This window comes from Nonomuraea sp. NPDC051941, from assembly GCF_044593615.1.
Window position 1 is genome coordinate 170,870 of sequence record NZ_JBIUCF010000018.1, and the last position, 56,654, is coordinate 227,523.

The 56,654-nt window shown below is 71.5% G+C and carries 56 protein-coding genes (2 of these 56 running past the window's edge); 12 read left to right on the plus strand and 44 right to left on the minus strand.

Features of this window, described 5'->3' with window-relative positions; genetic code table 11:
- The 6 genes from ACIHFD_RS29235 to mycP all read right to left on the minus strand — a co-directional run.
- A protein-coding gene (locus ACIHFD_RS29235; protein WP_397369597.1) for a hypothetical protein crosses the window boundary here: on the minus strand, positions 1-107 show its start. The gene continues 220 nt to the left of window position 1, outside the view; only the first 107 of its 327 coding nucleotides appear in the window; it begins with the start codon at positions 105-107; the stop codon falls past the left edge of the window.
- A gap of 4 nt (positions 108-111) precedes the next feature.
- Positions 112-1,362 (minus strand): hypothetical protein, encoded by a 1,251-nt coding sequence (locus ACIHFD_RS29240; RefSeq protein WP_397369598.1) that lies wholly within the window; start codon positions 1,360-1,362, stop codon positions 112-114.
- 14 nt (positions 1,363-1,376) lie between these two features.
- Positions 1,377-1,712, minus strand: coding sequence for a hypothetical protein (locus ACIHFD_RS29245; RefSeq protein ID WP_397369599.1), 336 nt, complete (start codon positions 1,710-1,712; stop codon positions 1,377-1,379).
- 5 nt (positions 1,713-1,717) lie between these two features.
- Positions 1,718-2,017: a WXG100 family type VII secretion target gene (locus ACIHFD_RS29250; protein ID WP_350733964.1), complete on the minus strand. Its 300-nt coding sequence runs from the start codon at positions 2,015-2,017 to the stop codon at positions 1,718-1,720.
- Between the two features lie 16 nt (positions 2,018-2,033).
- On the minus strand, positions 2,034-2,357 hold the full coding sequence (locus tag ACIHFD_RS29255) for a WXG100 family type VII secretion target (protein WP_192791395.1): 324 nt from the start codon (positions 2,355-2,357) through the stop codon (positions 2,034-2,036).
- Between the two features lie 84 nt (positions 2,358-2,441).
- Complete coding sequence (mycP, locus tag ACIHFD_RS29260; protein ID WP_397369600.1) at positions 2,442-3,650, minus strand: type VII secretion-associated serine protease mycosin; 1,209 nt, start codon at positions 3,648-3,650, stop codon at positions 2,442-2,444.
- Positions 3,651-3,777: 127 nt separating this feature from the next.
- On the opposite strand from mycP, the gene ACIHFD_RS29265 reads away from it, so the two are divergent.
- Genes ACIHFD_RS29265 through ACIHFD_RS29275 form a run of 3 tightly spaced genes read left to right on the plus strand, consistent with a single transcriptional unit; the run spans position 3,778 to position 7,389 of the window.
- Complete coding sequence (locus ACIHFD_RS29265) at positions 3,778-4,410, plus strand: hypothetical protein (RefSeq protein ID WP_350733968.1); 633 nt, start codon at positions 3,778-3,780, stop codon at positions 4,408-4,410.
- A 10-nt stretch (positions 4,411-4,420) separates the two neighbouring features.
- Entirely contained in the window at positions 4,421-5,617 is a 1,197-nt protein-coding gene (locus ACIHFD_RS29270) for a hypothetical protein (protein ID WP_397369601.1), read from the plus strand.
- Positions 5,614-7,389 carry a serine/threonine protein kinase gene (locus ACIHFD_RS29275; RefSeq protein ID WP_397369602.1) on the plus strand — a complete coding sequence of 592 codons (1,776 nt, stop codon included), beginning with the start codon at positions 5,614-5,616 and terminating at the stop codon, positions 7,387-7,389. Before ACIHFD_RS29270 ends, ACIHFD_RS29275 begins: the two co-directional genes overlap by 4 nt.
- 6 nt (positions 7,390-7,395) lie before the next feature.
- Here the strand turns inward: ACIHFD_RS29275 and ACIHFD_RS29280 are convergent, their stop codons facing one another.
- From ACIHFD_RS29280 to ACIHFD_RS29295, 4 genes are all read right to left on the minus strand, one after another.
- Positions 7,396-9,546: a DUF3488 and transglutaminase-like domain-containing protein gene (locus ACIHFD_RS29280; protein ID WP_397369603.1), complete on the minus strand. Its 2,151-nt coding sequence runs from the start codon at positions 9,544-9,546 to the stop codon at positions 7,396-7,398.
- Between the two features lie 173 nt (positions 9,547-9,719).
- Positions 9,720-10,844 carry a DUF58 domain-containing protein gene (locus ACIHFD_RS29285; protein ID WP_397369604.1) on the minus strand — a complete coding sequence of 375 codons (1,125 nt, stop codon included), beginning with the start codon at positions 10,842-10,844 and terminating at the stop codon, positions 9,720-9,722.
- Entirely contained in the window at positions 10,841-12,997 is a 2,157-nt protein-coding gene (locus ACIHFD_RS29290) for a hypothetical protein (RefSeq protein WP_397369606.1), read from the minus strand. The genes ACIHFD_RS29285 and ACIHFD_RS29290 overlap by 4 nt, the downstream gene beginning before the upstream one ends.
- A 93-nt stretch (positions 12,998-13,090) precedes the next feature.
- Positions 13,091-13,507, minus strand: a complete 417-nt coding sequence (locus ACIHFD_RS29295; protein WP_397369607.1) for a YbaB/EbfC family nucleoid-associated protein — start codon at positions 13,505-13,507, stop codon at positions 13,091-13,093.
- A gap of 145 nt (positions 13,508-13,652) precedes the next feature.
- Between ACIHFD_RS29295 and ACIHFD_RS29300 the strand changes: the two genes are divergently transcribed.
- Positions 13,653-13,934 (plus strand): hypothetical protein, encoded by a 282-nt coding sequence (locus ACIHFD_RS29300; RefSeq protein ID WP_355201210.1) that lies wholly within the window; start codon positions 13,653-13,655, stop codon positions 13,932-13,934.
- A complete protein-coding gene (locus tag ACIHFD_RS29305) occupies positions 13,934-15,064 on the plus strand; it encodes a hypothetical protein (RefSeq protein WP_397369608.1) in 1,131 nt (376 codons plus the stop codon). The genes ACIHFD_RS29300 and ACIHFD_RS29305 overlap by 1 nt, the downstream gene beginning before the upstream one ends.
- Here ACIHFD_RS29305 and ACIHFD_RS29310 read toward each other — a convergent pair.
- The 12 genes from ACIHFD_RS29310 to ACIHFD_RS29365 form a co-directional block, all read right to left on the minus strand.
- Positions 15,061-15,783 carry a class I SAM-dependent methyltransferase gene (locus ACIHFD_RS29310; protein ID WP_397369609.1) on the minus strand — a complete coding sequence of 241 codons (723 nt, stop codon included), beginning with the start codon at positions 15,781-15,783 and terminating at the stop codon, positions 15,061-15,063. The two genes, ACIHFD_RS29305 and ACIHFD_RS29310, sit on opposite strands and share 4 nt — an antisense overlap.
- Positions 15,784-15,835: 52 nt before the next feature.
- Positions 15,836-16,159 carry a transcriptional regulator gene (locus ACIHFD_RS29315; protein ID WP_350733985.1) on the minus strand — a complete coding sequence of 108 codons (324 nt, stop codon included), beginning with the start codon at positions 16,157-16,159 and terminating at the stop codon, positions 15,836-15,838.
- Positions 16,140-16,619: a hypothetical protein gene (locus ACIHFD_RS29320; protein WP_397369610.1), complete on the minus strand. Its 480-nt coding sequence runs from the start codon at positions 16,617-16,619 to the stop codon at positions 16,140-16,142. The genes ACIHFD_RS29315 and ACIHFD_RS29320 overlap by 20 nt, the downstream gene beginning before the upstream one ends.
- A 56-nt stretch (positions 16,620-16,675) precedes the next feature.
- Positions 16,676-17,710 carry a LacI family DNA-binding transcriptional regulator gene (locus tag ACIHFD_RS29325; protein ID WP_397369611.1) on the minus strand — a complete coding sequence of 345 codons (1,035 nt, stop codon included), beginning with the start codon at positions 17,708-17,710 and terminating at the stop codon, positions 16,676-16,678.
- 5 nt (positions 17,711-17,715) lie between these two features.
- Positions 17,716-21,648: a carboxypeptidase regulatory-like domain-containing protein gene (locus tag ACIHFD_RS29330; protein ID WP_397369612.1), complete on the minus strand. Its 3,933-nt coding sequence runs from the start codon at positions 21,646-21,648 to the stop codon at positions 17,716-17,718.
- A gap of 58 nt (positions 21,649-21,706) precedes the next feature.
- Complete coding sequence (locus tag ACIHFD_RS29335; RefSeq protein ID WP_397369613.1) at positions 21,707-22,540, minus strand: cupin domain-containing protein; 834 nt, start codon at positions 22,538-22,540, stop codon at positions 21,707-21,709.
- Entirely contained in the window at positions 22,537-23,442 is a 906-nt protein-coding gene (locus ACIHFD_RS29340) for a PmoA family protein (protein ID WP_397369614.1), read from the minus strand. Before ACIHFD_RS29340 ends, ACIHFD_RS29335 begins: the two co-directional genes overlap by 4 nt.
- The gene (locus ACIHFD_RS29345; RefSeq protein WP_397369616.1) at positions 23,439-24,536 is read right to left on the minus strand and encodes a Gfo/Idh/MocA family protein; all 1,098 of its coding nucleotides are present in this window, start codon (positions 24,534-24,536) and stop codon (positions 23,439-23,441) included. The genes ACIHFD_RS29340 and ACIHFD_RS29345 overlap by 4 nt, the downstream gene beginning before the upstream one ends.
- Before the next feature lie 25 nt (positions 24,537-24,561).
- Complete coding sequence (locus ACIHFD_RS29350) at positions 24,562-25,842, minus strand: ABC transporter substrate-binding protein (protein WP_397369617.1); 1,281 nt, start codon at positions 25,840-25,842, stop codon at positions 24,562-24,564.
- 21 nt (positions 25,843-25,863) lie between these two features.
- The gene (locus ACIHFD_RS29355; protein WP_397369618.1) at positions 25,864-26,691 is read right to left on the minus strand and encodes a carbohydrate ABC transporter permease; all 828 of its coding nucleotides are present in this window, start codon (positions 26,689-26,691) and stop codon (positions 25,864-25,866) included.
- Positions 26,684-27,580, minus strand: coding sequence for a carbohydrate ABC transporter permease (locus ACIHFD_RS29360; protein WP_397369665.1), 897 nt, complete (start codon positions 27,578-27,580; stop codon positions 26,684-26,686). Before ACIHFD_RS29360 ends, ACIHFD_RS29355 begins: the two co-directional genes overlap by 8 nt.
- A gap of 301 nt (positions 27,581-27,881) precedes the next feature.
- Positions 27,882-28,844, minus strand: a complete 963-nt coding sequence (locus tag ACIHFD_RS29365; RefSeq protein WP_397369619.1) for a helix-turn-helix transcriptional regulator — start codon at positions 28,842-28,844, stop codon at positions 27,882-27,884.
- A gap of 187 nt (positions 28,845-29,031) precedes the next feature.
- Here ACIHFD_RS29365 and ACIHFD_RS29370 point away from each other — a divergent pair, with 187 nt between their 5' ends.
- Positions 29,032-29,469 (plus strand): carboxymuconolactone decarboxylase family protein, encoded by a 438-nt coding sequence (locus ACIHFD_RS29370; protein ID WP_397369620.1) that lies wholly within the window; start codon positions 29,032-29,034, stop codon positions 29,467-29,469.
- Positions 29,470-29,597: 128 nt separating this feature from the next.
- Complete coding sequence (locus ACIHFD_RS29375; RefSeq protein ID WP_397369621.1) at positions 29,598-30,245, plus strand: YdeI family protein; 648 nt, start codon at positions 29,598-29,600, stop codon at positions 30,243-30,245.
- A gap of 268 nt (positions 30,246-30,513) precedes the next feature.
- Here the strand turns inward: ACIHFD_RS29375 and ACIHFD_RS29380 are convergent, their stop codons facing one another.
- Entirely contained in the window at positions 30,514-31,506 is a 993-nt protein-coding gene (locus ACIHFD_RS29380; RefSeq protein ID WP_397369622.1) for a LacI family DNA-binding transcriptional regulator, read from the minus strand.
- Positions 31,507-31,760: 254 nt separating this feature from the next.
- On the opposite strand from ACIHFD_RS29380, the gene ACIHFD_RS29385 reads away from it, so the two are divergent.
- Both ACIHFD_RS29385 and ACIHFD_RS29390 read left to right on the plus strand, forming a co-directional pair.
- Positions 31,761-33,080 carry a serine hydrolase domain-containing protein gene (locus ACIHFD_RS29385; RefSeq protein WP_397369623.1) on the plus strand — a complete coding sequence of 440 codons (1,320 nt, stop codon included), beginning with the start codon at positions 31,761-31,763 and terminating at the stop codon, positions 33,078-33,080.
- A 124-nt stretch (positions 33,081-33,204) separates the two neighbouring features.
- Positions 33,205-33,615 carry a hypothetical protein gene (locus ACIHFD_RS29390; RefSeq protein ID WP_397369624.1) on the plus strand — a complete coding sequence of 137 codons (411 nt, stop codon included), beginning with the start codon at positions 33,205-33,207 and terminating at the stop codon, positions 33,613-33,615.
- A gap of 83 nt (positions 33,616-33,698) precedes the next feature.
- Here the strand turns inward: ACIHFD_RS29390 and ACIHFD_RS29395 are convergent, their stop codons facing one another.
- From ACIHFD_RS29395 to ACIHFD_RS29415, 5 genes are all read right to left on the minus strand, one after another.
- Positions 33,699-34,304, minus strand: coding sequence for an NAD(P)H-dependent oxidoreductase (locus tag ACIHFD_RS29395; protein WP_397369625.1), 606 nt, complete (start codon positions 34,302-34,304; stop codon positions 33,699-33,701).
- 37 nt (positions 34,305-34,341) lie between these two features.
- Positions 34,342-35,316 carry an alpha/beta hydrolase gene (locus ACIHFD_RS29400; RefSeq protein ID WP_397369626.1) on the minus strand — a complete coding sequence of 325 codons (975 nt, stop codon included), beginning with the start codon at positions 35,314-35,316 and terminating at the stop codon, positions 34,342-34,344.
- 136 nt (positions 35,317-35,452) lie between these two features.
- Positions 35,453-36,496, minus strand: coding sequence for a ferritin-like protein (locus ACIHFD_RS29405; protein WP_397369627.1), 1,044 nt, complete (start codon positions 36,494-36,496; stop codon positions 35,453-35,455).
- Positions 36,497-36,530: 34 nt separating this feature from the next.
- Positions 36,531-36,761, minus strand: coding sequence for a hypothetical protein (locus ACIHFD_RS29410; protein ID WP_397369628.1), 231 nt, complete (start codon positions 36,759-36,761; stop codon positions 36,531-36,533).
- 14 nt (positions 36,762-36,775) lie between these two features.
- The gene (locus tag ACIHFD_RS29415; protein ID WP_397369630.1) at positions 36,776-37,330 is read right to left on the minus strand and encodes an NAD-dependent epimerase/dehydratase family protein; all 555 of its coding nucleotides are present in this window, start codon (positions 37,328-37,330) and stop codon (positions 36,776-36,778) included.
- Positions 37,331-37,519: 189 nt separating this feature from the next.
- Between ACIHFD_RS29415 and ACIHFD_RS29420 the strand changes: the two genes are divergently transcribed.
- The gene (locus ACIHFD_RS29420; RefSeq protein ID WP_397369631.1) at positions 37,520-37,702 is read left to right on the plus strand and encodes a hypothetical protein; all 183 of its coding nucleotides are present in this window, start codon (positions 37,520-37,522) and stop codon (positions 37,700-37,702) included.
- Between the two features lie 68 nt (positions 37,703-37,770).
- Positions 37,771-38,712: an RNA polymerase sigma-70 factor gene (locus ACIHFD_RS29425; protein ID WP_397369632.1), complete on the plus strand. Its 942-nt coding sequence runs from the start codon at positions 37,771-37,773 to the stop codon at positions 38,710-38,712.
- Here ACIHFD_RS29425 and ACIHFD_RS29430 read toward each other — a convergent pair.
- The 11 genes from ACIHFD_RS29430 to ACIHFD_RS29480 form a co-directional block, all read right to left on the minus strand.
- Complete coding sequence (locus ACIHFD_RS29430; protein WP_397369633.1) at positions 38,676-39,917, minus strand: low temperature requirement protein A; 1,242 nt, start codon at positions 39,915-39,917, stop codon at positions 38,676-38,678. The genes ACIHFD_RS29425 and ACIHFD_RS29430 overlap by 37 nt on opposite strands.
- 250 nt (positions 39,918-40,167) lie before the next feature.
- Entirely contained in the window at positions 40,168-40,347 is a 180-nt protein-coding gene (locus ACIHFD_RS29435) for a hypothetical protein (RefSeq protein WP_397369634.1), read from the minus strand.
- Positions 40,348-40,503: 156 nt separating this feature from the next.
- Positions 40,504-41,724, minus strand: a complete 1,221-nt coding sequence (locus ACIHFD_RS29440) for an amidohydrolase family protein (RefSeq protein WP_397369635.1) — start codon at positions 41,722-41,724, stop codon at positions 40,504-40,506.
- Positions 41,725-41,850: 126 nt separating this feature from the next.
- Positions 41,851-44,739, minus strand: a complete 2,889-nt coding sequence (locus tag ACIHFD_RS29445; RefSeq protein WP_397369636.1) for a M36 family metallopeptidase — start codon at positions 44,737-44,739, stop codon at positions 41,851-41,853.
- Between the two features lie 235 nt (positions 44,740-44,974).
- Entirely contained in the window at positions 44,975-45,925 is a 951-nt protein-coding gene (locus ACIHFD_RS29450; protein WP_397369638.1) for an ARPP-1 family domain-containing protein, read from the minus strand.
- Positions 45,922-47,250: a hypothetical protein gene (locus ACIHFD_RS29455; protein WP_397369639.1), complete on the minus strand. Its 1,329-nt coding sequence runs from the start codon at positions 47,248-47,250 to the stop codon at positions 45,922-45,924. Before ACIHFD_RS29455 ends, ACIHFD_RS29450 begins: the two co-directional genes overlap by 4 nt.
- Positions 47,251-47,288: 38 nt before the next feature.
- Positions 47,289-48,305, minus strand: a complete 1,017-nt coding sequence (locus tag ACIHFD_RS29460) for a macro domain-containing protein (protein ID WP_397369640.1) — start codon at positions 48,303-48,305, stop codon at positions 47,289-47,291.
- Between the two features lie 460 nt (positions 48,306-48,765).
- Positions 48,766-50,343 carry an SMI1/KNR4 family protein gene (locus tag ACIHFD_RS29465; protein ID WP_397369641.1) on the minus strand — a complete coding sequence of 526 codons (1,578 nt, stop codon included), beginning with the start codon at positions 50,341-50,343 and terminating at the stop codon, positions 48,766-48,768.
- Between the two features lie 170 nt (positions 50,344-50,513).
- A complete protein-coding gene (locus ACIHFD_RS29470) occupies positions 50,514-50,657 on the minus strand; it encodes a hypothetical protein (RefSeq protein ID WP_397369642.1) in 144 nt (47 codons plus the stop codon).
- A gap of 18 nt (positions 50,658-50,675) precedes the next feature.
- Positions 50,676-50,972: a hypothetical protein gene (locus ACIHFD_RS29475; RefSeq protein ID WP_397369643.1), complete on the minus strand. Its 297-nt coding sequence runs from the start codon at positions 50,970-50,972 to the stop codon at positions 50,676-50,678.
- A gap of 287 nt (positions 50,973-51,259) precedes the next feature.
- Positions 51,260-51,802, minus strand: a complete 543-nt coding sequence (locus tag ACIHFD_RS29480) for a helix-turn-helix domain-containing protein (RefSeq protein WP_397369644.1) — start codon at positions 51,800-51,802, stop codon at positions 51,260-51,262.
- 108 nt (positions 51,803-51,910) lie between these two features.
- Between ACIHFD_RS29480 and ACIHFD_RS29485 the strand changes: the two genes are divergently transcribed.
- Positions 51,911-53,149 (plus strand): benzoate/H(+) symporter BenE family transporter, encoded by a 1,239-nt coding sequence (locus tag ACIHFD_RS29485; RefSeq protein ID WP_397369645.1) that lies wholly within the window; start codon positions 51,911-51,913, stop codon positions 53,147-53,149.
- A 347-nt stretch (positions 53,150-53,496) separates the two neighbouring features.
- Here ACIHFD_RS29485 and ACIHFD_RS29490 read toward each other — a convergent pair whose 3' ends face one another.
- From ACIHFD_RS29490 to ACIHFD_RS29510, 5 genes are all read right to left on the minus strand, one after another.
- Positions 53,497-54,000, minus strand: coding sequence for a hypothetical protein (locus ACIHFD_RS29490; RefSeq protein ID WP_355201262.1), 504 nt, complete (start codon positions 53,998-54,000; stop codon positions 53,497-53,499).
- Positions 54,001-54,146: 146 nt separating this feature from the next.
- The gene (locus ACIHFD_RS29495; protein ID WP_397369646.1) at positions 54,147-54,770 is read right to left on the minus strand and encodes a DNA-binding response regulator; all 624 of its coding nucleotides are present in this window, start codon (positions 54,768-54,770) and stop codon (positions 54,147-54,149) included.
- On the minus strand, positions 54,767-55,897 hold the full coding sequence (locus ACIHFD_RS29500) for a sensor histidine kinase (protein WP_397369647.1): 1,131 nt from the start codon (positions 55,895-55,897) through the stop codon (positions 54,767-54,769). Before ACIHFD_RS29500 ends, ACIHFD_RS29495 begins: the two co-directional genes overlap by 4 nt.
- 69 nt (positions 55,898-55,966) lie before the next feature.
- Positions 55,967-56,605 (minus strand): response regulator transcription factor, encoded by a 639-nt coding sequence (locus ACIHFD_RS29505; RefSeq protein WP_355201267.1) that lies wholly within the window; start codon positions 56,603-56,605, stop codon positions 55,967-55,969.
- Positions 56,602-56,654, minus strand: partial view of a sensor histidine kinase gene (locus tag ACIHFD_RS29510; protein ID WP_397369648.1) — the 3' end only. The gene runs 1,141 nt beyond the window's last position; only the last 53 of its 1,194 coding nucleotides appear in the window; its start codon lies beyond the right edge, outside the window; the stop codon is at positions 56,602-56,604. The genes ACIHFD_RS29505 and ACIHFD_RS29510 overlap by 4 nt, the downstream gene beginning before the upstream one ends.

Sequence of the window (56,654 nt, forward strand, 5' to 3'; positions counted from 1 at the left end):
CCGATGGCCGAGGACATCCGTTCCAGGTCCCGCATGGGGGCGGCGGCCATGTTGCGCCCCATCTCGCGGATGGAGTCGACCTGCGTCGCCACGAAGTCGCCGGACATGGCCTCACCCCACCACCGGCGGGCCGTGCACGACCTCGGGGCGGAAGAAGTCGTCGTCGGCGCCCTTCGCCGCGGTCGACCTGCGGGCGTTCTGCCCGCCGTCCCCGGGACCGCCCATGGGCAGGAACGGCATGCCGCCGGAGGCCGTCGCGCCTGGCTCGGCCCCTGCCACGGGCGACCTGGCCGGGGGCCATGAGCCGTCCACGACCGGCACGCTGCCCGGCCGCACGGACGGCCCGGACGGCCCCGGCTCCTGAGCGGCACTCGTGCCCGGATCGGCAGGGCGGCCCTGGTACGGGTCCACCGGGCGATTCGTCCCCGTGCGGCCCGGGTTGACCGGGTTGCTCGGTGGCCTCGTGGTCCCGGCCGGGGTGGTCCCTGTCGTGCGGGGATCGCGTCCGGCCGGGGTGGGAACCGTGCCGGGCGGTGGCAGCGGCCCGGCGGGCGGCACTGTCCCGGCCGGGGCGGGTTGCCCGCCTCCCACGGCGGGCGGCACGCCCGGCCAGCTCGCCAGGGAGGTGGGCGGTGACGCCCCCGCGGGCGCACCCGGTACCGCAGCTTGACCGGGTAGCGGGCCCGCGGGAGTCAGTGGCTGGCCGGGCGTGCCGGCCAGATCGGTGCGGGACCGCACCGGCACCGTGCTCTCGAACGGCAGGTCGCCGCTCTGCGCCGGCACCGAGGCGGGGCCGACCGGCGGCGGCAGGTAGGGGGCCGGCGAGGCCAGCTCCGGGTCCCACGCCAGGGCGTCCGGCATGGCCGTGTACGCCCGCTGGTAGACGCCGTTGAGCTGCTGCATGAAGGCCCGCGCGTCCGCGTCCGGATCGTTGAGCGGCTCCATCGACCCGGCGCCCATGCCGCTCGCCTCCACCCAGTACTCCTGCTGTTCCGTGGCCTTGTCGAAGCGCTCCTTGGCCGAGGCCAGCTCGCCGCCCACCGTCTCCAGCCCGGGCGGGACGCCGTCCACACCGTTGCGCAGCGACTGCAGGTACGCCTGGAGCCGGTTCATGCGCGTGAGCATGGCCCTGGCGGACTCCCCGCCCCAGTTCCCGTCGGCCACCAGCCGCGCCGCGCTGTCGCCCAGCGCCGCGATCGTGTCGGTAAGCAGCTGGGACGTCTTCTTGTACGCGTCCACGACCGGCGCGAACTCCTCCGGCCCGGTCCCCATCACCAGCCGCCGGATCTCCTCGCGCCCGCCGTACGCGTTGACGTTCCCGCCCTGCAGGCAGCCGTGCTTGATCGGTTGTGGTTGCGGCAACGGGTCCCCTCACATCACGTACGCGGCACCGCGCCCGCGGCCCGCTGGTCGGCGTCCCGCACGGTGTTCGCGGTGGCGGCCAGGTCGTCGACGATCCGCTGGACCTGCTCCATGACGAACTGCAGCGAATCGCCCGTCGCCACCCGGGCCCTGCGCACGGTCTCGCCGTACCCCTGGGCGATGTCCCAGCTCCCCGGGGCGACCGGCGACAGGTCGGGCACCTGGTACACAGCCGCGCGCAACCGGGGCAGCAGGCTGTTGCCCAGCTTGCCCGCCACGTCGATGAGGGCCTCCGGCTTGCACATCGCCGTGTCGCCCGCGGTGGCCGGGTCGATGAGAGGCTGATCCACCGGCCTCAGGTGCCCCAGCGGCGGATGTTCATGGCCTCCGCGTCGCGCATGATCTCCGTGGCGTCGTGCAGGGCGGGGCCGAAGCGCTGCATGGTGTCACCCATGGCCACGACCGCGTTGTTCCACTGCTCCTTGGCCGTCCGGTAGACCTCCTTGGCGGAGCCGTCCCAGGTCTCCAGGACCTTGAGGTCGTCTTCGAGGTCGGCCAGTTCGCCGACCAGATTGGCGTAGGCCCGGCCCAGTTCCGACGCGATCTCGTCCATCTCGTCGAAATTGGCGAGGATGATGTCTCCGCCACCCGTCATGGTGATTCTCCGTTCGTCAGAGCTGGCCGCCGCCGAGCGCCGCCTTGAGCCTGGTGGCGACCTCGCTGGCCTGGGTGTTCGCCTCGGTGTACGTGATGCCCGAGCTCTTGAGGTTCTCCGCGATCGTGTGCAGCGCGTCGATGACCTTCTTGAACTGCGGGTTCCATTCGTCGAGGACCTGGCGGTAGACGTTCGCGGACTCGCCTTGCCAGGCGGCGCCGAGCGTCGCGGGAATCTGGGTGAGCCTGTTGTGAATCTGCGTGATGTTCTGGTGTGCGATGAGCGCGCGTTCTGCCGCGCTGTGCTGGCTGCCCTCTTGATAACGTGTCGGCTCTGCCACGTGCACCTCTCGGATCTCGTGAACCCGAATTCGACCGGGTTTTCCGTACTGTGGATCAAAGTAAATGGGTCAAAGCGGGCAGGGCTACGATTTCAACTTTCCTGTAAATGTCGTGGGCCCTCCGGCCCGCCAGCCCCTGCGACGGGCCCTGGGCAGCGTCAACGCCAGGAACACCACCAGCGCGGTGGCCCCCACCGCCCCCGCCGTGATCGCCACCGCGAGGCCGCGCGTGCGCGGGTCCGGCACCGGGGCCCTGGCCAGCACGATCGGCGGCGCGGCGGGCGCGCTCTCCTCGGCGTCGGGCTGCACCGAGGTGACCGCGAGCAGCGGGTTGACCAGCCCGGCCCCGGTGCCGGCCGCGCCGCCGCCGTCCGCCGTGCGCTCCAGCCGGCGCTTGACCTGCCAGTGGTCGAGTTCGGGGTGCCGGGACCTGACCAGGGCGGCGACGCCCGCCACGAAGGGAGCGGCGAAGCTGGTGCCGTCCAGCTCCGTACGGTAGCCGCCGCCGGTCCACGCGCTCGTGATCCCGGCTCCTGGTGCGGTCACCGAGATGCGGGTCACGCTGTTGGAGAACTCCGACTTGCCGCCGTCCGGCGAGGCCGAGCCGACCGCGATCACTCCGGGATACTCGGCCGGGTACGCGGGCGTGACGACGCCGTCGTCCTGCCGTACGTTGCCCGCGGCCGCCACGATCACCGCGTCCTTGGCCTGCGCGTACGCCACCGCGGCCTTCAGCGCGGGATGGTCGTGGGCCTGCACGGACACGTTGATCACGTCCGCGCCCAGCTCCGCGGCCCGCCTGATGCCCTGGGCCAGCCGGGACACGTCGCCCGAGCTCCCCTCGGTCTGCTTGATCGACAGGATCCGGGAGGCCGGCGCGACGCCCATGACGGGCACGCCGCGCGCGGTGAGGTCCCGGCCCGCGATGATCCCGGCCACCGCCGTGCCGTGCCCGACGCAGTCGCGCAGGTCCGTGCCCGTGAGATCGACCTGGGCGGCGACGGCGGCGGCGAGTTGGGGATGCGTGGCGTCCACGCCGCTGTCCACGACGGCGACGGTCACCCCTTCGCCCTTGGTGAAGCGCCACACCCGCTCGAACCTCAGCCTCTCCTGCGGCCACGGCTTCCCGGTGACCTCCGCCACGCCGGGCTCGGGATCGCACGAGACCGTGCGCGTGGGCCCAGAGGTCGGCCCAGAAGTCGGCGCTGGGGTCGGCGCCGGGGTCGGCGCTGGGGTCGGGGTGAGCGTCAGCACCAGGCCGATGGCCGCGGCGCCGTACCAGGAGAAAGGCACGGTAAGGCAGTCTGCCGACATTTCCGATTTGGGGCTTGTCTCTTAGAAATATCTTGAAATGACGCGCCGCCGGGTGGAGCGCGAGATAGGCAGGTGCCGGTACGTCCTTCGACCGCGGAGAGGAAGCATGTCGACACCTGAGGCCGAGGGAGGCGACGCGCACGGCACCCCCAGGCCGGGCCTCGGCCTGTCGGTATACCAGCGGCCGCAGATCAACCAGACCTACGAAGGCGGTTTCAGCGGCACCGAGTACGACTTCGATCCGGACAACATCGAGGAGTCGTACGCCGACCACATCCACTTCCACCGCAACGGCGACTATCCCCCCGAGGCGCCCCGGACGCCGACGGACGCCGACCGCGAGGCCCTGCTCGCCCGCAACCCGGTCGACCCGGGGACGGCGAAGAAGGAGATGTTCATCAAGGTCGGCGAGTACGAGGACCCGGCCACCGGCAGGCCGCTCCCGTCGTCGCCCGTGGAGCAGCTCCGCCAGGACCTCAAGCGCCTGCAGGGCGAGATGGGCGGCCAGAGCCTCAAGGTCCGGCTCACCCTCGCCGGGCTGTCGGACCGCGACCTCGGCAGCTGGCAGGCCGCCGCCGACATGAAGGCGACCACCGACAAGGCGCAGAGCACGCTGGACGCCGCCATCAACCGGGTCTACTCGGTGTACGCGGCCGTGGTGCAGGCGCTCGACGACACCGTCAAGACCGCCAAGGGCGCCGACCAGTCCATCGCGGGCGGCCTGCGCACGCGTACCTGACGGGGGACGAATGACCGACTACTGGACGGACGCGCTCAAGGACACCCGGGCGCCGCAGATCGACGACATCGCGCCGACCGGCAACGGCGACTCCGACAGCAGCGACGGCGTCGCCGCCCTGATCCAGGGCACCAACCCGGACCGCGTCGCCGACGCGGGCAAGCGGTACAAGGAGATCGCCGAGATGTGCGCCGCGTCCGTGGAGCTCCTGCACAACCAGGCCGGGCGCATCGCGGAGACGCTGGGCGGCGAGTCCCTGCAGAAGATCTTCGAGACCGTCGGCGAGTTGCAGCGCGACCTCGCGCGCATCAGCATCGCCGCCGATTCGGTCGGCACGCCCCTGGAGTGGTACGGCGCCCAGGTGCTCCCCTGGTTCCACAACAACGTGCCGCGGACGGGCAGCGTCGGCCTCGACGACGACATCGGCGACGCCTTCGGCAGCGACACCAACGGCCACGCGCTCGCCCGCCATCACCTGCGCCAGCTCAACAGGTTCATGGGGGACGTGTACGGGGCCATCGCGGGCTACGTGGAGCAGCGGTCCACGGCCCCGCAGGCGGGGATGACCGACCCGTCCCTCCCGCTCGGTCCCGGGATGCCGAGCGGCCTGACCGGCGACCCGTACAAGGGCTCCAGCCTGGGCTCCCCGTACGGGAACCCCAGTCTCGGCCTGCCGGGCACCCCGCCCGGCCTCGACACCCCCGGCCTCCAGAACCCGTCGCTCCAGGACCCGTCGCTGAAGGATCCGTCACTCCAGAACCCCTCCCTGAAGGATCCGACGCTCAAGGACCCGTCACTGCAGGGCCCTTCGCTGAAAGACCCCTCTCTCCAGACCCCGCAGACCCCGGACCTGAAGAACCCCGAGCTCAACACCCCCCAACTGCCCCAGACGCCCAGGACGGACCTGGCGGGCGTACCGCCCCAGACGGCCCCGCCGCAGACGAACCTGCCGCCCGGCGCACCCACCAGCAACGGCCCCAGCACTTTGCCGGGCAGCGTCCCGGCCACGCAGCTCAGCGGCTCGGGATCACCCGCGGGCGGCGCGGGCCGGCTGGGCGCCACCGGCATGGGGATGGGCATGATGCCGCCGATGATGGGCGGCGGCCAGAACGGGACCGAGCGGGACCGCGACCGGGCCAGGTTCCCGCTGGTGGAGGACGAGGCGTTCGAGACCGATGACATGGGCGGCCCGTCCGTGATCGCATGACGGTGACGACCGAGCGGGTCCGCGGCTACCGGCTGCTGGAACGGGCCGGCCAGGACGGCCCGTGGACCGCGCACCTCGCGCAATCCGCGGCCACGGGGGCCGAGGCGCTGGTCAAGACGCTCGCGTGCCACCGGGCCGACCGGCGGGCGCTGAAGCGGATCGTCCGCGGCTTCGGCTTCCCGGAGGCGCTGGCGGCTCACGAGGGCGTGATCCCGGTGCTGGAGGTGGGGGCCACCGGTGACGGGCGGCCGTACCTGGTGACGCCGCCCCACGGCGGTCTCACGCTCGCCGAGCGGCCGGGGCGGAGCCTGCCGATGCCGCTCGACGAGGCGCTGGGGCTGCTGCGGGCGGCGGCGGACGCGCTCGCCGCCACGCACGCGGCCGGAGGCGTGCACGGCCGGGTCACGCCCGAGAACGTGATCGTGGCCGGTCGCGGGGTGGCGCTCACGGGGTTCGGCATGTCCGCGCTGATGTCGATCGTGGAGCTGCCCGACGGCACGCTCCCGTCGGTGCACGCGGCGCCGGAGGAGCTGGAGGGCCACCCGCCCGTGCCCGCCTCCGACGTGTACGCGCTCGGGTCGATGGTGTACGAGCTGCTGGCGGGCCGGCCCGCGTTCCCGCTGGACGGGACGGGGGGCACGGCCAAGTTCGTGCTCGGGGTGCTGACGGAGGCGCCGCCGCCGCTCCCGCCGGGGGTGCCGCCGGACCTGGCCGAGACCCTGCTGAAGGCGATGGCCAAGACCTCGGACGCCCGCCCGGCCGCCACCGACCTGGCCACCGTCGCCTCCCAGCTCCTGACGACCCACCCGCCCGCCGCGGGCCCGGCCCAACCACCGACCACTCGCCTCACCGTCGGGGACCCGGCCCAGCCGCCGACCGCCCACCTCCCCCTCGGGAACGCGGGACAGCCCCCGACGGCCCGCCTGCCCGTCGGCGATGCGGGTCAGCCCCTCACCGCGCGTCTCCCCTCCCCCTCGCCATCGCTCGAGGACTCGGGAGCGGCGGCGCGGTCAGGTCCCCGTGAGCTGGTCTGGACGGTGGATCCCGACCGTTCCCAGGTCAGGCCTCCTGCCGGCCCCCAGCCCTTCTCCCAGCCTCCCCCCGAGGTCTCCGCACCCCACGCCCCCGCCGCCGCGCCGGACCGCCGCAGCCGGGTCCCGCTGCTGGTCACCACCGCGTCGGCGCTGGCCGTGCTGGTGGGCGCGGGCAGCGTGGCACTGGCGATGAACGGCCGGCCCGGCGCGCCGCAACCCGCCGGCGCGACGGCCGCCGCCCTCGACCCCACGACCCCCGGCACGCCGCCCCAGGCCGACCAGCAACCAAAGGACCAGCCGACCGGCCGGCGGACGCCACCGAGCGAGCCGCAACCGCAGACGAGCAAGCCGTCCGAGCCGCCCGCGCGCCGCCAGACCGTCGATCCCGCCGCGGTGGCCGCGTACCGTCCCAAAAGCCTCAAGGTCGTGTCCGACAACGGCGCCACCGTGACGCTCGCCTGGAAGGCGGTGCGCAAGAGCGGCTATCCCGTGGTGATCCAGCAGGCCCCCGGCAACCGGCTGGTGCCGGCGGCGAGCGGCAGCAACACCTACACCCTGAGCGGCCTCGACCCGGTCACGGGCTACTGCTTCAAGGTCGGCACCGTGGTCGCCATCGGCCAGCCCTCGTCCGTCGCGTGGTCGTCGGCCCTGTGCATCCGCGGCGCCGCGGAGACGAACCAGGACGACCAGGTCCAGCCCCCGATCGTGCTCCCCCTGGCCACCCCGCCACCCTCCTGAGACCGGCTACCCCACCAGGGATCGCGGCGACAGGCGGTGCGCGAGCCTGCTCGCGAGGCCGACCTTCCGCCGCACCAGCGCGTCCACGCCGCCGAAGTGGCGCCAGGCGAGGTCGGCGTCCGCCTGGTCCACGGCCGCTCCCCCGAACGTCGCCAGGTTGGCCAGGTCGGCGAGCGTCGTGAGCGGCTCGCGCGCGGCCGGACCCAGGACGGACTCGGCCAGAGACGCCACCTCGCCAGCCGTCAGCGCGTCCGAGCGCACAGGGATCCCGGCCACGCGCAGCCTGGCCACCGTCTGCCGCCACGCCCCCACCACCCGGGCGGCGGGCGCGGCGGCCCGGCGGCGGCGCATCCGCCTCAGCGGCGGCACGACGAGCACGGCCAGGAGATACACCAGGAGCGCGGCGGCGGGCACGGCCGCCCAGACGAGCGGGCCCGCGGAGCCGCCGGGACGCGGCGCCGGGGTCGGGGTGGCCCGGTTGGCGGCCGTGGGGGTCGGCTTGGGCTCGGAGGAGTCGCTATTGATCGCCTGCTCGATCTCCCGCGCCTGCTTCGGCGCGCCCTCGGCCACGTCACCGCCCCCTCCCGAGCGCGTACGCGACGGCGTCGGGTAGAACGGCACCCACCCGATCCCGTCGAACTCGACCTCCGCCCAGGCCAGCACGTCCCCACCCCGCACCTGCCGCACCCCGCCAGCGCCGGACCCAGGGCCGGAGCCAGGGCCGGAGCCGGTTCCCGGGCGGAAGCCCACGACGATCCGGCTCGGCAGCCCGATCGCGCGGGCCAGCAGCGCGAACGAGGCGGCGAACTGCTCCGTCGTCCCCCTGCGCGACTCCGTCAGGAAGAACTCGATGCTGCGGTAGCCGTGCCCGGGCGGCGCGTTGACGTCGTTCACCGCGTGCTTGCGCAGGTAGGCCGCCAGCCGGGCGGCCCGCTGCGTCGGGCTCTGCGCCCCGGCCGTGGCGCGGCGGGCGATGGCGAGGAGGCGGGCCCGCTGCGGCGGCGTGCGACCGTCCGGCCCGTCCGGCAGCCGCAGCGCGGCCGGGTCGGCGGCGGGGACGGCCGCGCGCAGGTCCTCCGCCGTGTAGCGGCGGATCCCCGAGGTCACCTCGTACGTCATGCCCTCGCGCGCCTGCGTGCCGGCCAGCATGCCCGTCGCGGGATCGACCACGATGCCCGCGCCCTTCACCAGCAGCGGCCGGTCGGCGGCGGGCAGCCACGGACCCGGGAGCTTCCGCAGGGTGAACCGCTGCGTGACCGGATCCCCGCCGCTCTCCTGCCCCGGCACCCGCCCGCCGGTGGGGACGAACCCCGCGCCCGACGTCCACGTGACCCCGTCGAAGGTGTCCAGGACGGCCAGGCGCAGGTTCGCCTCGGAGGCGGTGCCGACCGTGAACAGCTCGCGCTGCGGGTTCTGCAGCCACGCCGACACCTGGTCGAGCGCGCTCACGCCGTTGATCGGCCGCGGCGGGGGCTGCTCGACGAGCCGGCGCACGTCGTACGGGCGCTCGGCCCTGGGCAGGGCGGGCGCGGTGACGACGGCGGCCAGGACCAGGCAGGCCAGCAGCGGCACGCCCACCGCGATCGTCCCCGCCGACCTGGCCGCCCTGACCAGGCCGAGCAGCAGGGTGAGCCCGGCGAACACCGCCGCGTACGGCACCACGGACCCGGACCCGGCGACCCCCAGCACGACCGCGACGGCGAGCACCGGGAGCGCGGCCAGGGCGGGCAGCATGACGGACCTGGACCGCAGCGCGATCTCCGCCCCGGCCAGGGCGGCGGCCCAGACCAGGAAGCTGGCCAGCACGACGGCCGTGCTGTCGGGCGCCGCCGGGAGGATCGTGGTCAGGAGCCGGCCGCCCGCGTCGCGCACGCCGAGCAGCGCCGCGCGCACGGCGGCCGGGCCGGGCAGGAACCCGAGCCAGGCCTGCGACCTGAACAGGGTCGCCGACACCGCCACCAGCCAGCCCAGCACGCTGACCGGGATCGTTCCCCAGAGCGGCAACCGGCCGTACAGCGCCACCGACAGCACGCACGGCACCCCGGCCGCCAGGCCGACCACGGGGAGCAGGGCGGCGAACGGGAACACCCCGTCGAACGCGAGCCCGGCCGTCGCGGCCAGCAGCGCCACGACCCCCACGGACACCAGCCCCCGCACCGGCCCCGGTCCCGGCGCCCCCACCGGCTCGCCAGCCGCCGACCCGCCACCCGGCACGGACCCGACACCCGACGCCGATCCGACGCCCGAGGCGCCTGCCGGCTCCGGGGCAGGGTCCGGTGGAGTCGCGGTGCGCCCCTGCGGCACCGCGACGTCGTGGGGCGGCGGACCGGCTAGCGGGGCCATGCCGCCGCCAGTTCCGCCAGGTCGCTGACCTCGATGACCGTCACCCCGGCCGCCGCGGGCCGCCCGCCCTCCACCGGCTCGCCCACCCGCACGAACAGCACCTCGTCGAAGCGCCGCCGCACGGCCGCCGCGTCCGCGAGGCCGTCGAACGAGCCGCTGACCAGCACCAGCGCCCCGCCCGAGCCCGCCCGCCGCAGAGCGTGGAGCGGCGCGTCCGCCTGCTCGGAGCGCTCCACCACGGCGAGCCGGTCCAGGACCTCCTCGGTCTCGCCCGGCCCGCCCTTGGAGTGCAGCAGCTGCCCCGCCCCCGTGAGCAGCCGCACGGGGAAGCGGTCGCGCGCCACCGCGCAGGCCACCGACGCCGCCACGTCCACGGCCAGCTCGAACTCGTCGTCCCCTTCGTACGACGAGTGCCGGGTGTCCAGGACCGTGACGGTGCTCGGCAGGTTGACGTCGGTCAGCTCCTTGACCATGAGGACGCCGGTGCGGGCCGTGGAGCGCCAGTGGACGTGCCGCAGGTCGTCCCCGATCACGTAGTCGCGCAGCCCGTTGAAGCTGATCGCCCCGTTCGGCGCGGAGCGCGAGTCGAGCCCGTCGAGTTGCCGCCGGCGGCCGGCGTGCGGGGGCGCGAGCGGCACCGTACGCGGCCGGACCAGGAGCAGGTCGGTGCGCCCGTACGCGATCGAGCGCCGCGCCAGCCCGAACGGGTCGGTGCGGTCGAGCAGCAGCGGCCCGACGGGCGTCTCCCCGCGTCGCCGGGTGGGCAGCCGGTACGACACCGTCCGCGCGGTGTCGCGGGCCAGCGCCGGCACCTCGACCGTGACGGACGTGCCCCGGCAGGTGTCGCGGGCCACCAGCCCCGCGTGGCGCCGGCGGCCGGTGTTGCGCACGTGCAGGAGGGCCACCGCGGGGTCGCCCCTGGCCACCTTCACCGGCGTCAGCTCCCGGCGCACGTCCAGCCCGGCGCCGCGCAGCGTCCACAGCGCGCCCACGCCCACGGCGGCCAGCCCCGCCACCGCGAGGACCGCCGCCTGGGCGTACCCGAACGGCGCCCCCACGGCGTAGACCAGCACCGAGGCCGCCGCCAGGCCCCACCCCGCCCTGGTGATCATTCGCACTCCCAGAGCGGGGCCGCGGGGAAGCCCCCCTTCGGGGTGTCCATCAGCACGTCGTTGAGCCACCCGTTGCCGCGGCCGGACTCCACCTTGTTCCAGACGTCGCTGCTCATGCCCGTGTCCGTGTCGGTGAAGGCGGCGCCCCTCTGCTGGCAGAGCACGGTCATCGTGATGTACTCGCCCTTGGGGATGCGCCCCGCCTCGGCGCCGGCGCTGGGCCCGGAGCGGATCAGGGTGTCCCTGTTGTTGTTGTTGGCGTTCCTGAACTGGGCGGACGGCGGGCGCAGGTCGGCCGTGGCCTCCGCGCGCTCCTCGCTCTCGCCCGCCGCGTTCTTGGCCCGCAGCGTCCAGGTGTAGGACTGGCCGTTCTTGAGCCCGGTGACCTCCGCACTGGTGCCGTCGGGCGATCCCGGATGGTTGCCGGGCCCGTCCAGCGTGTACGTGACGCCGCCGTCCCGCGCGTTCTCCGGGGCTGACCAGGTCAGGTCGGCGCCGTGGTTCTTGCCCTTGGCGGCGAAGCCGGACGGCCGTCCCGGCGCGACGCACGGGCGCACGGGCACGGACGGCTGGGACTCCACCTCGCCGCCGGACCATTCGGCGACCACCCGGAACGTGTACTCCTGGTCGCACCGGCCGCCGTTCACCCGGAACTGGTACGGCCCGTCGGGCTGCACGCGGGACGGCGTGACGTCGGACGCGCCCTTGAGCGTGTACGCCTTGACCGTGCCCTGGCGGGACGGCGTGAAGGTGACCTCCATCCAGCCGGGCCCGGACTTGGCCGTCACGGATCCCGGCGGATCGGGGGTCTGGGTCGGCGTCGGAGTGGGCGTCGGGGTCGGGGTCGGGGTGTCCGTAGGAGTGGGGGTCGGGGTGGGGGTCTTCGTCACGGTCACGGTCGGCACGGCCGTCTTCGTCTTCGTCGGAACGGACGTCGGCTTCCCGGTGGGCTGCCTGGTCGACCGGGTGGGCACCAGGGTCGGCTGCACCACCGAGGGTGTGTAGGTCGGGATCGGCAGCGGCGTCGGCGTGTCCTTCTGGCCGAGCGCCTCGTCGTACTTGCCGACCCGGTGTCCCCTGCCGTCCTGCTCGATGACCAGCGCGGTCTCGCTGAACTGGTCGTTCACCCAGAGCAGCCCGTCCTTGACGAACACCTCCAGCGGTCCCGCCTTGCCCGTGACGACCTTCTCGGGCTCGAACGCCTTGGCCACCGTGTCGTACACGATGAGCCGGCCCTTGCTCTCGTCGGCGATGTAGACGCGCCGCCCGAGCGCCTGCGGCGCCCCCAGCTTGCCGCCCTTCACCGAGACCGTGGTCAGCCCGCCGCCGGCGGTGTCGACCAGGACGAGCGCGCCCTTCCTGGGCTCCAGGATCGGCACGATCTGGCTCTCGGCCACCGCCGGGACCAGCAGCCCGCCGCCGCCCGCGCCCGTGACCGTGCTGGGCAGGGACACCTGGAGCCGGGTGCCCGCCGGGCCGATCAGCATGGCGGAGGCGGCGGCGGAGTTCGTGACCAGCGGGGCGCCGTTCGCGAGCGTCAGGGTGAGCGGGTCGCCGGGCTCGCCAACCGTCACGGCCTTGACCTGCCGGCCGTCCTTCACCTGGACCAGCGTGCCCTCCTCGGGCACCGGCACCCACAGCGTGCCGTCCTTGCCGAGGCCGGCCTGGCCGAGCGGCGCCTTGAGGGTGAGCGGGGAGCCGATCGTGCTCACCGTCAGCGGGTCGAGCTGCTGCACGGTGCCGGCCCGCGGGTCGACCCCGTACGCCTTCCCGCCGCCCATCACGATCTGCATGCCGCCCGCGCCGAGCGTGTTGGTCTGGGCGACCTCGAGCTGGGTGGGGTCGATGCGTCCGACCTTGCCCGTGGAGTCCATGACGAGCACGTTGTTGCCGTCCTGCACCACCTTGAGCGGCTCGCCCTCGGCGGAGGCCAGGTCCACGCGGCCGTCCAGTTGCCCGGACAGGCCGTTGGCGTGCACCACCTCACCGTTGAGCGCGCTGCCGAGCCACGCCCCGACGTCGGCGAGCTTGGGGCGAGCGCTGGAGACGCCCTGGCCCAGGAACAGGCCGACGCCGACCAGCACGGCGACGAGGGCGCCCGCGACGATTCCCGCCGCCCGCCGTCCCGCCGCATTCCGCCACCGAATGGCCACCGACTCACATCCCGTACGTGTACGTGCCCGCGGACACCCTAGGGGGGCGTCCGCGGATCGCGAGGTTCCTTCAAATAACCTGGAAGTGTCCGATCACCGGCTGTCACGCGTCCGATCGTCGATGGCCCGCAACTGCTCGTCCATGGACGACTCGAACGACTCCAGCACGCTGCCGAACTGCTCGTCGAGCAGCTCCCTGCCGGGCAGCGCGCCGCCCAGCGTCTCCGCCATGACAGCGTCGACCTTGGCGGCGACGTCGTCCTGGGCCTCCTGCGCGGCCCGCAGCACGGCCTCGGCCAGCTTCTGGCTGTCCAGCCGCATGGCCCTGGGCGCGAGGACGACGTCCATGAGCCGGCCCGAGGCGCCGGCGGTCACGCGTACCTGACCGTCCGCCGCCTCGCCGTTGCCCACGACCACGTCGATCTCGCTCCTGAGCTCCTCGACGCGGGCCAGCATGTCCTCCGCCCGCGCGGTGATCCGTTCCAGCTCTTCGGGGTCGAAGTCGTTCACCGTACCTCCCGGGTCTCTGCGACGGGAGAGTACGGGGGAGGCCCGCCATTTCGGAAAAAGTTGAAGCATGCGAAGTTTCATTGCTCTGACTAATGGATTAATGGCAGATTTCTCAGCGGCTAATCCGTGGGAAAGGTGCCATTTCATGAGCGGTGGAATCCGGATCGATCCGGGCGCGCTCCTGGCCGCGGGAAAGCGGTGCGAGGACGCGCGGGACGCGCTGAAGCCGTTGCTGCCCGACTTCGAGCGGAATGCCGCGCCGGCCGACGGCTGCTTCGGCCTTCTGGAGCGCGGCGGCAAGGAGCTGGAGGAGTCGTACCGGGAATACCACCAGGAGCTGCTCGGCTTCGCCAAGGACCTGGTGGCCAAGCTCGACGACACCGCCACCGGGCTGCGGGAGAGCGCGGAGCGGCTGGGGGGCGGCTGATGTCCGGGCCCTTCACCCCCGTCGTCGACCTCGTCAACACGCTGAAGAACACCGTCGCCTCGATCGGCGACGACGAGCAGGAGCAGCGCCTGCAGACCATGGCCGCGGCCTGCCGCCGGCTCAAGAGCGGCATCGAGGGCCTGGAGCCGGCGCTCTCCCCCATCCCCGGCTCGCTCCAGGGGTGGATCGGCGGCGACGCGGACGTGTTCCGGCAGAAGTGGCGCGGCTACCTGGCCCCCGAGTTCCGGGCCACGGCGGCCGAGCGGCTCGGCGACGCCGCCGACGTGCTCGACCAGGCCGTGGAGGCGTCCAGGAAGACCAGGGAGGCGCTCAACCAGCTGATCACCTCGCTGATCGCGTCGGTGTCCGCGGGTGTCGTCGCGTCGCTGGCGGCGGCGGGCCTGAGCACGTTCGCGGTGTGGGCGTCCAGCGCCGCGACCGCCGCCCGCGGGGCGGCGACGGCCACCGGCATCCTGAGCCGCTTCGCCGCGGTGCGCGCCGCCGCGGCGGCGGCCATGCGCGGGTTCACGACGATGATGGGCAGGTCGGGCCTGGTGCGCGGCCTCAGCATGTACGCCGGCGGCGGCTTCCGCCAGACGGCCCTGGCCGCCCTGGGGAAGTACGGCCAGATCCACGGCTGGTCGTTCGGCGGCAACCTGCTGGCAGGCGGCGTGGCCAGGGGCGTCTTCGGCCAGAACCCCCTCGACATCTCCATCCTCTCCCTCGCCCAGACCGCCAACGCCTCCACCGTCGCCGGCTTCACCGGGCCCCTCGGCCAGACGAAGTACTTCACCGGGCTCGCCGCCAGCCGCCCGCTCGTGAACAACGTGGCCATGGGCGCCCTCGCGGGCGGCGTGCCGGCCTTCTGGAACGCCAGGGTGGAGGGCAAGTCGTGGAGTGCCACGCTCGGGGACGTGGCGCTGTTCAGCGGCATCGCGGGCGGGTTCAACGGTGCGGTCGGGCGGCTGTTCAACCCGGCGCGGGGCCAGTGGGGCGTGCCGTCGCCCGCCTGGTTCAAGAAGCTGCCGCCGATGGCGCAGAGCTCGCTGCTGGGCTTCGCGCCCAGCGTGGGGCTCCGGCTCGCGGTGCCCTTCGCCCCCTCGTCACCGCCGCCGCAGCTTGACCGTTAACGGTGCCGGGCCGTCAGAGCGAAACGGCGGGCGGTCGCTTGGAGCGGCATGTCATCGTGCAGGGCGCGGAGGCGGTCCTCGTACGTGCCGGCGTCGAAGCCCGGGACCTGCCAGGAGACGACCCGCAGGTAGAGCACGAGCGCTCCGACGTCGTGGAACACCACGGGGTAGCCGGCTTCCGCGCTCCAGGTGACCTCGAGTCCGGCGGCGTCGAGCGCGGCGGCCGCGCCGGCGAGGTCCCAGGCGTGGTCCTCGTGCGGCGGGCCGCCCAGCGCCGCGTTGAGCTCCTCCAGGTCGCGCCCGGCCACCTGCTGGGTGACGAACGTGCCGCCCCCGGCCAGGAGGCGGCGGATCTCGTGCGAGTCGTACGACTCGTGCCGGTCGACGATCAGCTCGAACGAGCCGTCGGGGAAGTGCCCGGTCGACCCGGCCACCTCGACGCCCAGCGGCTCCAGGCGGTCGCGGGCGATCGGGAGGTTCGGCGGGTAGCCCTCGGTGGCGGCGGTGCGCGGCGGGAGCGGCGCCAGGGACGCCAGCAGCTCACCCCCTCCGGTGCCGAGGTCGAGCAGCGACGGCGTGCGCGGGAGCCGGTCGCGCACCAGCCGCTCGTAGTCCCAGGGCAGGTCGCCGGCCGTGGTCATCCGGCCGCGGAACACCGCCCAGTCCCACCCCTCGAACGGCGTGGCCAGCGCGTCGCGGATCAGCTCCTCGTAGCCCATGGGCATGATCGTGCCCCGGGGACCGGCCGTTCCGCACGTCCTTTTCGCCCGGTCACTCGGGCGGGGGCGGCCCGTCCGGCGCGGGCATCCGGGAGAGCGCGACGATCCGCTCCAGCGCCGCCGCGTGCCGCTGGAACGCCAGCCGCCCCGCGGGGGTCAGCCGCACGTACGTGCGCCGCGCCCGCTTGTCCTGCCCCTTGTGCACCTCCACGTACCCGGCGCCGGCCAGTGCGGAGACCTGCTTGGACAGCGCCGAGTCGCTGGTGCCGATCGTGTCCCTGACGAACCCGAAGTCGACCCAGTCGGCCGGCGCCAGCACCGCGACCACCGACAGCCGCGCGGGCACGTGCAGGAACTCATCGAACTGCGGGTCCATGAGCCTGCAGCGCAATCGACGTGATGATCCTGCGGACCACGGGCATGATGGCGACATACACGATGGCCGCCAGGGCGCCGCCCACCGTGGCCTGCGACAGCAGCCCGTGCGCCGGCACACCGAACAAGATGAAGCCGGCGATCCGGCCGATGACGAAGGCCACGAGGAGAATGGGCACCATGCCGATGTAGACCCCGATCATCGGAGCCGTGGGCTTCGGGTGGACGGAGACCCGGAACGAGTGCAAGATTCCCACGCCTATGAACACTGCGAGCCCGAGCCCGCGAGCGATGGGGAGCCAAGGCTGCTCGAGGTCGATCGACGCGAACGAGGCGAAGAGCCCAAGCGCCGAGATGATCACATGGGGCCAGGGGAAGATCTTGCGGACCATCTCCTCGCGGGTCTTGTCCTGGAAGTCCCGGATCTGGTTGAGCGAAGCCTGGGCATCCTGCGGATTCATGTGCCACCCCCGTGGTCGACTACTTTCCTATGAGGAAAGTAGCATCTACTTTCCTCTCAGGAAAGTCGTGGAGCCCCAGGTGTGCTCTCGCGCAGGACGACGCGGGCCGGGAGCCGCACGTCGTCCGCGCTCTCCTCGTCCGACAGCGCGAGCCGCATCGCGCTCAGGCCCGCCTCCCGCAGCGGCACCGCCACGGAGGTGAGGGCGGGCACCACATCCAGCGCCGAGGCGATGTCGTCGAAGCCCGCCACCCCGATGTCCGCGCCCGGGACCACCCCGGCGTCGCGGAAGGCCGTCATGGCGCCGATCGCCATCACGTCGTTGACCGCGAACACCGCCTCCACGTCCTCGATCCCCCGCTCCACCAGCCGGCGCGCCGCGTCGTAGCCGCCCGCGTGGGTGAAGGCCGTCTCGATCGCCAGCGGCTCGGGCACGCCGGGGCCCAGCCCCGCGCGGAAGCCCTCGTGGCGGTCGCGGGACGTGCGCAGCTCGCCGGCGGCGTGGAAGACGGCGAAGCGCCGGTATCCCGCCTCCACCAGCGCCCGGGCGAGGTCGCGGGCACCGCCGTGGTTGTCGATCGTGACGGTGCCGAACGGCAGGTCCCGCTGGCTGATCATGACGACCCGCCCGCCCGCCGTCCGGTACTCCTCCAGCTCCTCGATGAGCGCGTCCCGGGTCGCGGAGCCCGCGACCCGGCTGCCCGCGACGATGATCACGCGCGGCCGCTGGCCCCGCAGCGTCCTGACGATCTCCAGCTCGCGCTCGGGCGACCCGTCGGCCACCGCCATGGTGACGATGAGCTGCGCGGCCTCGGCCGCCTGGGTGACCCCGGCGGCGATGGAGGAGAAGTAGGGGTCGGCCACGTCGCGCACCACCAGCGCGACGGTCCTGGTCGAACCCTTCGCGATGGCCTGCGCCGACAGGTGCGGCTCGTAGTTGAGCTTGGCCGCCGCCGCGCGCACCCTGGAGACGTTCTCGGACCTGACGTTGCGCGTGCTGCCGTTGAGCGCGCGCGACGCCGTCGCGATGGACACGCCCGCCTCGCGGGCGACGTCGTGCAGGGTCGGCGGGGCCGTGGACCCCTCCTCCATACCGGTCATTCTGTCACCAGAGTCAGCGGGTCGCTCCTGGTCACACCCGCCGCGTTCGCCAGCTCGGCCACGTACGTGCGCGTCCCAGCCGGCCGACCGGACAGGACGGTGGCGGCGCTCTGCGCGGCCGGGGTGGCGGCGTCGAGCTGGTGGGTGTCGACGAGGACCCCGTCCTCGTAGAGGCGGTAGGAGGTGGCGTTGGTGCCCCACCACATCTTCATGCGGATGGTGTACTCGCCGTCGCCGTCCCAGTTGTCCGAACTGAGCACGGGTTTGCCGGGGTTCGCGTCGGTCACGACGACCCGTACGGACGTGGTGGCGGTCCGGCCCGCCTGGTTCAGCAGCTCGCCGGTGTAGACGTAGGTGCCGTTGGGGCGGCCGGTGACGGGGACGGTGGCCTTCTGGGCCGACGGCGTCCTCGGGGTGAGGTCGCGCCTGGCGATCTCCTTGCCGTTCTCGTACAGGACGAACACGCTGGCGTTGACGCCGTACCAGAGGTTCATGGTCACGTCGTGGGTGCCGTCGTGGAGGCCGTTCCGCCACCCGCTCGTGGTCGAGAGCGCCGCCCGCGCGGGCGGCGCGGTGGCGCCGTCCTGCGGCAGCTGGGGCTCGGGGCGGGTGACCTTGATCCGGTACGTGGCGTCGGCCGTGCCGTCCTCGGCGACCACCTTGACCGCGACCTCGGTGTCGCCGACCGGGAGCGGCACGGGCGGGGCGGCGGCGCCGCTCGCGACCGGCTGCCCCTGGACCGTGATGTCGGACTTCGGGTTGAGCGCGGTCGGCGTGAACACGACCCAGTCCCCGGGGACGGTCAGGGCGTAGGCGAGGACGTCGGGGTCGAAGGCCGGCTCCAGCGTGCCCGCGTCCGGGACGAGGCCGGACAGGGTGGTGTCCTGGGCGAGCGGGCGGCGCCTGATCTGGAGGGTGTGGGTGGCCTCGGTGCCGTCCTCGGCGGTGACCACGACGGGTACCTCGGCCCCGGTCGCGCCCAGCGTGACCTTCCGCGTCGCCTGCGCTCCGGCGGTGCGCTCGCCCGAGATGCTCACCGACCTGGCGAACGGGCTGCGGGCCACGGCGGTCACCTCCACCTCGGTGACCCGGGCGGGCACGTCCAGCACGTCGCCGTCGGGCGCGCCGTGGCTGGTGTCGACGCTGAGCAGGCCCGTGTCGTCGCGGGCGAGGCCGACCCCCTGGGCGACCCGGAGGTCGTCGAGGTGGATGCCGCCGTAGTTGGTGCTGTTGGCGTAGTAGTCGATCTGCGCCACGGTGTCCATCGCGGTCCTGAACGCGGCCCCTTCGAGCGCCTTCCGGCCGTCGATCAGCAGGTCGAAGCGCTGGTTGACGGTGTCGATCACGGCCTTGACGTGGTACCAGCGGCCCGGCTCGTACGCGCCCACCGTGCGCGTGGTCGTGCCCGCGTAGGCGACGATCGTGTTCTTGGTGAAGGCGAGGCTGACGGCGTTCTGCCCGCTCGCGTTCCTGACGTAGGGGACGGACCACCAGTGGTTGCCCGAGGTGTAGGGCTGCTCGCTCATGACGCGGGCCTCGACGGTCACGACGCCCTTGAGCGCGAACGTCCGGGAGACGCCGGTGCTGCCGCTGTTCGCGGTGCGGGTGAGCTTCAGGCTCTTGCCGCCCGGCGTCTCGACGACCTCGACGCTCCCACCCGTGGAGCTCACGGTGAGGCCGTCACCACCGGCCAGCGGCCCGGTCGGCAGGTCGTCGAAGTCGTGCACGGCCACGTAGTCCGGGATCGGGCGGACGAGGAGCAGCGCGCCCGCGTCGATCGCCGTGGCCGCCTCCACGGTCAGCCCGGACCGGCTGGCCGTCACGTATCCGCCGGACGCGGCCTGGACCAGATAGCCCTCCCCCACCGGGACGTTCTCCACGGTGAAGGCGCCGTCGGGGCCGCTGGTCGCGGTGGCGAGCGCCTGGTCGCCGTCCTTGACGGTGACCGTGGCGCCGGGCAGCGGGCGGGCGGCCTGGTCGAGCACGCGTCCGGCGACCGAGCCGACCGTGCTGGCCGAGGCCATGGTCAGACGGACGGTGACGGTGTTGCCGGGGCGCACGTTCACGGTCTCGGTGGCGCTCGCGTAGCCGTTCCTGGCGGCGGTCACCTCGACGCCGTCGGCGAAGGGGAGGTCCCTGATCGCGAAGCGGCCGTCGGCGCCGGTGGTCGCCGCCCTGCCCGCCGCCGTCACGGTCGCGCCCGCGACGGGGGCGCCCGAGGGGGTGCGGGCGGTGCCGGTGACGGACTCGGTGGTGGCGTCCTGGGCGGTGGTGTACTCGAAGGCGCCGATGTCCGCGCCGCCGTTGTAGAGCGGGGTCCCGGCGTAGTCGCGGCCGCCGTTCCCGGTGATCTCGGCGCCCGCGTCGATCGCGTACGAGCCGGAGGAGACGCGCAGGCCGTACGCGGTGTCGAGCCGGGGGCCCGACTCCGGGGTGCCGTACGGGCCGGTCGGCGGCGCCTTCGCGAACAGCGGGTCGGCCACCACGGCGCCGGTGTCGCCGTCCGGGACCGCGAGGTCGGCGCCGCCGTACAGGTTGTGGCTGTAGGCGATGGTCGGGCTGGTCGTCAGCGTCGCCGGGCGCGTGGAGTACAGGAGGTTGTTGGAGAGGTCGTAGCGGGCCTCGATGTAGGAGCCGTACCCGTAGATGAGGTAGTCGCTCTTGTCGTTGTAGATCGTGTTGTTGTAGACCTTGGCGGTCGCGGCCCGGTCGGAGTGCAGGTAGATCTGGTAGCGGGTGTTGCTCGCGATCACGTTGTTCCTGACCACGGCGTCACCGAACGCGAACTGGCACAGCAGCACGCCGTCGCCGTTGCCGTGCAGGTAGTTGTACTGCACGACCTGCCGGGTGGTGCCCTTGTCCGGGTCGATCCCGTTGGAGTCGGCGCCGCCGGCCTTCTGCTGCGTCTCGTACACCTCGTTGAACTGGAACGTCACGTCGTCGGCGTAGTACGACTCGATGCCCGAGGTGCCCGCCCGGTAGACGACGTTGTGCTCGACCAGCGCGCCCCGGACGTTCGTGAGGTACATGCCGTTGCAGCCGTAGGCCGTGTCGGCCTGGGTGACGTGGTTGTTCCTGATGACGATGTTCGTGTGCGGGGTGAACTTGGGGTCGTCGGCGTTCTGCCGCGTGCCCCAACCGGTGGCCGTGGCGATCGTCTCGCCCGCGTCGTTCTTGCCGTCCCCGGTGTACTGCTTGAACACGATCCCGGCGAACGAGGTGTTGGCGACCGTGGAGTTCTGGATGACCACGTCGTTCAGAACGGTCGCCTTGTCCGGCGGCGTGTGGATGTCCGGCACCGTCGTGTCGAACACGATGCCGCCCGTCTTCTTCGAGCCGTCCCACCCGGTCTTGAAGCGCACGCCGGGCGCGTTGTTGTCGGTGCTGCCGCTGATCCAGTTGACCTGGCCGGTGACGTCGTGCACGGCCACCCCGTCGATGACGAAACCGTCGAGGGTCTGGCTGTTGTCGCCGGAGACATGGATGCCGCGCAGGTCGCGCAGGTTCTCGCCGGGGGTGCCCGTCGGCGGGACCTCGTTCGTGACCACCAGGTTGCGGATGGTCCAGAACTCCTGGTTGAACAGCCGGACGGCGTCGCCGACCTGCCCCGCGCCGTCGATGCGGGGCTTGCCGCCCTCGCCGTACCTGTCGACGGTGATCGGCGCGCCGCTCCCGCCCGAGCCCTTGGGCCAGAGCTGGCCGGTCCACCGCTGTCCGGCGCGCAGCAGGATACGGTCGCCCGGGCGGAACGTGGTGTCGTTCACCTTGCCCAGGCTCCTCCAGGGGTGTGCCTGGTCGAGGCCCGAGGCCGAGTCGTCGCCCGTCGCGGCGTCGACGTAGTACGTGGTGCCCGCCGTGACCGTGGCCGTGGCCGTGGTGGGCGGGGTGGATATCAGGATCATGGCAGCGGTCAGCAGTTGGGGGAACATCGCCGGGCTCCTGGGGGGTGATTTCGGCGCGCCCCTCGCAGGGCGCGCCGGTGGGCGATCAGCTCGGTTCTGGGGTGTGGACGATCGGGTGGGCCACGTCGTGCGCGCGGAGGTTGCCGCACATGCCCCACCGGTCGTGCGGCGGGCTCTCCATCAGGGCGGAACGCCGCAGGTGCGCGCCGTCGCCGCGCTCCAGGGCGTCGAGGATCCCGGCGGTGCGGCGGGTCTCCTCGGCGACCGTGCCCTCCCAGATCGTGCGCCAGGCCGCGGCCTTGGGGCGCACGAGCGTGATGGCGTGGTCGTAGAAGCGGTGCAGCGGGGCCAGGTCGCCGTCGGCTGCGGCGTCGGCCAGGCGCAGGAAACCCTCGACGGCCAGCTCGCGCCGGCGCCGTACGGCCTCCTCGATGTCACGGAGCGCGCCCGCCGCACCGGGCGCGAGTCCTTCGGGGGGAGTGGAGGACGCGGGTAGCCCGCCGGTCGGGAGCGGGCCGCCGGACGGGAGCGGGCCGCCGGACGGGGGTGACGGGGGCAGGGTCGCGGCCTGGCGGTAGCGCTCGGGGTCGGCCACGATCTCCGGGGGGAACGTCATGACCGCGTCCCCGGCCTCGGGCAGGCCCGCGTTCGACATCACGACCACCACCTCCAGGCCCCTGCGGTTGACCGCGCGGTGGATGGTGCCGGGCGTGAACCACACGGTCGTCCCGGCGCTCAGCTCGGTCTCGCGCAGCCCGTTCACGTCGAGCGTCTGCAGCGTGCCGTGCCCGCCGATGACCACGTACGCCTCCGTCGAGGCCGTGTGCAGGTGCGGCGTGCCGCCCTCCAGGCCGTCGGCGCACGGGCTGCCCGAGTAGACCGACAGGCGGCTGACGGACGTACCTCCGGGGAACGTCATGCCAGTGCCGCCCTCCCCTGCTTGGCCAGCAGCTCCGTACCTTCCTCGCCCCGGTCGCCGTCGGCGATCACGACCGCGTACCGGAACCGCAGCGACTGCCCGTCCGGCAGCTCGACCTCCTCGCTGAAGAACGGCGCCGGGCACAGGCAGGCGAAGTCCTCGCTGCGCGCGAACCACTGCGGCGGGTGCTGCGGGTTGTCGGCGGCGTCCACCATGACGACCGTCGAGTGGTCGCCGCTCTCGTCGTGCCGGCCGCGGAAGCCGAACCACTCGGCGCGCGAGCCGCGCAGCTCGTCCCCGCCCGCGCCGGCGGGCGACTGGATGATCCCGCCGGTGAACGACCGGGGCCCGCGCCAGAAGAGCCCGCCGTACCCGGCGTTCTCGCGGCCCTTCGTGGTCGGGGAGCCGAACGCGAGCGTGCCGCCCGACACGTTGGTCATCTCCGTGTCGAACACCAGCGCCCACGTGGCCTCGTCCACGACGTGCGCCGCCAGCGAGCGCCGCTCCTCGATGACCGGGTCGCCGGCCTGCGCGGCCCAGTCGAGCGTGTGCCCGAGCTCGACCCGCTCGCCGGTGGCCGCCAGGGTGGTCATCTCGCGGTGCGTGGCGCTGCCGTTGTTCTCGAGCTGCACGTAGAACCGGCCGTGCACGTACGTCGGCCCGCCCCAGAAGTTGTGCTCCCCGACGTGCGGCAGCGACCAGGCGATGCCCTTGTGCCAGACGTGGTCGTGCGGCCTGAACAGCGACACGAGCCGGCCGCCGAGGGTGCGGATCGGGTGCAGGTACGGCTTGGGCGACTCCAGCACCGGCGTGTCGGGGCTGTAGACGTACGTGAACAGCTCGACGTCACCGGCCGCGACGGTCACCGACCGGCCGAGCGCGTGCGTGGCCTGCAGGGTCACGGGTTCCTCACCTTTTCCCAGGGGGCGCCCGTGCCGTCCATGCGCCGGGCGAACGGGCTGTCAGCAGTGATCTGTCCGGCCTGTACGCGTTCGCCGGTGAAGGCGGAGGTGTACAGCGCGGCGATGAACTCCATCGTCCGGCGGGTGTCCTCGGCGGTGACCGGAGGAGCCTCGCCCCGGTCGAGCGCGTCGAAGACGGCGGCGAGCCAGCCGTCGTGGCCGCTCGACGTGGTCGTGCGCCCCTGCGCCCACAGCTCCGACACGCTCTCCTGGCCCGGCGCCGGGGTCACGGTCCAGTCGTCGTCGGTGTAGCCGTACAGGTGCTCCACCTCGACGGTGGCGCGCTCGTAGTCGAAACGGAGCTGGGAGGTCTGCCTCGGGGACACGACGGAGTTGACGATCGTGGCCACGGCGCCGTTCTCGAACGTCACCAGCGCCAGCGACACGTCCTCGGTGTCCACCGGGCGCGCCTGGCGGGCGGCCACGGCCGTGACCTCGCGCCACGGGCCGAGCACCGAGAACAGCAGGTCGAACTGGTGGATGCCGTGCCCCATCGTCGGGCCGCCGCCCTCCGACTCCCACGTGCCGCGCCACGGCACCGCGTAGTACGCCTCGTCGCGGTACCACTGGGTGTTGCAGGTGGCCAGCAGCGGCCGGCCCAGCTCGCCGGCCTCCTGCAGCCGGCGCAGCCGGAGCGCGCCCGCCCCGAAGCGGTGCTGCAGGACGGTCGCGACGTGCGCCGTCGAGCGGCGCTCCGCCTCGATCACCGCGTCGAACTCCGCGAGCGAGAGCGTCGGCGGCTTCTCCACCAGCGCCGTGACCCCGCCCTCCAGGCACGCGATGGCCAGCGGGGCGTGCAGCTGGGGCGGCGTGCACAGGTGGACGAGGTCCACCTGCTCCTCCCGCAGCAGGTCGTCCAGGCTCGCGTGGGTGCTCGGCCCGCCGTACTTCCCGGCGAACTCGCCCGCCCGCCCGGCGTCCACGTCCGCCACCGCCACGAGCTCGGCCCGCCCCGACCCGAGCAGGGCCTGCGCGTGCGCGTGGGCGATCGCGCCGGTCCCGACGATCGCGGCCCGGTAGTTCCGTTGACTCAAGATGTTGCTCCTATGTGGGGGTCTGTCAGGCGCCGTCGATCTCGGCCTGCAGTTCCGTGATGAACGACTTTGCCGCCTGCTCCGGCGTCTCCCGGTCGAACAGCACCTCTTCCGTGTGCCGTTTGATGATGGCTTCGAGATCGCTGGCGCCGTTCGGGGTCACTCTAGGGGCTTGTCCGACTTTGGCGGTGTCCAGGTACTCCGCAGCGGCTTTGTCCGTTTCGGTGAGCTTCGGGGTGATGGCCGCGCGGATCTTCTTGTTCGCGGGGACGCCGCGGTCGGTCAGCAGGATGTCGGCCGCCTCCTGGCTGTTGGCCAGGAAGTCCACGAACAGCGCGGCCTCGGCCGGGTGCTTGCTGCGCGCCGAGATCGACCAGTACATCGAGGACTTGAAGTACGCGCCGGGTGACTTGGCCTGCGTCTCGCCGGGGAGCCTGAGCAGCTTCAGCTTGGCGCCGCTCGCCGTGGTCAGCGAGCTGAGCTGGGTGTTCCACCAGGTGGCGAAGACCGACACGTTCGTGGCCGTGCCCGACTGGTCGAGCGAGCCGCCGGCCCGCTCGATGGTGACCGACGGCGACGGCGTGACGCCCTGCTTGGCCAGGTCCTTGACGTAGGTCCAGTACGAGGCCAGCACCTCCGGCGGGACGGCGACCTTGCCGTTCGCGTCGAACAGGGCCGCGCCCGCCTGCCTGGCCCAGATGTTGAGGCCGCCCGCGTCGAAGCCCGGCGACTGCAGGCCGGTGACCTTGCCGCCGCCCGCCTTCGACACCTCGTCGCCGACCTTCTTCAGGTCCTCCCACGACCAGGTGTCGTCGTCCGGCAGCTTGATCTTGAGCTGGTCGAGGAGGTCGGTGTTGGCGACGATCGCGTACGTGGACAGGCCGACGGGGAGCGCGTACTGCTTGCCCTTGACCACGCCCGTGTCCAGGGCGGCCTTGTCGAAGTCGGCGGTCTTGAGATGTTTGCTCGCGGTGCCGAGGTCGAGCAGGGCGCCGCGCTCGGCGTACGAGGAGAGGTAGAGCTCGTCCATCTGGATGACGTCCGGCGCGTCGTTGGCCGCCACCGTGGTCGCGAGGCTCTCCCAGTAGCCGTTCCAGTCCTTGAACTCGCCCTTGACCGTGATGTTCGGGTACTTCTTCTGGAAGAGGTCGATGACCTGCTGGGTGCGCTTGTGCCGTTCGTCCGCGCCCCACCAGGTGAAGCGGAGGGTGACCGGGTCCTTCGACAGCTCCTGACCGGCGCTGCCGCCACTGCCGCACGCGCTGAGCATGAGCACCGACGCCATGGCGAGGGCTATTCGTCGCATGATGATTCCTCTTCGCGGGGGTTACTTGCCGCCGGTCGTGGCGATGCCTCGGATGAGGTAGCGCTGGCCGACGAGGAAGGCGATGAAGACCGGGGCCAGGGACACCACGCTCATGGCGAACATGGATCCCCATGAGGTCGAGACCGTGGCGTCCACGAACGAGCGCAGCGCCACCGGCACCGTGTACATCTCCGGGTCTGTCAGGTAGATGAGCTGGCTGAAGAAGTCGTTCCAGGTCCAGATGAACGTGAAGATCACCGTGGTGGCGAGCGCCGGGAGCATCAGCGGCAGGATGATCCGCAGGAAGATCCTCGGGTGGCCGCAGCCGTCGATCCTGGCCGCCTCGTCCAGCTCGCGCGGCAGGCCGCGGATGAACTGCACCATGAGGAAGACGAAGAACGCGTCCGTGGCCAGGAACTTCGGCACCACCAGCGGCAGGAACGTGTTCACCCAGTCGAGCTGGGAGAACAGGATGTACTGCGGCACGATGATCACGTGGATCGGCAGCATGATGGTGCCGAGCATGATCGCGAACCACAGGCGCTTGCCGGTGAAGTCCAGCCTGGCGAACGCGTACGCGGCCATCGAGCAGGACACCAGGTTGCCGATGATGCAGGCCAGCACGAGGATGGCCGAGTTGGCCAGGTAGTGGCCGAACGGGGAGGCCAGCGCGGTCCAGCCGGCACCGTAGTTCTGGGTCTGGAGCCCGTCGAGGATCAGGCCGGGGCGGCGGAAGATCTCGTTGTCGGGCCTCAGGGAGCTGACCACCATCCACAGCACCGGGTAGAGCATGACCAGGGCGAGGAGGATGAGGGCGGCGTGCTTGATCAGCTTTCGGAGTTCAGTCATCGTAAACGACCCAGAATTTGGCGGCCCAGAAGTTGACGGCGGTGAAGCCGGCGATGATCACCAGGAGCAGCCAGGCGAGCGCCGAGGCGTACCCCATGTCGAAGTTGTGGAACCCGCGTTGATACAGGTAGAGCGTGTAGAACAGGGTCGAGTCGGACGGCCCGCCGGTGCCGCCTGAGACCACGAACGCCTGCGTGAACGACTGGAACGCATGGATGATCTGCAGGACCAGGTTGAAGAAGACGATCGGTGACAGGAGCGGGATCGTGATGCTCCTGAACTGCGTCCACTTCCCCGCCCCGTCCGTGGCCGCCGCCTCGTAGTACATCCTCGGGATCTGGCGCAGCCCGGCCAGGAAGATCACCATCGGGGCGCCGAACGTCCAGACGTTCAGGATGATCAGCGTCGACAGCGCGGTGTCCGGGTCGGAGATCCAGCCGCGGCCCTCGATGCCGAACAGCTGGTTGACCAGGCCGTCGGCGCCGAAGATCTGCCGCCACAGCACCGCGATGGCCACGCTGGAGCCGAGCAGCGACGGCAGGTAGAACGCCGACCGGTAGAACGCCAGCCCGCGCAGCCCCTTGTCGAGCAGCAGCGCCAGCCCCAGGGCGGCGGCCAGCTGCAGCGGGACGGAGACGACGACGTAGATCAGCGTGACGCCGAGCGCCCGGTGGAGGCGGACGTCGGTGAACATGCGGGCGAAGTTGTCCAGGCCGTTGAAGGTCGGGGGCTGGATGAGGTTGTAGTCGGTGAAGCCCAGCACGAAGGAGGCCACGATCGGGCCGGCCGTGATGAGCAGCAGGCCGGCGAACCAGGGGGCGAGGAACGCGAAGGCGGCCTTGTTGTCCCGATTGCCGCCGCCGAGGGTTCCGCGGCTGCCCTTGCGCATGCGCTGGAGCTCGCCGAGAGCACTCACACGTGACCTCCTGGGGTTGCTGGAAAACGTATTCCGTTGGAAAACGTATTCCGCAGTTTGCACGCGCGTTACCTACGCGTCAAGGGTGTTACCGACCGGCTACAGCGGCCGAGCGCGCCCAGTGCACCGGCCCGTTCGGGGGTCCCGGTAGTCCTGGCCGGAAAACCAACGGATATCGCTGACCTGCGCTGACGCGGAATCTCAGCATCCGTCGTCCCCGTCGTCTTGGTGCGGTCATGGTGGCCGGCAACATCCGTCACTGCAGGTAGCCGTGTCAGCTATCGTGCCGCTGGTTGTCCTTGAGGAGTTGCTGTGTGCGGGTGAGGAATGCCTGGCGGACCTCTTCTGGGTGCAGTATCCGGAGTGGTCGGCCGAGGCTGAGCAGGTAGCGGGCCAGGCCGTCGGCGTCTGGCCCGCCGATGTCGACGATCGTGGCGTCATCACCGTCCGGGTGGTGGACGCCGACCGTTGGTGGTACCAGCTTGCGGGCCTCATCGGCCGGTACGGCCAGGCGGATGGTCACCCACACCGGGTAGGGCCTCAGCGCGATGCCCGTGCTGACCATCTGTGCTGGATCTGGCGGGTCGGGCAGGGCAGTGGCCTGCCCGGTGGCTGCGGCATCGATGATGCGATCGGTACGGAAGGTGCGCCAGTCCTGCCGCGTCAGGTCGTAGGCGAGGAGATACCAGCGGCGGCCGGTGTAGATGAGCCGGTAGGGGTCCACCCGGCGGGTGGACGTCGTTCCGGCCCGGTCGCGGTAGGTCAACTGGGTGCGTTCGCCTCGCCGGCACGCGGTGGCCAGGTCGAGCAGCAGCGCGGGGGAGATCTGGCTGTCGTCGGGTCGTGCGGTGTGGGTGAACGCGGCGTCCAACTCGCCGAGCCGGTCGGCGATCCTGGCCGGCAGCACCTGGCGTAGTTTCAGCAGCGCCGACAGGGCTGCCTGGTCGCTGCCGGAGACTCCGCTGAAGGCGGCGGTGCGCAGCCCGACAGCGACCGCGAGGGCCTCCTCCTCGTCAAGGATCAGTGGCGGAATGCTGGTTCCGGGCCCGAGGTGGTAGCCGCCCCATGGGCCCATCTCCGATTCGATGCCGTAGCCGAGTTCACGTAGCCGGGCGATGTCCCGGCGAACCGTCCGCTCGGTGATCTCCAGCTGGGCGGAAAGATCAGCGCACGTCCAGGACCGCCGCGTTGACAGCAAAGACAGCAGCCGCAGCAGCCGCGCCGAGGTGTTGACCACGGCTAACAGTCTGCTCGATAACCAGGACCGTTTCTGACCGGGTCATACCGTAACGTCGCCGGCATGACCGAGAACTCCTCGGCCGAAAAGTCCATGACGACGACGATGACCTCCGCCAAGGTGCGGTAGATGACAGGCCCGGATGGGCGCACGTAACCGACGAGGGGCAGGACCCATGGAAGCACGCATGAAGAGCGTGGCGAATCCCGACGTGATCACAGCGATCCAGCATCTCCACAAAGCGATTAACGCCGGTGGCGTCGACCCGCTCGTGCTCGAGCTGGTCCATCTGCGGGCCAGCCAGATCAACGGCTGCAGCCCGTGTGTGTTCGCCGGCGTCCAGTCGGCGAAGAAGCATGGAGAGACCGAGGAGCGGCTGCACAACGTGGTCACCTGGCGCGAGACCCCGTTCTTCACCGAGGAGGAGCGGGCAGCGCTCGCGCTGACCGAGGCCGCCACCCGGATCCAGGACGGCGCGCCGGGCGTGACCGACGAGATCTGGGACGATGCTGCCACCCACTTCGACGAGAACCAGATGTCCGCGATCATCCTGAACATCGCAATCACCAACTTCTTCAACCGGATCAACCACACGATCCGGGAGCAGGCCGGCAAGACCTGGTGAAGGCGGGCGGGCGTCATCCGTCCAGAGGCCGCGGTGGCGACGTGGCGAAGGACGTGATCGGCCGGCTCCACCGCTGACCGATCCAGCGCCACTTCCGGCAGGCCCCCGTCCTGGGCTCCCACCTTCGGGTGACCGCCGGCAACCATCCCTTTGATGATCACCAGGGGCACATGACGATGAGCGACGAACCACTGGAACTGACCGTTACCGATGCCCGAGCCTGGCGGGAGTGGCTCAGCAGGCACCACGACAGCTCGGCAGGGGTGTGGCTGGTCCTCGCCAAGCAGAACACGACCCGGCCGACCAGCCTGACCTATGACCAGGCGCTCGACGAAGCCCTGTGCCACGGCTGGATCGATGGTCGGCTACGACGGCGGGATGAGATCACCTTCTGCCGGCGCTTCACCCCTCGCGGAAGGCAAAGTACCTGGTCAGCGCGGAACGTTTCCATCGTCACCCGTCTGATCAGCGAGGGCCGGATGCATCCGGCCGGAATGACCGAGGTCGAACGCGCCAAGGCCGACGGCCGCTGGGACACGGCCTACGCGGGACAAGCCGGCATCGAGGTACCAGCCGACCTGGCCGCCGCATTGGCCGCGAACCCCCAGGCACAAGCGATGTTCGACATCCTCACCTCCCAAAACCGCTACGCCGTTCTCTATCGGATCGCGAACGCCAAACGCGCCGAGACCCGAGCCCGCCGTATCACCCAGTTCGTTGACATGCTCGCCCGCGGCGAGGCGATCCACCCACAAAAGCGCGCCCTCGGCAGTTGAATGCGGGCCCACTCCTCTCCCCGCCTCGCTCCTCCAAGCCCACGCACCCGTCGTGGGTGCAGGCTCGGCTCAACAGCGGCCGGGCGCAAGGGGCGCCGGCCGCCTCCGTCGAGTTTGGCGAGCTCGGCTTCGACGTCGACGGCAGCACCACCATCGACCGGCGCCCCCGGGACCGAGCCCCACGCGCGAATCCGCCAGCGCCACCACCAGCGGATCGCAACTCGGCGGGCCCGGTGCCGCCACCGCCGCCATCCCTGGAAGCGGGGGGTTATTTCCTCGGGCGGGTGCTTTCGCGCACGATCAGCCGCCCTTCCAGGGTGAGCCGCCGTCCCGCACCCGCATTTCCCAGTGCGAAACGGATCGCCTCCACCCCCGCCTGCGCCAGCGGAAGCGCGACGGTCGTCAATCGCGGCGTCACATCCCCGGCGAGCGGAATATCGTCGATGCCCGTCACGGAAACGTCCTCGGGAACCGCCAGCCCGGCGGCGCGAAATCCCGACATCGCGCCGATGGCGACGGTGTCGTTGACCGCGAGAACCGCCTCCGTGCCGGACATCCCCTCCCCCGCCAGCCGCCGTGCCGCGTCGAATCCGCCCTGGCGGCTGACTTCGCAATAAACGATCCGGATATCCCGATCGTCAAGGCCCCCGGCGCGAAGTCCGGCCATGAAACCGGCCGTACGCGAGCCCATGTTGCGAAGCTCGCGAGCGCCGCCGAATATCGCCACCCGCCGGTGCCCGGTTTCCGCCACGAATGCGCCCGCCGAGCGCCCGGCCGCGAAATCGTCGAATCCGATCGCGTCGAAAGTCATGTCCGTCTCGCCGACGATGACGACCCGGCCGCCCTCGCGTTCGTACGAACCGAGCTCCTTGAGCAGCCGCCCGCCGAGCGCGTTCGCCATGAACCGGCTGGACGTCAGCACCAGCGCGCGCGGCCGCAGCGAGCGCAGCACCCGGACCGTCTCGAGCTGCCGCTCGACCGCCCCCATGGTGGACGAGACGGTGACGAACGCGCCGGCCGTACGGGCTTCGCGTTCCATCGCGGCCACGACCACCGCCATGGACGGCGTCGTGAGGTCGTCGGCGATGAGCGCGATCGAGTCGCTCGCACGGCGCATCGCCCTGGCCGAGGCGTCCACCGTGTACCGCAGCGCCGCCGCCGCGGCCAGCACGCGGGCCTCGTTCTCGGGCGCCACCTTACGCGTGCTGCCGCCCAGGACCCTGGACGCGGTGGAGATCGAGACTCCGGCCGCCGCGGCCACGTCGTGCAGCGTGACCGTGGGCCTCGCCGCATGGGGCATCCGCAGTGTCCTTTCCGACGGTGAACAGACCGGTTTAGAAGAGTACCCGTACCGGATCGGCGGGCCTGCTCACCCGCCAGGCGCATCGTCCGTAAGGCCGAGAGTGTCATGGGTTCGGGATGACCCGTGTCATGGGGACCCGGTGACACGGCTCATGGGGACCCGGTGACACAGCGGACTAACCTCACGAGCCCGGCTCAATCATGCTGACGACCATGACATCCCTCCGATTCAGGACACTGCTATCGACCGTGGGCCGTGCCAGGCGGCTGGCCCTCGCGACCGGGATGGGGGCCGTGCTCGCCGCGGCGACCTTCACCGCACCGGCCGCCGCGCAGACGACGAGCGCCACCGGGACGAGCCAGGACGGCGGGCTGGACCGGCAGGCGCTCCGGAAGTCCCTGGACGCCGTCCACGAGGCGGGCATGTACGGCATCTACTCGCAGGTTCGCGACCAGGGTCAGACCTGGCAGGGCGCGTCCGGCGTGGCCGATGTCGACACGCGCCGCCCCGTACGGCCCGACATGGTGCACCGGGTGGGCAGCATCACCAAGACGTTCGTCTCGGTGGCCATCCTCCAGCAGGTGGCGCGCGGCGCCATCGACCTGGACGCCCCGATCGGCCGCTACCTCCCCGACCTCGTCCCCGGCGACCGCGGCCAGCGGATCACCGTACGGATGCTGCTCAACCACACCAGCCACATCGGCGACTACATCGGCTCGGCGTTCCCGTCGCTGCTGGAGGGCTCGGCCAAGAGCCTGGACGACAACCGCTTCCGTACGTTCACCCCGAAGGAACTGGTCGGGATGGGCCTGGCCGCCGCCCCGACCGGCGAGCCCGGGGCGATCCCCGGGTCGTACTCGAACACCAACTACATCCTGGCCGGCCTGCTCCTGGAGAAGGTGACGGGCACGGACGCCGAGCGGTACATCACCCGCAACGTCATCCGCAAGGCGGGCCTGCGGCACACGTCCTTCCCGCGCACCCCGGTCATCCCGGGGCCGCACTCCAAGGCGTACGAGTCGCTGTTCGGCCTGATCGACCCGCCGCGCGACTACAGCGTCTACAACATGTCGTGGGGCGGGACGGCAGGCGCGATCGTGTCCACGATGGACGACCTCAACCGCTTCTACCGCGCGCTGCTGCGCGGCGAGCTGGTCGGCGCCGCGCAGGTCGCCGAGATGCAGAAGACGGTGACGGTGCTGGCCGGCGGGGCCGCGATCAACTACGGCCTCGGCCTCTACTCCCTCGACCTGCCGTGCGGCCGCTTCTGGGGTCACGACGGCGGCGTGTTCGGGATGATCACGCAGTCACTGTCCAGCCCGGACGGCAGCCGCCAGCTGTCCTTCGGGATCAACCTTGCGAAGTACCAGCGGATCGACGAGAACGGCGAGATCGTACCGAGCCCGATCGACTTCGCCCTGGTCGACCACCTGTTCCTGTCCATGTGCGGCACCACCGCGCCCCAGGCCAAGTCCTCCCGGCTCCCGCTCACCCCGTTCCCGGCGGACGGGCTCGCTGCCGCGGTCCGTTGATCGCCTGGCAGGTGTGTTGCCCATCACTCTCGGAGTGCGGATTTGTCCACAGTTGATCGCATGGAATCTCCGTAATGTCCCTGCTGCCGGATCAACCGGTGCACGACAAACGGGGAGAAACCCAATGCGTAAGACTCTTGCGATCGCGGCTCTGGCCGGTTCGATGGCCGTCACCGGCCTCGCCCTGAGCCCGGTCGCCGCCCAGGCCGCCACCGCCACCACCGCTGCCACCACCTCGACGGGGACGAGCTGGGGGAAGTTCTTCTCCAGCGACCGCAAGGCCTACACGTTCGGCAAGACGTGGAAGAGCGGCCACGTGGTCCACACGAAGTGGTACAGCGTGGACAAGGTCGGCGGTAAGAAGGGCTGGGTGTGGTTCGAGTTCTACCAGAACGGCAGCTGGCACAAGTTCAACCGCTCGTTCGACGGCAAGGTGGTCGGGAGCTGGAGCGGCAAGGGGATCAAGAAGGTCTACACGTTCACCTGCTGGGCCGGCAAGTTCGACAACTGCGGCCGCAAGTACCGCATCTACTAAGCCGCCTGATCTCCTGACCCACCTCGTCTCCACACGCGGCCCCCAGGCCCGGCGCCCCGCGCGCCGGGCCTTTCCGCCGCTGGTCAGAGGGACCGCGCCAGCTCGGCCGCTCGTGCCAGATGCCCGGCTTTGACGGCGGCCCAGTGATCGGGATCGCCGGCGCTCTCGCCATCGCGCAGCACCGAACCCCCGAACACGACGAACTCGCTCGCCTTCGCCCGCTCGCCGATCCGGTCGGTGAGCATGGTCGTCCTCATCGCCTGGTGGCAACCCGACGCGTCGAGCTCGGCGACGCTGTACCCGGCCGTGCACAGGACGAGCGCCTGCCGAGCCACTCGCATGCTTAGGGGCTTGTACGCGAATCCCGTCGTCCACACGCGGTCGAACCAGCCCTTGAGCCGCGCCGGGCAGTCCGTCCACCACACCGGATAGATGAACACCCACACGTCGGCGGCATTGAGCCTGGCCTGCTCAGCGGCGACGTCATCGGGGACGCGCGCATCAGCGCGGCGGCCGGACTCGCGCTCGTACTCCTCCAAGGTGAGTTCCGAGCGGAACCCCATCGCATAGAGGTCCGAGACCGTACGCGTGTGGCCGGCGTCGTCGAGCCCGCCCAGGAACGCGTCGAGAACCTCGCGCGTGAAGCTTCGCTCGCTCGGATGCGCGTAGACGATATGGACGTGAGTCACGCACCTATTCTCGTGCGCTCACGCAACTCCTGGATCCTCACCCGCTGAAGGCCTCTCGGAGGAACGCGGCGATCTCCGCCCGCGCGGCCTTCGCCTGCGGCACCACGCCCGGCATGCTGAGGAACGCGTGCGTCGCCCCGGGATGTTCGGCGAGCCGCGCGGGCGTCCCGGCCGCCCGCAGCCGTTCGGCGTAACAGCGGCCGTGGTCGGCCACCGGATCGATGGTCGGCACCACCACGAGTGCCGGGGCCAGCCCGCCCAGGTCCCCGGCGTACAGCGGCGACACCGTACGGGGATCCGATCCGGGCGGAACGGCGAGCCGCTGGAACAGCCGCATCTGCGTCATGGTGAGGCCCGGGCCCTGGGCGTGCCGGCGCATGGAGGCGAGGTCGAACCCCGCCGAGGTCAGGTCGACAGCGGCATTGACCAGCACCTGCGCCCGCAGGGGCAGGCCGGACTCCCTGGCCCGGATCGCGACCAGGGCCGTGACCAACGCGCCGGTGCTCTCACCGAAGACGGCGACCCGTGCCGGGTCGACTCCCCACTGCCCGGCGTGCCGCACCACGTGCCGGAGCACGTCCCAGCCGTCGTCGACGACCGCCGACAAGGGAGTCTCCTGGTCGAGGAGGCGGTGCTCGACCGAGACGACGACCGCGGGCAGCCGCGCGGCGAGGTGGCTGTTGACCCAGTCGCTCTGCACCGCCGTGCCCACGAACCCGCCTCCGTGCATGTGGAGCACAAGAGGCAAGCCGGCCTGCCCGGCCGAGGGCCGGTACACCCGGACCCGGAGCCTGCGGTCGGGCAGCGCCACCTCCTGCCACCGGATCGTGGCGCCGCGGTCCGGAAATCCGGTGATCAGCCGGGCCAGGCGGGACGACCGCTTGCGGTTCACCGCCTCGCGCAAGACGACCAGCTCTTCGGCCGTCATCGCCAACCAGTCCGGCTCCTTTCCCAGGGCATGCATCAACCGGATGCCCAGCGGCGGCCGCTCCGTTGCGGTGACCTCGCTCATATGTCCTCCTCAGCCCGCTAGTTTCGCTACCTTAAGTATCGATACCAAGAGTAGCGCAATAGGGTTTCGTGTGGGCACGACCTGAGTGAGCGCATCCGCCAGACCCGGTTCGCCCGGGCGGGGTGCCGCCGGCGCTTCACCGCCGCAGTTCGGGCGCCACGTACTCGAAAGTGGGGCCGGCGGTGGTGCCGTCTTCGTCGGGCATCCGCATCAGAGCCTGGGCCTGGCCCTTGAGTGCGTACATGGTGCCGGTGGCGGCCCCGAGCAGCTTCGGGCTGCCGGTGAAGGCCTGCTCGAGCTGGCTCAGCAGGGTGCAGTAGGTGTGGTTGAACTCTTCCTGCGCGGTACGGATGGCACTGCCCGGCTCATGGTCGGACAGCCGCGGGTTGCGCCGCATCGGGGGTACGCCTGCCAGGTTCACCTGGATGGCCTCGCCGGTGGGCCCGCTCTGCGGGGTGTCGCCCCGCTGATAGCGGCGGCCGAGCTTGAGCTCCTGGAAGCGGTAGTAGTGTCCGACTTCTTGGCGTTCGGGATGGAAGACGTCCTGGTCGCCGTCCCAGACGCCGCCGCGGGCGGTGCCCTCGCCCTGCTCGACGATCTCCTCCAGCGCCGCCAGCGCCGAGGCGAGGTCACCGACCTCGACCAGGTGCCCGGCGGTGTGGCGGAAGTGGTCGGCGCTCACCTGGCGAGCCGGATCGCCGCTGAAGACCGCCTGTTCGCCGAGCCGTTCGCACAGGTGGCGCAGGCCCTCCTCGATGGCGGCGTAGAACTGGCCGATCGTCTCGTAGCCGTCGGCTTCGGCCGGGGCGCCGGGCGGTGCCGGTTGTTCGATCCGCAGGAACATCTCGAGGGCTTCCGGCCCGAAGGGCACCAGGGACAGCTCCAGCGGGCCGTGGGGCAGGGGGCGGGGGTGCGGCGGCAGCATCCCCGGCGTGTCCAGCCGCGGGCGGCCGCCGACGGCGTTGAGCAGGTTGGCGGCCAGCGCCAGGTGCAGCATCTCCTCGACGAAGACGCTGCCCACGACCTCGACGGCTTCGGGGTTGCGCTCCGGGTCGAGGGAGTACAGCGCGCACAGGTACGGCGGCAGGGTCGCGTGTTCCAGCTCGATCGCCCACTGCAGGTGCTCGCGGAGGCTTTCGAGGGTGTCGATCCGGGCTCGCTGGGGTTCCAGGTGTTTCATCGGTGTCCTGACTCGGTTGCCGGAAGAAGGCGTGTCACGCGACGTGATCGCCGGACCGGGAGCCGTCCTCCAGCGCCTCGACCGCGTCGAGCAGGCCCCGCAGCCCGATCTCCTCGCGCTCGGCGTCCGTCGGGTCGAACAGCCACTCGGTGACCGGCAGCTCGGCGACCTCCTCCGGATGGCTCGCCTCGACCAGGGTCACCTCCGTCTCGACCTCGATCTGGAGCTCGTACAGGAAGTCGTCCTCGCTGTTGGGAGCGCTCATCTTTCCTCCCTGCGTTACTTGCCGAGCCAGTCGTGGTAGTGGATGGTGCCGAGGATCGCGTCCGCACCGGGCACCAGCGTCCGCTCGCCCGGCACGCTGCCGTAGTAACGAGCCTGCGGGTCGGCGACCACCGTGCGCGGGTCACCCCAGGCGGCCAGGGCATCGCGGAAGAACTCGTCCATCCGGACGTCGTCGGGACCGCCCACCTCGACCCGGCCGTTCAGCGGCTGCCCCACCGCGACCCGGCCGACCGCCTGGGCGACCTCCTCACCCGCGATGGGCCGGAACCGCACCGGCGCGATCCGCACCGTGTCGCCGTCCGTGGCCTCCTCCGCGATGGCCCGTACGAACTCGAAGAACTCCATCACCGCTGCGGGCTCGAACGACGGCGAGTTCGACACGTCGACCACCACCTGCGCGCCCGCCAGCACCTCCGCCAGCCCCTCACCGGTCAGCGTGTTGACACCGGTGCTCGGCGCCGCCGCCACCGCCTCGTGACCGTGCTCCCCCAGCTTGGCCACCAGCTTCGACCCGATCAGGCCGGTCCCGCCGACCACGACGACCTTCATGGCGCACCCTCTCTGCCCGCCGGGGCACCCGTGTGCCAGCCGGTCATCAGCTAAGACAGGGCAGCCTCCAGGCTTGTGACAGCAGCCGCCGAAATTCCTTCGACCTCAGTGCTGGACCGTCGGCGCGGCCATCGCGGCGCATCCCGGCATCGACATGCCCTTCACCAACGGCGGCCAGGTCTGCGGTGCGTGGCCGCGGATACTGGTGCCGGCGTCGCCGACTGTGCCCGGCTGGTCTTCGGCGGCCCCGGAAGGCCCGACGGGCTGGACGTCAACGGCGCCGGCTGGAATGCGCTCGCGCCGTTCGGCGGTTACAAGCAGTCGGGCAACGGCCGCGAGGAGTATCTCGAGACCAAGTCCATCCAGAGCTGACCAGCGGAGATCTCCCGGGACTGTTACCTGCCGCGGGCTGTCCTCGCTGCTCGAGGGGTAGGCGGTAGGTGGCAGTCGAGGGGCAGGGGGAGATGGCGGTGGCCGATCTGGAGCAGGCGGCGGCGGTGTTCGCCGGGGTGCGACCACGCCTGTTCGGGATCGCGTACCGGATGCTGGCCAGCGTCACCGAAGCCGAAGACCTGGTCCAGGACGTCTGGCTGCGCTGGCAGGCCTACGACCGCGCCACGGTCGACGACCCCGCCGCGTTCCTGGCCACCACGACCACCCGGCTGGCGATCAACGCCACCCAGTCCGCCCGCGTCCGCCGCGAAACCTACCTCGGCCCCTGGCTGCCCGAACCCGTCGACACCGCCGCCGACCCCTACCTCGGCGCCGAACGCGCCGAAGCCCTGGAGTTCGCCGTCCTGCTCCTCCTGGAACGCCTCTCCCCCACCGAACGCGCCGCCTACGTGCTACGCGAGGCGTTCGACTACCCCTACCGGCAGATCGCCGACATCCTCGAACTCAACGAACCCGCCGTACGCCAGCTCGTCAGCAGAGCCCGCAAACGCGTCCTCATCGCCCGCCGCACCCCCGTCACCCAAGCCGAACAACGCCGACTCCTCACCGCCTTCGTCGCCGCCGCCCGCTCCGGCGACATGACCGCACTCGAAGAGCTCCTCGCCGCCGACGTGATCAGCTACTCCGACGGCGGCGGCGCCGTCCGCGCCTCCCGCTTCCCCGTGGTGGGCGCGGAGCGGGTGGCGAAGTACGTGAGGGCGTTCGCGAACCGGTTCTGGGCCGGGGTCGAGGTGGCCTGGGCGAGCACGAACGGCCAGACCTCAGCGCTGCTGAGCCGCGACGGACAGGTGTTCACGGTCCTCACCGTCAACGCCTCGGACCAGGGCATCGACCAGGTGCTGTGGATGATGAACCCCGCCAAGCTCACCGCCATGTCCACCGCCGCCGAAGGTCACGACTCGCCGGAGGTGGACAGCAGCGGGCCCTGACGACGCCTCCCGGCGGCCGCGGTCGTGATCGAGACGGCGACCAGCAGCACGCAGAGGGCCGTGATCGCCGCGACCACGGCGGCCACCCCGATCCAGGGCGCCGCGAGCGGCAGCAGCAGGACGGCGGCGACGCAGCTCAGGACCGCGGCGGGATAGATGACGGGCTCGGCGGCGACCAGCGCGTGCGCGGTCCACAGCAGAGCGAGATACACACCGACCGGGATGGCGACCGCGTAGCCGAGTGCCTGCGGCGACGCCACGACCGCGTGCCCGCTCTGCTCCACCGCCACCTCCAGCCCCGCGCCGAGGGCCGCCAGCGCCGCGAAGATGCCGTAGTGGCCGTACCCCCACAGGTACGAGCGATGCCGGCGGTCACTGAGCCCCTCCCCCGCCTCGATGAGGAAGTACAGCCACCAGAGCGCGAACAGCAGCACGAGCCCGCAACCGGCGATGACGACTAAGGCCCCCCTGATCTGGCCCGCTTCGAGCGCTCCCTCGACTCCCCTGCTCGCGGCCAGCACGCTCTCACCGAGCAGAATGATCGTGAACAGGCCGTAGCGCTCGGCGATGTGGTGCGGGTGCCAGGTGGTGGGCCTGGCCCGTTCCGCCCACCGCGGCACCGAGAGTTCCAGTACGTCCAGGAAGACAAGGACCAGCAGTCCGACGAAGGAGGGCAGCAGGCCCAGCTCCGCGAACAGGTAGCGCAGCGCCCAGCCCGCCGTCATGAGGCTGATCCCGGCGGCGTAGCGCAGCGCGGTGCGCCGGCCGGCCGGGTCTTCGAGACCGGCTCGCAGCCATTGGGCGACGAGCCCGATCCTCATGATGACGTAGCCGAGGGTGATGATGCCGTAGTCGGAGTGACTGAACGCGGCGGGCACGCCGGCGGCGAGGGTCAGCACGCCGGCCATCTGCACCATCGTCAGCAGCCGGTAGGCGACATCGTCGGTGTCGTAGGACGAGGCGAACCAGGTGAAGTTCATCCACGCCCACCAGATCGCGAAGAACACCTGGAGGAACGGGACCAGTGCGGCGAGGCCGTGACCGTCGGCGAGGTTGTGCGCGAGCTGGGCGGTGACGGCGGCGACCGCGACCACGAAGGTGAGGTCGAACAGCAGCTCGAGCTGGCTCGAAGCGCGGTGCGGCTCGTCGATGGGGCGGGCGCTCATCCGGACCCGCAGGCGGATGGTGGTGCCGGTTGGTGGCAAGGTCTCGCTCCTGTCGCTGCGCAACGTCCGGTCCGTCTGTAAGACAGGGCGGCGGCCCGGTCTGTGACAACTCGGCACCGAAAGCTGTCACAGATCGCAAGGGTGTCTTGTCCGAGCCGGCGGCCCGCTCAACTGGTCAGAAGCGTTGCTGACCGTCCTTGAGATTCACCTGAAGCCCGATTTCCTCGGCCGCGGCCGGCACCACCTGCAGGAGTCTGGGGAAGCGGGTCTGCAGATCCTGCGCGCAAGCTTACGAAGCAGCGGTGCCTTCCTGGCGGGTACGGGTCAGCCCGGCGTCGCGCAGCGCCCGTTGATGGTGGCCAGGCGTCGACTTGGCCACCACCGCCTGCGACTCGCCCCACCCGCGCTCACGGCCGTCGGCCGACACTCGCACCAGGCCGACCCGGATCGGATCACTGAGCGCGGCCATCACCTCGGTCAGGCCGATCTCGCCCAGCCGGCAAGCATCGTGAGGCCGACATGGGTAACGACCGATCGAACAATTACGCGGTCAATCGACCGGGCTGGTCCTTTTGGCAGGGTGGGTGTCAGTCGGCCCACCGCCTCGTCGGGCAACGGGCGGGTGTCAGGCGGCCCGCCTACGTCGTACGCCGCCTCGCCACACCTCCTCGATGGCCCGGGACGCCGTGATGTCCGTGGTCGGGTCGCCGTCGACGAGCAGCAGGTCCGCCCGGAGGCCAGGGGCGATGCGGCCCCGGTCCGTCAGGCCGAAGAGGCGGGCCGTGGTGCCGGTGGCCGCCGCGAGCGCCTGCTCCGCCGTCCAGCCCGCCTCCGTCAGCAGGAGCAGCTCGTGGTGCAGGCCCGCCCCGTGCACCGGCCCGAACGGGGTGCAGTCCGTGCCCGCCAGCACCGGCACCCCCGCCCGTCGCAGGGCCGCGGCCGCGTGCGAGGCGTTGATGACGCCCTGGGAGTGCATGGGGATGTCCGCCCATTCCCGGCCGAACGTGGCCTTCGAGCGGTCCGACATGCGCGCGGCGATCCGCGGGTCGCGCAGCAGTTCCCGGCCGTTCGGGTCGCCGGTGACGGCCTCGATGTAGGTGATCGTGCTGATCACGAACGCGTCATACGCGGCGATCCTGGCCGCCATCTCCTCGGCCTGCTCCTCATTCACGTCGGAGTACAGGTGCGCCAGCCCGTCGGCGCCCGCGTCCAGGGCGATGAGTGCCTCCCTGGCGGTGACCGTGTGCGCGATGACCCGCAGGCCGGCGGCGTGCCCGGCCTCGACCAGGACGGCGGCGAGCTCGGGGCTGAGGGCGGGCAGCCGCATCCCGGACGACCCGCCGTCGTCGATGGCGATCTTGAGGTAGTCGACGCCCTCGGCCAGCCGCGCCTCCACGAACGCCTTGGCCTCGCCCGAGTCGGCCACCGTGTCGAGGGTGCGGTCCGTGCCGAGGGCCTTGAGCACGTCCGCGGTCATGATCTGGGTCGGGTGCCCGTTCGGGGCGGTGGCGATCATGCTGGAGCTGCGGATGTCGGCCACGTCGTCGCGTTCGGCGGCCTGGCGGCGCTGGGCGGCGAGGAGCGGCGGCAGGTTGTTCATGTCGAGCTCGGTGGTGACGCCGAACGTCAGCGCCTCGGCCAGGTCGCCCTCGAAGGCGTGCGCGTGCGCGTCGATCAGGCCCGGCAGCAGGGTCTTCCCGGCGCCGTCGATCACGGCGTCCACGTGGCCGGCGACCTCGCCGCCGATGGCGACCGCGCCGATGCGGTCGCCGTCGATCACCACGTCGGCCGCCGGCACGGTCCGCTCGCCGTCGAAGACCCGGACACCACGGATCAGGGTACGCATACTTCTCCCCCAGATAATTCGATATCTAACTAGATCTGCCTCGAATAGTACGACCTCGAACTACCAGAGAGCAAGCACGCGAACGGCCCGCGCCCAAGAGGACGCGGGCCGTACGGAATCACGACCTCAGTGCGAGAACGCCTGGAACTCGGCCGCCCTCACCTGCTCCCGCTGCGGGCTGGCCGTGGCGCAGTCCGTCGCGGAGTTCGGATCCTGGTCCTGCTCACCGGCGTACAGCGGATTGCCGGTGCACTGCGTGCTGAGCACCCGGAACATCAGATGCGTGGCACTCGTGGCCCGCACGTCGAACGACTTGAAGATCATGTCGGCGCCCCGGGGACGCGGCAGCCCCGACTTGAAGGCGTCCGAGGGCCTGGTGTAGATCTTCGTGAAGTTCGCCGGGTCGGTGCAGCCCGAACCGCAGGCCAGCACCTCGAACGAGCGCACGCTGGAGAAGCGGTTCTGCCCGCCCGGGTCGGCCGCGTCGTTGACGTTGGGCCGCAGCATCGCGCTCACCTGCACGCGGCGGACCTTGACCGGCGCGTCGCCCGCCAGGTCCACCACGACCGACTTGCCGGCGGGCGCGCCGGTGAGCGAGGCCCAGTTCGTGGCCTCGGTCTCGTCGATCAGCTTGGCCTGGTTGACGCCGTCGCCCGTGGCCGTCGCGCCGCCCGCCGCCGAGGCGAGGTTGCGGGTCAGCGGCAGCGGGAGCGGCAACTGCACGCCGCCCACCACCACGAACTTCAGCCGCGTGTGCCCGAACCCGTTGCCCGCCACGATGAACGAGTACACGCCGGGTGTCATCTCCACCGTGTCGCCCAGCGGCGTCGCCGGGTCGGTGTCGGCGACCGGGACCGCGCGGCCCTCGTAGTCGCCCACGTACAGCCGCAGCGCCGCGCCCTTCGCCTCACCCAGCGGCTTGAGCTGCAGCGAGCCGTTCTTGCCCGCGGGGTTGACGAAGCTCGGCGTCGGGTCGGCGTCGTTCGGCCCGGTGCTGGCCGCGCCCTTGCCCAGGCCGTGCTCGGCGAACGCGCGCCACATGATGTCCTGGTTCTTGCCGCCGAACCGCATCGCGTCGGCCGCCAGCAGCGCGTCGCGGTGGTCGACGTAGCTGACCGCGCCCGAGGCCATCAGCAGCAGGGCGTCGAACGACAGCTGCGCCCAGCGCCGGTTGCCCGGGCACCGCTCGACCGGCGTCTGCCCGTCCGCGCAGGCCCGCTGCTGCCTGGCCGTGCCGTCGCCGTACCGCTTGACGAACGCCGCGCGCACGTCGAACTGGGTCGCCGACCAGATCTCGCCGTCCGCGTGCACCTGCTGGCCGACGATGTCGTACGCGACGTCGCTGTAGTTCAGCGGCGACTTGGACATGTCGTAGTTCCTGATGCCGCGTTCCTTGTCCCCGGTCACGTAGCCGCCGGTCACGTACGGGGTCAGGCCCGAGGGGCGGAAGCCGTACTCGAAGAGGTGCTCCATCGCGAACAGGTCGGAGGTGCTCTCGTTCATGGCCCCGGCCTGGGCGCCGCTCCAGCCGGCGTTCGGGCCGCCGATCATGCGGCCGGAGATCGCGTGCGTGTATTCGTGGCCGATAACCGACATGTCGTAGTCGCCGTCCACGCAGGGCGAGTAGAACGAGCCGGCGATCGGCTGCCACAGGTACATGTTCGTGATCGGCGCGAGCCCGTCAGGGCCGGTGATCTGGTTGGCGTTGTCGCGCACGGACAGCACCCGCGCGCCGGCCTGCGCGTTCCCCTGCTCGGCGTCGCCGCCGAGGCCGCCGCGAGCGCCGTTGTCCGCCTGCATGTTCCAGGCCGTCTCGGTGAAGCCGAGCCGATACGACCAGTCGTGCATCCTGTTGTGCATCGCGTTCAGGTTGGCGATGGCGGCTTCCAGGTCGGCCTCGCCGGCCTGGTCGAACGCCGCCGGGTCACACTTGGACTCGTGCCAGGTGTTCTTCCACGGGAAGAGGTAGTTCCTGCTCGGGGTGAGCACGTTCGTGCGGGTCCCGACGGAGAACGGGTCGCCGTTCGCCCGGTTCTCGGTCGTCTTGGTCGCGTTGCCGGCGCTGGTGTTCGTCGAGGTGTCCGTGGTGTGGTCGACGTCCCACGCCTTGCCGGTCGCCGGGTCGCCGCCGGTCACGTAGTCGCAGCCGGGGCCCGCCGCGAAGCACCAGGTCTGGCGGGTGTCGCGGGAGGAGTAGTCGTCGCGCGGGTTGGCCGGGAAGGCCTTCCAGCGCGGGTTCTCGGGGTCGAAGTGGTCGACCAGGTTCTCCCGTACGAGGATGGCGCCGCTGACGGCGTCCACGTGCGTCGTGTACCCCGCCGCCTCGCCGCTCGAGCCGCCGATCAGGACCACCTGGTACGCGCTGTGCACCCCGTCGGGAGCGGGCACCGCCACCGGCGTGGCCTGCTTGGTGGCCGCCGTGGCCAGGTCGATGCCGCCGTCCCTGGCCGCGATCTCCAGCGCCTGCTGCGCGGTGATCGTCGCGGCCGGCGGCGCCTCCGTCTCGCGGGACAGCGAGGAGGTGACGTGCCTGATCTGGCCGTTCACCACGCCGATCGCGACGAGGCCGTCCACGCCGGCCGGCAGGTCGCCGAAGCGCTGGCGCAGCAGTACGGCGTGACCCGCGCCGACGGGGTTGACCGCGACCCGCTCCAGCGCGTCCACCGCCTGCGCGGACAGGCCGAAGACGGTGGGGTTGTTCTTGAGGTACGTGCGGGCGGCCTGCTCGGGATCGGACCCGAGTCCTTCGGCCAGCGGTTCGGCGCTGGTGACGGCCGCGGGGGTGCCGAGAGCGTTCCAGCGGATCTCGGCCGCCGTCCCGGCGCTGCGGGCGTTCAGTCCGGCGGGCGGGGCGACCCTGCCCTGCCGGTTGTCCACGTCCGGCTTGCCGTGCTCTTCGGCCTGGAAGTCATGGATGGGGGCCTGCCCGCCGGGTTCGCCCCGGGCGGGCCCTGCGAGGGGTAGTGCCGACACGGCGAGCGCGACGGCGACGAGTGCACTGCGTAACCAGGACAACGGTTCCCTCCTGCGTCTCAGGGATGCGCGGATTGCACGCATCCCGCAAGAGGTAACACCGCGTCCGGGGGCTGGCAAGATCTCGGTGCGGGACCGGTGGCCGGCGCCTCGGCGGACCATAGAGCCGTTCTCAAAACGACGCCCTTACATGGCATGAGGGGTTGAGCCCGCCGTGCCCGGCGCAGTTCCCGCACTGATCATTCAACCTGTCGTCGTGGACCCGCCGCAACCGGATTTACCGGCTCGCGAACAGCGACGCGTACACCGGCCGCCCGTGCTCGGTGACCACCTGACCGGCCAGCCCGTCGCCGGTCACGGTGGACAGCCGCAGGTCGAGGTAGCGCTCCTCCTCGACCATGCGCGCGTCACCGGCCGGCGCGGGCAGCCAGGAGGCCACCTCTGCCTGACGGGCGGCCCGGTCGCGCGCCAGCTCCGCGCGCAGCTCGGCCAGGCTGCCCGCCTCGTACGGCTCCGCGTGGGCCTGCTCGGGCTCGGCCCGCCAGGCGGCGACCCCGTACGCGAAGCAGACCAGCGCCATCCACATCTCGGCGAAGTACACCGGATCGGGCGCCAGCTCCAGCCCCGCGAACCTGTCACCCACGAAGAACAGCGCGCCGAGCTGCCCCGGCAGCAGTTCCAGCCGGCTCTGGAACTGGGTCAGCGTCGCCCGCTTGCGCGACAGGATCTGCTCCAGGTGCCCGCGCGACGGCAGCCCGCACGCGGCGTTGAGCTCGGAGATGTCCGGCCACAGCTTGGCGTAGTCGTGGTGCCCGCGCAGCTCCAGCGCCCTGGCCCGCAGCTCCACCGGCAGCACGAAGAACCACTGGTCGCGGCCCTCCAGGTAACCGCCCTGGCCGGCCTGGACGCAGCAGGCGTCGTCGAACCGCCTCGTCTGCCCGGCGCCCATCAGCGCCGCGGAGCACAGGGCGTGGTTCTGGGCGGCGTCCTGGATGTAGCCGATGTGCAGCGGCACGATCGCCACGCCCTCGCGGGCGCCGTTGAGCAGCTCGACCCGGCCGTACCCGACGACCCGCTCGAGTTTCAGCCCGGAACGGGGCGGCACGATGCCGGGCCGCTCGGGGCCCCAGATCGGCACCATGGTCAGCGCCCCGGCGCGCTGCGGCGCGCCCGCGCGGTAGCCGCGCAGGTCGAGCGGCGCGGGCAGGAGCGTCTCGAGTGCGGTCATGTCCGTCCTCCTTCCAGACGGCTCAGCATGGCCGTACGGATCCAGTCACGGCCGGGCGCGCAGTGGCCGAACAGCCACGGCAGCAGCCCGGCGAAGTCGTCCTGATGCCAGAACGGCCGGCGCGGCAGCAGCGGCGCCGGGTCGCGCAGGGTCAGGTCGTCGCCGGCGGTGAACGTGGCCTGGCAGAGCACCACCGGAGTGGTGACGCCCGCGCGGGGCAGCGTGGCCGCCACCCTGGCCAGGTCGCCCGGCAGGACGTTCTCGTAGCCGTCGGTCACGATCACCACCAGGTCGGGGCGGGTGTCCAGGGCGTCGAGCAGCCGGGTCGCCAGGTCGGTCGCGCCATCGACGGTCTCGCCCGCCGTGAGGCGCTCGCGGACCTCGGGGGGCTCGGGGGCCTCACCCGTCTCGACCACCGTGAGGCGCTCACAGACCTCGGCCAGGACCAGCCTCAGCGCCGCGGCCTGCGACATGACCGCCCACTCGCGATCGCCGTACCCGCGCATGGAGCCCGACGTGTCGAGCACCACGGCCACGTGGCCGGCCAGGCGCGGCAGCCCGCGCGTCGCCTCGGCCACGTAGCCCGCCAGCGCGGGCCGCAGCTCGGCGGCCGGCCCACCCCGGTAGAGGTGCACCAGCGTCGCGGCGATGTCGCCCCGGTTGGTCGGCGTCACGATCGGCGGGCGCTCCCCGACCTGGTCGAGCGGCGCCGGCGGCTCCTGCGGGGCCTCCGCGCCGTACGTGCCGGGCGCGTAGAGCGCGCGCACCCGCCCGATCGCCGCAGCCGGGTCGGAGGTGAAGCGCAGCAGGCTCCTGCGCAGCCGGCCGGAGCCGGTGTCGCCCTCCGCGATCAGGCGGGCACACCCGCGCGCGGTCGCCTTGCCGAGCGCGTGCTCGAAGCAGTCGACCAGCGCCGGCCGGCGCGCCTCGATGAGCGCGTCGGCCTCCGGGTGCTCCAGGACGAACGCGACGACGGCCCGCGTGGCGTGCTTGTGGTTGACGCGCAGCCGCCGCAGCGCCAGAAGCGCGGTGACGGCGTACGCCGGCGGCAGGCCGAACATGAGCGCCCTCGTGACCTTGCCCAGGGTCGCGCGGGTGCGCTCGTCCAGGCCGTCCTGCGAGGCGGCCAGCGTGCACAGCAGCACGCGGGCCCGCTGCCAGGGGAGCACACCGGGCACCAGCGCCAGCAGCGCGTATCCCTCGGGGTCGCTCAGCCGGGCACTGCGGTGGAGCTCCGCGTCGTCCCAGGCCAGATCGCCGCCCCTGGACAGGACCAAAGGGGCGTCGTGCGTCCTGAAATGCTGGAGAAGAGTCGGGGTGTCCACGAGATCGAGATTAAGGAATCCGGCCCGCCGGGCGACACCTATTTTTGGCGGGTACGTTTCTTCCCGGCCGGAGAGATATGCGCGCCGGCGTCAAGTGCTTTTTCGCAGACCGCCAATTCCGCGTCGGTGTAGGCCAGCAAATAGACGGTTTCGACGTGCCGGGGACGGCCGTCGGTCAGGTGGGCGACAATGGCCGTCAGCATGCTCTGGACCGTGGACTCGACGTCGGCCGCCGCCTCACCGGTCCCGAAGATGGGAAACACGATAGAACCGGCCCGCCGCCCGCCGTCGGCGATCTCCTCGGCCCGCAGGAACACGTTGCGCACGCACGTACCCAGATTGTCCACCCGGCGGTACCCGACGCCGGCGGCCCCGTGGACGGCGGCGGCGTGCACGATGCCCATGACGCCGTTGCGCTCGGCGAGCTGGTGCGCCCCGGTCACGATGGCGGTCCCGGGCTCCACGGGCACGTTGGCGCCCACCCGCCGGCCGAGCTCGTCGGCCACGCAGTCCTCGACCACCCGCTCGGTCAGGGGATCGCGCCGCGCGCCCTCGTACCGGATGACGGCAGAGATCGACCGCTCGTGGAACCTGGACATCTGCATGTCGGTGTTCTCGGAGTTCACCCAGACGTCCACGTCCTTGACGTTGCGCAGGTCGCCGGTGATCAGCACGAGCCGCCGGGAGGGCCGGCCGTGGACCGTGTATTCGTACGTGCGCGTCTCCTCGATGGGCTGCGGCTGCCGCATTTTCGCGTGCGTGTCGATCTGCTCGCGCAGCACGCGGATCTCCTTCCGGTATTCGTCGGCCCGGCCCGCGGTGCGCAGGGAACGCAGCCCGTACCACCAGATGAACGCCCACAGCCCGACGGCGCCCGTCATGGTGGCACCCTTGATCTCGGCGGAGAATTGGCTCTGCGGGAAGAATGAGAACAGGAGCGTGACGGGAAAGAGGGCGAGCAGGGTCCAGGAGATCATGTGCACCCGCTCGTTTCCACCGTCCGGCGCGCGCCACTGCCAGGCGAAGGCACCGAGACCGAGAACGAGACTGAACACCGCCGTAAGCAGAACAACGGGATCGGCCTTCATTCGCTCTCCCATCCGAAAAAAACGGGACGCGATTATCAGGCTAATACGTCAGCGAACTTGACGGGGTAGGTGGGCCGAGAACCACCCACCCGTTGCACGACTCGATGGTGGGCCTACTGACACCCACCCCGACCACAAAGGACCTCGCTCTGCCCGGACTGTCCTTCCAGCGGTGCGCCTGACGGCGCCATCGAACCCACCCGTTGACCTCCGAAGCGGTGCGCCGCCTGATGCCCACCCCGAACCGGATGCCTTGCGAGCCAGGTCGGCCGATGGCACGTCGTTTATTTGCCAACCGGGTGTAGCTGTGCCAGTACGGCTGCACGCCGCCGATCACGCTGCCGGTCGGGGCGGTCGTGCAGGTGGTGTCGCCTTGTCGCCTGGGCCGACCAGCGCTCGCAGCAGGACGATGAAATCGTCGTCGCCGTCAGAACCACATCATGGGCCCATCATCTGACGGATTCAGCGCGGTGAGTGACCAGGCCAGCCTGCTCGTCAGGTCGGCGATCACCAGCTCGGTCAGGGTGCCGGGGAAGGTGTGCCGGTCGAATTCGACGTCCCAGACCATCGTCCACCGGTCGGGGTCCGGATCGCGGGTGTCCCACCAGATGGTCTCGCGGCCTTCGGTGTTCGCGCACCACAGCAGCCCTCCCGGTGCGGGATGCACGGCCATCGCCTCGTCTTCCTCCCAGTCGAGATATTCGACCTGCTCTTCGTGCTGCTGCTGGAGGTCCTCCGGATGTCCGATCGTGATGCCGTTGATCCCGATCGCCCCGTACGCCTCGAACAGCCGCTTGTAGTCGCTCGGGAGCCGCAATCCGAGTGACCGCTCGATTACGGGCCAGTCGTAGGTGTGGCCACCGGTCCGCGGCTCTCCGATGATCGTCGCCAACTGCGCCAGCACGTCTCGCGGTGCCTCCCCGGCAGGCGTGGCGGAAGGGGCGGGATCGATACCCGGCGGGACCAGCATGCGCGGACGCGACACCGCCGACAGCGACAGCACCGACAGATCCAGCCGCCCGTCCAGCCACCGGTCGAGAAACCCTGTGGCGCTGTACGGCAGCCGTAGCCATCCCAGGCCGTCGGCATCGACCAGCACCACCGGCCACTCGGTCGGCTCGCCGCTGACAGGGAGCCACCAGCATGTCTCACCTCCGTCGAACACACCCCACAACCGCAAGCCGCCGGGCTCGGGCGCGATCGGTGACGGGACCACCCGCTCGCCCGTCGCCCGCCGCGAACGCAACCGCTCGCTCACCACGGCCTCCTCCGCATTGAGGTCGAAGCCCTCCGGCGCCCCCGGAGCGAGCAGCCGCAGCACGCCGGCCAGCCGCCCCACGCCGTGCTCGCCGACCAGCGCGGCATAGTCCTCGGGCACCCCCGTGATCGCCTCGACCCTCGCCGCCTGCGCGGCGACTTCGAGAGCGAGCGGCACTCCCGGGAAGGAGGCCCTCTCCGGCACGTCCGTCAGCACGAGTGGGGCGAATTTCCAGGCGTACGGAGGCGACATCGCGGGCAGCGCTTCCCCTAGGTGCAGGCTGCCGCTCACCCTTGCGGCGAGCACCTCCGTCATGGATGCGTCCACCAGCTGCCACGTCTCATCCCGCCAACGCTGGGTGAAGACCCTGGTCGGCCAGTTGTTCGGGTCCGCGGACACTGAGGTGTCCCAGAAGGAGTACTCGCTTCCGCGCGACTCACCCCATACCAGGAGTCCACTGGGTTCGGGATGAAAGGCGAACGGGTGAGTCGGCGGATCACCGGCGCGGATGCTGCGTTGGAGCCCCTGCCGCTGGTCGAGTTGGCGGAAATAGCCGCCGAGCTCGGAGTGATGGGGCATTACGACCCAGATCCACTCTCCGACCAGCACGGGTCCGTACCGCTCTGCGAACTGTTTGTAGTCGTCGGGAAGCCGGAGTCCGAGCCACCGTTCAATGCCGGGCCAGTCGATGGGAAAGGCGGCAGGGGGCGGCGGGCCGATGACGGCGGCCAGGGCGGCGAGATCCATGCCTGGATTGTGCTGCACCGTCCTCGGTCGGGGTGGCGAGAGGAGGACCTTGAGAGATCGATAAGTGAGCTCGGCGAGGCTGCCGGCACATCGTGAATCGCCGGGGCCGGACGGCCTATACCAGGAGGAACATTATGAGGACGATCACGGCTCGGGTCGCGGGGGATCTTCTATGCCAGCACCGACCTGCGGGCCGCCAAGTCGGTCGAGGCGGTCTCCAACATCTCCGTCAGCGAGTTCGTCTGCCAGTACGGCCGGTCCTCCGACGTCCGGCGCTGCAGCCCCGACGTCGACAGCGTCTCGGTGACCTGCACGTTCTGCGCCGCCGACTACTACGACGAGGCGCTCGGCAACTCCGTGTGGCTGGCGCCATGACCTCGGCGATCACCTGGTTCCGCCAGAGCCCTCGCGGGGCCCACCGGCCACGAGGGCTCCGGCATGGCGTCGGGCAGGCCGAACTGCTGGAGCTTGGCGTGGACCACCTCGGCGCGCTGGTGTTCGAGCTGGTCGAGGATGTCGAACGCGTCCTGCCACGCGCGGCGGGCGGCATCGAGATCTCCGGCGTCATGGTGGGCGTCGCCGAGCGAGTAGAGCGCCCCCGCCTTCGAAGGTCCTGGCCCCGAGCTCACGGAACAGTCCCAGCGCCCGCTCGTTGCACGTGACGGCCTGGACGAAGCGGCCGAGGCGGCGGTGGATGTAGCCGAGACTGTCACAGGTCGTTGCCTGCCCCTGACGGTCGGCGATCTCCTCGGGGCCTGGTGGCAAGGGACGAGAGCCTGCTGAACCTCGCCCAGGTGGGTGCGGTGCCAGCCGATGGCGTGTTGAGCCCGGCGGCCTCAAGCAGATCAGCACTCATGATTGTCGGGCTTTCGGGGCGCGTTCCTTGGTGGCCGCCGTGCGGCGTGGATTCGGTGGCTCAGGCCTGTCGGGGGGAGCGGATCAGTAGGGTGGCCAGTGCTTCCTCTGGGCCGACGGTGCTGTAGATGTGTGGGACGTCGGCCTGCCAGGAGATGTGCTCGCCTGCCGCAGCCAGCAGGGGGGCGTCGGCCGGGCCGGCGCGCAGCACGCCCGCGTAGACCGTGACGTGTTCGGTCACACCGGGGGCGTGGGGTGGCGAGTGTTGCACGATGCCGGGGCGGACGCGCATGCGCAGCAACTCGAACGTTGCGGTCGGCTCCTCGAAGACCTCCAGCAGTGTGGCCGTTACGGCGGCGCCGGGCACGTGGACGGCCTCTGTGGGCGGTGCGCCGGGCTCCAGAACCAGGGCCGTCAACGGTACGCCCAAGGCTCCTGCCACCGCGTAGAGCGTCTCCAGCGTCGGGTTGCGGGTGCCCAGTTCCAGGCCGGACAGAGTGGCCTTGCCGATGCCGGCGCTGCGGGCCAGCGCCGACAGGGAGATGCCACGGGCCTCCCGCAATCGCCGCAGCCGGCTCCCGATATCCGTCTCACGGCCGTCCACCCGGCAATCCTTGCATTCCGCCGCCGGGCTTGTCCCGCGGTGGCCACGTGGTTATGGTTCGTTCCGTAAACGGAACGATCGGGAGTCTGGCAACACTAAGGGGTGGGCGTGCGGGTGCAGGCCGTCATGGCGGGGCTGGTCAGCGCGGTGGTCGGCTACGCCAGTTCGTTCACCGTCGTGCTCGCCGGGCTGCGCGCCGTCGGGGCGACGCCGGGGCAGGCCGCGTCCGGGCTGCTCGCCCTCTGCTGCGGCGTCGGGGCGGCGGCGATCTTCCTCGGGCTGCGATACCGCATGCCGATCAGCATCGCCTGGTCGACCCCCGGCGCGGCGCTGCTGGTGGCGACCGGTCCCGTGCCCGGCGGTTTCCCGGCTGCGGTGGGCGCGTTCATCGTCTGCGCCGGGCTCATCGTCCTGGCCGGCCTGTCGCCCTGGCCGGCCCGGGCGATCGCCGCCATCCCGCGTCCGATCGCCGGTGCCATGCTGGCGGGCGTCATCCTCAGCCTGTGCACCGCACCTGTCCGTGCCGTCGTCGACGTCCCGCTCTTGGCCGTGCCCGTGGTCCTGACCTGGGCGGTGTTACAGCGGTATCTGCGGCAGTGGGCGGTTCCGGGTGCGCTGGTCGTGGCGGTCATCGCCATCGCGGTGCACGGGCCCGGCAACGGCCTGTCCAGCGCGGCGCTGCGGCCCGCGGTCGAGTTGACCACCCCGACACTGAACCCGTCCGTAGTGGTGAGCATCGCCATCCCGCTGTTTCTCGTCACCATGGCCGCGCAGAACGTCCCCGGTATGGCGGTCATGGCGACGTACGGGTACGTGCCGCCCCTGCGTCCGGTCCTCGTCGCGACCGGCCTGGCGAGCGCGGCGGCGGCGCCGTTCGGCGGTCACGCCGTCAACCTGGCCGCGATCACCGCAGCGCTGACCGCCGGCCCGGACACCCACCCTGACCCCGGCCGCCGGTGGATCGCGACGGTGGCCCTCGGCGCCGGGCAGCTGACGCTCGGCCTCGGCGCCGGCCTGGCCATGGCTCTGGTGCTGCTGTCCCCACCCGTGCTGGTCACCGCGGTGGCCGGCCTCGCGTTGCTGTCGGCGCTCGGCTCGTCGCTGGCCGGCGCGGCGACCGAGCCGGAGGGACGGGAGGCCGCGGTGGTCACTTTCGTGGTCACAGCGTCGGGGATGACGATCCTGAGCATCGGCGCGGCGTTCTGGGGCCTGGTCGCGGGCGGCCTCACCGCACTCCTGCTGCACAGGCGACCACCGTTGGAACAGCAATCGCCATCCACCGTTCAAACCGGGGCGGAACGTCCCGAGAGCCGGGTGGCTGGTATGCCGGCCGATCGGCCGTCGTAGCCGTTGACCCGGACGTGACCGTCTCGACAGGCGTCGGACGCGATCGAACGAGTCCTGGTGAGCCGCACCGACCAGATCCAGCCGTCCACCCGCGCACTCAGCTGCTCACCTGTCATCCCGGCACTGTCCTGAGAGCGCCAGGGCGAAGGCTTATGAGAGGCTGCGGCACCCGCTTCAGGAGTTTGGTGAGCGCTCCAATGCCGTTTGAATAGCGATCTTGCTGGTAGCTTCGCTCGGTGATCTTGCCGGGTGACGCAGGCGGTTCGGGCCCTGGTGCCAGGGGCACCAGGGCCGATGCCGAGCCCGCAACGGTACTCAACGTCTCCCTGACGTGTCTCCGGGTCAGATCACCAGGGCGTCGTGCAGACCGCCCGGCTGCCGGGGACTCCCGCCGGGGCGCCGCAGGCGCGGAACTTCAGGTTCGGGTCGCTCGACGTGCGCGCGGCCGGCGTTATGACGATCTCGCCGTCCCAGCGCGCCTCGAACGGCCCGCAGTACCCCCACGTCCTGCCGCCGTCGGTGGTCACGTCCAGCGTGACCCAGTCGCCCTTCTTGGCCCCGGAGAGCTGGGCCCAGCCGTGCTGGATGCCCTGGATGTAGCCGGACATGACGTTGAACTGGGGACGCCCGTTGGCGCCGCCCCACCGCACCATCCGTACGGACTGCGGATTGTTGCCGGTGTAGTGCCACCAGCCGCCGCAGTCGATCGGCCCTGCCGCCGCCCGCGCCCCCGTCGCCGCCGCCGTCGTCCCCGTGGTCGTCGCCGCCCCCGCCGCGGCCGGGGCGGTCAGGAGCGCCCCTGTGACGACGGCCGCCGAAGCCACGACCAGGCCGAGTTGCCTTCCACGCATGTGTCTTTCCCTCCGTGTCGAACCGGGCCCCCTTACACGGACACGTTAGGAAACGGACCTGTCGTGGCGCTGTCGTGGCGTTGTCGTCGCGCTTTCGCCGGGCCCGGCGGTCCCCGGGATCGGGGTGCCGGACGAGCGAGGGCCGGTCAGGTGTGGCGGAGGCCTTCGATCCAGCCTGATTCGGCGGCGATGCGGACGGCGTCGGTCCTGTTGCGGGCGCCGGTCTTGGTGATGGCGCTGGAGATGTAGTTGCGGACCGTCGCGGCCGACAGGTGGAGTTCGGCGGCGATCTCGCCGGTGCTGGCGCCCGAACCGACCAGGCCGAGCACGGCCACCTCCCGCTCGGTGAGCGGGGTCACCGTGGCGCTCATCGCGGCCAGGGCCAGGGAGGCGTCGATCACCCGCTCGCCCTGGGAGACCCGGCGGATGCTCTCGGCCAGCCGCTCCGTGGGGGCGTCCTTGAGCAGGAATCCGCTCGCTCCCGCTTCCATCGCCCGCTTCAGCAGCCCGGCGCTGGCGAGGCCGGTGAGGATGAGCACGCGGCAGTCCGGCATCGCCGGTCGGAGACGGCGGGTGGCCTCGACGCCGTCGACGCCCGGCATCTCGATGTCGATGACGGCCACATCCGGGTTGCAGGCGAGAGCGCGCGGGACGACCTTGTCGCCTCGGTCGGCCTCGGCCACGACCTGGATGTCGCCCGTGAGGTTCAGCAGGGCTGTCAGGGCTCCCCTGACGACGCCGTGGTCCTCTGCGAGCAGGACGCGAATCACCGGTGACCACTCTCCCGATCGTGTACGGCGGGCAGGCACACCCGCACCTGGAACACGCCTTCCCCGGTGGCGCCCGCCTCCAGGGATCCGCCCAGTTTCTCCACCCGCCGGCGCAGCCCGGCTAGCCCCGAACCGGGTTGATGGCCCGTTTCGCGGCGAGTGCCGTCGTTGCGCACCAGCAGTTGAACGCGTCCGTCGACCTCGTCCAGCTCGATCAGGCAGTGCCGGGCGTCGCTGTGCCTGACGATGTTCGTGGCCGCCTCGCGTACTGTCCAGCCGAGCACGCCGCCGGTCTCCTTGTCGATCTCCTTGAAGCCCAGGCGCAGGTCGCAGCTCGCGCCGGTGAGCTCGATCAGCGCGGCGGCCGCCGTCAGCTCCGCGCCCAGGTCGAGCGAGCGTTTGGCCTCCACGACGTCGCCGATCTCCGCGCGCGCCTCGCCGGCGATGGCGATCGTCCCCTCCAGCTCGGCGGCGGCCTGCCTGCGGTCCACGTCGACCAGGGCCAGGGCCAGCTCCGTCTTCAGGGTGATCGACGCCAGCGTCTGGCCGAGCAGGTCGTGCAGCTGCCCCGCCAGCCGCAGCCGGTCCTGGTCCACGGCCATCTCGGCCAGCGCGACCCGCAGCTCGCGCAGCTCCCGGACGAACCTCGCGTAGTGCACGATGCCCGCGGCGACCACCGAGGCGACGAGCACTCCGGCGCTCCGCTGCGCCGCGGAGGATGCCACGGGGGCCCACTCGACGAGCGTCAGCGGGTACTCGGCGGCGGCCACCACCAGGAGCACGATGACGCCGTACCGGAAGGGCAGCAGGAGCAGCCCGGCGGTGGCGACGACGAGCGGCGTGTAGATCCACACCGATCCCTGGAACGGGATCGCCCCGTAGACGACGACAGCGAACAGCAGGAAAGTCCGCGCCCGGTGCGGCCCCTGGCTCGTGCCCGCGATGTGCCGGGCGACGATCCTGGCGTACACCACGAGCAGCCCTCCGAGCAGCACGAGCGCCATCAGGGCCCGGCCCGGATCGCCGTCGAGCAGGAAGGCGAGCGGGGTGAGCCCCCACAGCGCCCCGGTGACCGCGACGACGGCCGTCGTCAACCACCTGACCTGCGCCTCGCTGTCCTGGGCCACCGGCGGACTCCCACATGTCCGGATGCATCATGATTTCGTACTGATCGTGACCCCTTCCTGGCCCGCGAATCAACTACCGGCGGCCGCCGATCCCTCGTTCAGCCACCCGTTCGCCCGCGCGATGCGCACGGCGTCCTCGTCGCTGCGGGCGCCCGTCTTCAGGCGGGCGGCGGCGAGGTAGTTCCTGATCGTGTGGATCGACAGTCCCAAGGTGCTCCGCAGGTCGCTGCCCCGCCCACCGGCCGCGACGGCCGACAGCACGGCGATCTCCCGCGTGGTCAGCGGATTGGTGTCGATCTCCTGCTCGCCGCCGTCGGCGGCCACGTCGAAGTCGATGTAACGTTCGCCCCTGGCCACCACCCGGATGGCGTCGGTGAGCCGGTGGGCGGGCGCGTCCTTGACCAGGAAGCCGCGCACCCCCGCGGCCATGGCCCGCTCGAAGTTACCGGGCGTGCCGACACTGGTGAGAATGAGCACCGGGGGCGGCTGTTCCAGCTCCTTGATCAGGCCCGCCGCCTCCAGGCCGTCGATGCCCGGCAGCCCGATGTCCAGCAGCGCCACGTCCGGCTTGGAGCCGACGACGGCGGGCACGATCTCGTCGCCCCTGGACACCTCCTCGACCACGCGGATGTCCCGCTCCTCCGACAGGAGGGCGATCAGGGCACCTCTGATGAGGTCGTGGTCCTCCGCGATCAGAACTTTGATCATCTCCGGTCTCCTGTAGCAGAGGTGAGTGCGGCCGCCGGGAGGCGGCCAG

Excerpts from the sequence above, each read along its gene's own strand:
- ACIHFD_RS29250 (WP_350733964.1), bottom strand. The coding sequence starts at position 2,017 with ATGACGGGTGGCGGAGACATCATCCTCGCCAATTTCGACGAGATGGAC.
- ACIHFD_RS29265 (WP_350733968.1), top strand. The coding sequence starts at position 3,778 with ATGTCGACACCTGAGGCCGAGGGAGGCGACGCGCACGGCACCCCCAGG.
- ACIHFD_RS29270 (WP_397369601.1), top strand. The coding sequence starts at position 4,421 with ATGACCGACTACTGGACGGACGCGCTCAAGGACACCCGGGCGCCGCAG.
- ACIHFD_RS29275 (WP_397369602.1), top strand. The coding sequence starts at position 5,614 with ATGACGGTGACGACCGAGCGGGTCCGCGGCTACCGGCTGCTGGAACGG.
- ACIHFD_RS29285 (WP_397369604.1), bottom strand. The coding sequence starts at position 10,844 with ATGATCACCAGGGCGGGGTGGGGCCTGGCGGCGGCCTCGGTGCTGGTC.
- ACIHFD_RS29300 (WP_355201210.1), top strand. The coding sequence starts at position 13,653 with ATGAGCGGTGGAATCCGGATCGATCCGGGCGCGCTCCTGGCCGCGGGA.
- ACIHFD_RS29305 (WP_397369608.1), top strand. The coding sequence starts at position 13,934 with ATGTCCGGGCCCTTCACCCCCGTCGTCGACCTCGTCAACACGCTGAAG.
- ACIHFD_RS29310 (WP_397369609.1), bottom strand. The coding sequence starts at position 15,783 with ATGGGCTACGAGGAGCTGATCCGCGACGCGCTGGCCACGCCGTTCGAG.
- ACIHFD_RS29315 (WP_350733985.1), bottom strand. The coding sequence starts at position 16,159 with ATGGACCCGCAGTTCGATGAGTTCCTGCACGTGCCCGCGCGGCTGTCG.
- ACIHFD_RS29320 (WP_397369610.1), bottom strand. The coding sequence starts at position 16,619 with ATGAATCCGCAGGATGCCCAGGCTTCGCTCAACCAGATCCGGGACTTC.
- ACIHFD_RS29325 (WP_397369611.1), bottom strand. The coding sequence starts at position 17,710 with ATGGAGGAGGGGTCCACGGCCCCGCCGACCCTGCACGACGTCGCCCGC.
- ACIHFD_RS29330 (WP_397369612.1), bottom strand. The coding sequence starts at position 21,648 with ATGTTCCCCCAACTGCTGACCGCTGCCATGATCCTGATATCCACCCCG.
- ACIHFD_RS29335 (WP_397369613.1), bottom strand. The coding sequence starts at position 22,540 with ATGACGTTCCCCGGAGGTACGTCCGTCAGCCGCCTGTCGGTCTACTCG.
- ACIHFD_RS29350 (WP_397369617.1), bottom strand. The coding sequence starts at position 25,842 with ATGCGACGAATAGCCCTCGCCATGGCGTCGGTGCTCATGCTCAGCGCG.
- ACIHFD_RS29355 (WP_397369618.1), bottom strand. The coding sequence starts at position 26,691 with ATGACTGAACTCCGAAAGCTGATCAAGCACGCCGCCCTCATCCTCCTC.
- ACIHFD_RS29360 (WP_397369665.1), bottom strand. The coding sequence starts at position 27,580 with ATGCGCAAGGGCAGCCGCGGAACCCTCGGCGGCGGCAATCGGGACAAC.
- ACIHFD_RS29370 (WP_397369620.1), top strand. The coding sequence starts at position 29,032 with ATGAAGAGCGTGGCGAATCCCGACGTGATCACAGCGATCCAGCATCTC.
- ACIHFD_RS29385 (WP_397369623.1), top strand. The coding sequence starts at position 31,761 with ATGACATCCCTCCGATTCAGGACACTGCTATCGACCGTGGGCCGTGCC.
- ACIHFD_RS29390 (WP_397369624.1), top strand. The coding sequence starts at position 33,205 with ATGCGTAAGACTCTTGCGATCGCGGCTCTGGCCGGTTCGATGGCCGTC.
- ACIHFD_RS29400 (WP_397369626.1), bottom strand. The coding sequence starts at position 35,316 with ATGAGCGAGGTCACCGCAACGGAGCGGCCGCCGCTGGGCATCCGGTTG.
- ACIHFD_RS29405 (WP_397369627.1), bottom strand. The coding sequence starts at position 36,496 with ATGAAACACCTGGAACCCCAGCGAGCCCGGATCGACACCCTCGAAAGC.
- ACIHFD_RS29410 (WP_397369628.1), bottom strand. The coding sequence starts at position 36,761 with ATGAGCGCTCCCAACAGCGAGGACGACTTCCTGTACGAGCTCCAGATC.
- ACIHFD_RS29415 (WP_397369630.1), bottom strand. The coding sequence starts at position 37,330 with ATGAAGGTCGTCGTGGTCGGCGGGACCGGCCTGATCGGGTCGAAGCTG.
- ACIHFD_RS29435 (WP_397369634.1), bottom strand. The coding sequence starts at position 40,347 with ATGGCCGCGCTCAGTGATCCGATCCGGGTCGGCCTGGTGCGAGTGTCG.
- ACIHFD_RS29440 (WP_397369635.1), bottom strand. The coding sequence starts at position 41,724 with ATGCGTACCCTGATCCGTGGTGTCCGGGTCTTCGACGGCGAGCGGACC.
- ACIHFD_RS29450 (WP_397369638.1), bottom strand. The coding sequence starts at position 45,925 with ATGACCGCACTCGAGACGCTCCTGCCCGCGCCGCTCGACCTGCGCGGC.
- ACIHFD_RS29465 (WP_397369641.1), bottom strand. The coding sequence starts at position 50,343 with ATGGATCTCGCCGCCCTGGCCGCCGTCATCGGCCCGCCGCCCCCTGCC.
- ACIHFD_RS29490 (WP_355201262.1), bottom strand. The coding sequence starts at position 54,000 with ATGCGTGGAAGGCAACTCGGCCTGGTCGTGGCTTCGGCGGCCGTCGTC.
- ACIHFD_RS29505 (WP_355201267.1), bottom strand. The coding sequence starts at position 56,605 with ATGATCAAAGTTCTGATCGCGGAGGACCACGACCTCATCAGAGGTGCC.